This is a genomic window from Rhodovibrio salinarum DSM 9154, assembly GCF_000515255.1.
In the GTDB taxonomy this organism is placed as follows: domain Bacteria; phylum Pseudomonadota; class Alphaproteobacteria; order Kiloniellales; family Rhodovibrionaceae; genus Rhodovibrio; species Rhodovibrio salinarum.
Window position 1 is genome coordinate 886,799 of record NZ_KI911559.1, and the last position, 56,359, is coordinate 943,157.

Below are 56,359 nucleotides of genomic sequence, written 5' to 3' on the forward strand. Positions count from 1 at the left end.
AATGTCGCCGTTCGCGCGGTCGGCGCCGAGGTTCAGCGCGTGCGCCTTGCCGGCCGGTGCGTCCAGCGCGCACAGCGTCACCGGCAGGCCTTGCGCGGCCGCCAGCGCGGCTTCACGGTCGGCCGCCGTGATCGGACCATCGCCAGCCAGGACCAGGTCGAGTTCGCCCGGGTAGGTTCGTGCGATCCGCGCCAGATTGGTGACCTTGGCGCGCAGGAGTGCGCCGCCGCCGGTAAAAGCAACGATCACGGTCGCATGCGGTGCGGCAGAGCGTGGCGGGATCGGGGCACGAGAGAACAGCGTGAGCGCGTACAGCATGGCCGGGTAGATGACGAGCGGCAGTGTCGCCATGCCGCCGCCGAGCGCCAGACAGATCAAGCCCATTGGCAGGCTCACGAGACGCCGTGCGCCGGTGCGGAGGCGTCCTGGTGCAGACCTAGCCGGTGCTGGGCGTAACGTTGCACGGCCACCGAAAGCGGCAGGGCGAGGATGAAGTATTTGTGGTCGATGCCGCTTTTCACCAGGAAGTAGATCAGGACCGAAAGGAAGGCGATCTTGTAGGCGCCGACAAGGTGCGCGCCGATCTCGTCCCCATGCTGGCGCAGCAAGCGTTCCGCGCCGAGGTAGTTGCGGTAGGTGACCCACAGCAGAGCGAGGAATGTGGCCAAGCCGACGATGCCGGTTCCGATCAGCACTTCGAGGTAGGTGTTGTGGGCAGGCCGTTCCGTCATTGCGAACCAGCGTGCCTGATCCGAGTCCACCCAGATCTTCTTGAAGGTGTCCGGGCCGGTGCCGAGGACCGGGTGTTCGGGGAAGGCCTCCAGGGCGACCTCGACATAGCTGGCGCGGCGATCCAGCGCCGCGTCCTCGGCCAGTTCCTGGCCTTCGCCCGTGACCCATTCGACCATCAACTGCAAGGTCGCTTGGCGCTGGATGTATTCCTGGGGCACGAACAAGACGACGACCGCGAGCAATGCGCTGGCCCCGCCGACGACAAGGCCGAGATAGCGGGGATGAAAGTGGTGCCGGAACTGGACCGCCAGCAGCAGGGCGACCGCGACCAGGTTCACGAAGCCGCCCCGGGATTCGGTGCTGATCAGGCCGAGCAGCAGCAGGACGGCGCCCGCGAGCCCGATAACCCGGCGTATCGGCGTACTGCCCATCACGCCCCAGTAGACGGCGAGCGGCAGCACGTAGACACACATCAGCGCCATGTTGTTCGCGCTGATCGTGCCGCCGTAGCCGCGGCCGCCTTCGACGAAATAGTCGACACCCAGATAGTAGCCCAGACTGGCCAGGGCGGCGTTCAGGCCGGTGCTGGCGATCAGGACGGCCGGCAGCCAGGTTTCGACGCCCCGGTCGTTGATCATGACCAGATTGATGGTCATGAAGATCACGAAGGCGATCAGGATCACCAGGCCCTGGAAGGCCGTGTCCGGGTAGGGAGAGAGGATCGCGGACGCCAGGTTGGTCAGCATGAACAGACCCACCGGCATCCAGATGTTGCCGTGCAGCCGCTTGGGCGGAAGCTTCTGGACCAGAATAGCCGGGACCACAATCAGCAGCAGTCCGGCGGTGAGCAGGTAGTCCACCTTCATGAAGAAGGGGCCCGGCAGGTCCCGGAACCGGAAGAAGGGGATCGTGAACAGGATGCCGTAGAACAGTATCTGCGCTACCGGATGGTCGGTCACGCCGTGTCGGGTCGCGACCTGGGAACCGCCTGTCGGGGCTAGGCTGGGTTCAGGACGGGCGTAGACCATCTGGGCACCTGCTGCTCCTTGAACGGGGCGGTTCAGCGCCGCGTTACGATCGCTTGCTTGAGGAAATACTGATCGACCATGTAGCGGTTGAGTGTGCTGTCGGCGCTGTAGGCGAGCAGGTACTCGGGCTGGCCGCTGTGCTCGTCGTTCAGCAGCCGCTCGACGTGCGCGTGGCAACGCGCGTTCTTGATCCGAGGGCTGCCTTTGCGCCGGCGCACGATCGACACCCGACCGCCATGGGTGGTGATGAACGACCAGGGCAGGGGCGCCTCGAACCGCGCCCGGATGTAGTCGCGGTTCATGTCCAGGATGCGTCCGGACACCAACGGCGGCGTCATGCCGGGGTCGAACAGCTGGATCGTGGCCTGGGACGGGGTGATGCGGACTTGGCTGCGTTTCTCGCGCTCGCCGCGGACCATCCGCAGACCCACCGCGTTCTGCCAGGAATAGCGTCCGGCCGCGGCAATCGATTTTCCGATCATGGCGAGGGCGGCGTAAACGAAGAACGGCAGTGTCATGTGTCCGCCTGCCTTCAGGTAGCGGCGATCCAGTCGGGCCCGCAAGCGCTTCGGCGCACTGTGTGGGGTCAGGAGTTGAGATATCCCGAACAGGCCGGGCGCCGTCTCGAAGCGAAGCTCGTAGTCGGGATCGCCGCGCCCATAGCGCTCATAGACCTCGCGGCGCTCCGGACGTGGTCCGAAGAGACGCATCTCTCCGCGCACGACGTTGACCAGTTGCGGTAACTCGTCGAGCCGGGTCTCCCGCAGGAAGCGTGCGAGCGCGGGCAAGATTTCCTCGCGCTCCGAAAACAGGCTCGTGCCCAGGCGCTTCTGGATGCCGTTAGGCAGCGTGCGGAACTTGTAGACCATGTAGACGGCACGGCGCTTACCCAGCCGCTCACCGCGATAGAAGATCGGTCGCCCGACGAAGAGCGCCACGCCTGCCGCAAGCACCAGAAAGACCGGCGACAGCAGGAAGATGAGTCCGGCCGCGATGAGTCGGTCGCCGGTTGGCGCTCCAACCGTCACCTCCGGTGGGCAAGCCTGATTCGTCAGAGTGCGCCCGCCAGCCGCGCTCTGTTTGTCAGAAGACACGTCACTTGCCCCCGCGTATCGAATGAACCCCACCAGCGGGTCCCCCTACGTCCGTCGTGTCGGCCGGGATGCCGGCTGCACACGAGTCGATTGCGTGGGCCGGAAATGCCGCCTTGCTTGATCGGTGTATCTACCGGCCCACGCGGCGGATCCCTGTCTGGACGACAAGGCTCCAAGCCCACCCAGAATGTGAGACGTCCCGCACGCCTCCCCCGCGCCGAGGCGTGCGTTAAACCTGTTGATCCCCCGTTCCTGTCGCTGGATCAGCTGTATTCGGGCACCGAGAAGGTGCACGGTATGCCTGCGTAGTTGGTCAGGTCTTCCGGTCGCTTGAAACGGTGGTCGAAGAACTCGAGCAGGAATCCGACAGTCAGTCCGAGAAGGATGCCGAGCAGTATGGATGCCGGCAGAATCGTCTTCGGATTTGGGAAGGTTGGTTCGGGTCCTGCCTGCGGATTCTCGACCACACTGACCGAGAACAGGTCGGAGCTGGTTTCGCTTTTGATTCGGGCTTCCTGGAAGCGTTTGTCGAAGGTCCGCATCGTGCCTTCGGTAATGTCGATCTGACGTTGGATCTGCCGAGCCTTGAGCGCGCTGCGGTTGAGCTCACGATTCTCGGCGCGCAGCTCACTGATCTTGCCGTCGATCAGCTCGATCTGTCCGTTCAGGGAGTCGAGCGTGGCGCGTTCCTTGGCGACGATGTTTTGCGCTTCGTTTTGCAGCATCCCTTGCATGCGATTGACTTGCCGCTGCACTGCGTTCGCCCGATCCGTTCCGGCCTTGTAGGTCTGCAGCACTTCGGCTTCGTCGACGTAGAGGCCCTGCACTTCGCGCGCGAGATCGCCCAGCGCCATGTTGTCGATGGACGAGTAGAAGAACGTCTTCTTGTCGCCGCCATTCACCGTCTGCTCCAGGAACGCGAGCAGCTTCTGCTGCTTCAGCCGATCCGTGCGCAGATCGGCCAGACGTGTTTGCATGTCGGCGATCATCTGGACGTTGGCGTTGACCTGCTGTTCGAGGTCGCTCAGCCGTTGGCCGTCGGCGACGTTGAGCAGGCGGTTCTCCATGGCAGCCAGGTTGTCCTGGTAGCTTTCCATCTGCGTCTTGAAGAACTGCTGCGCCTCGGCCGGGTTATAGACCTGCTGGCGCTGTGCGAGGTAAGCGTCGAGCACGGCAGCCAAGACATCCTCGGCGGCTTGCGGATCGCCCCACTCAAGGCGCGCGTTGATGACGTTGGACCGCGGGACGATGCTGGCCTCGAACCCGCTGGCGATGTTCCCCGCGAAGCGACGAATCTCGGCGCTTTGGTCCGGCGACAGGCCGTAGCGACCCTGTTCGGCCAGCTGTTCCGTCGCGCGGCGGAAGACGCTGAAAGAGGATAGGATCTCGATTTCGGAGAAGAGGTCCTTCTCCGTGACAGCATCGATTTTTGGATCGGCTCCCTCGCCGACGCCCGTGGGGTCATCCAGCACCTGACCGCCTTTCAACACGACGGCGCTTTCGGCCTGGTAGACCGGTGAGGCGAGCAAGGTGATTGCGACGCCGGCGAACACCACCGCGGCCATGATCGCGAGGATGATCTGCTTGCGGATGAAGAAGATCATGAAGAATTCGCGGATGTAATCCTGCGTCTTCATGCGGTTCTCTCGCGTATCACGAGATGTGGTGCCTTTGCGTTTGGCGCGGCCATTAGTCGCTGTCTCCGCCACTGCTCAGGCCGGTCTCGATGCCGGCGAATCCCCAGCCGTTGAAGAAGGTGATGTCCGCAATCTCGCGCATCAGCTGGGCGGTGCTGGAAATCTTGCTGCGCGGCACCAGGAGAACGTCGTCGGGGCGGAGATAGAACTGCGCGGCTTGCAGGCCGTACTTGCTCATGTTCTCCAGGTCGAAGCGGTGTGCGACCAATTGGTCGTCCTGGCGGCGGAAGACGATCGTGCTGGAGACCCGTGCCTCGCGCGTGTAGCCGCCCACTTCGGCCAGCGCCTGCATGACGTTGATGGGACGGTCGATTTGCACGGTCCCCGGCTCGTTGACCTCGCCGAGCACGTAGACCTGGCTGCCGTTCTGTTCGTGCATGAACAGGTCCGCCACCAGGCCTTCCATGAAGTTGGCGTACTTCCCGCGCAACTCCTGCTCGACCGAGTCGACCGTCCGCTGGGCAACCTTCACGCTGCCGACCAGTGGGAACGAGGCGTACCCGTCGGGCCGGACACGGACCAGCTTCGACAGGCCGCGGGCACTGGTCTGAAGATCGTTGCGGATCTGTTCCACGCGGGCGTTGAAGTTCTCGATCTTCACGTAGATTTCGGGCGCTTGAAGGACGTCTTCGTAGGCATCCCGAAGCTTTTTCTCGAGGTCCGTCGTGGTCAGACCGACAACTTCCGTCTTGCCGAGATAGGGCAGCGAGATCGTGCCGTCCGGCAGGACTTGCTGCGTCTCGTTTAACTCGCTGGCGCCGATGAATTTGACCGCGATCGTATGGTACAAGGAAATCCGGTATTCGTTCTGCCGTCGCCGCTCCAGGTGATAGACGATGTCGAGCACGTCACCTGGCGAGATTTGGTAGGCACTGAACAGCGGATACGCGCCGGCGCCTTGCAGGCTTGCCAGCCGCGTGCCTGGCAGCCGTCCGGCCTTGGTCTGGTCGACGAGCTTCACGAACGGCTTGTCGTCGTTGGCCCCGGATGCGTCGTCCTGCATCGACATGCCGGAACTCTGGGCGCAGGCGTTGAGCCCGAGTGCCAGAACCGAAACCAGGAATGCCGCTGCGAGACGGCTTGCGAGAGCGGCTTTGCCCATCACCGTGAAATCCATTGATAGATCATGCGGGGGACGTAGAACCGTCGGCGGTTCAGCACGCCGCCCAGGACTTGTCCGCCGCCGTTGCGTACCTTCTCCACCGCGCCTTGGAGGACTTCCCACTTGGTCCGCTCGGACGCGACGACGAACACCACGCCGTCGAACACACTGGCCAGTCGGGCGGGGTCGGACGAGGAGAGGGTGGCGCTGCCGTCCACGATGATGAAGTCGTAATACGGTTTGACCTGCGCCAGGAACGCGGCGAGGCGGTCGACGTGGCGCGCCTCCGATAGAGCGATACGGTCGTTGGCGCCGCAGGCGAGTACGTGCAGGCCCGGCATCCCCTCGGTCGGGTGCAGCGCATCCGATAGCCCCACCTGTCCCTCGATCACGTCGTTAAGGCCTGGGGAGGGTGTGACGTTGAGCATGCTGTGCAGGCGGGCGGCTTGGTTTCCGGCATCGACCAGCAGGACACGCGCCTGGCTGATCGCGCATAGCCCATAGGCGGTCGACAGCGCGGCCGTCGTCTTGCCTTCGCCGCGAAAGCAACTCGTGATGTAGACGGTCGAGACGTTGGACGGCGCGGCGGCGATCAGGTTGCCTTCGACGAGCGATAGCTGCGTGCGGTTCTGTTCCAGCTGCCGCAGGACGGCTGGCGCGAAGCTGGCCGCGGGGGCCCGTGGCTCCGGCGCTGTAAACGGGGGCCGCGCGGACTCGGGCTGTGCCTCGACCTCCGGTGTTGGGTCGGGGCCACCTGCTGTTGGGGTGTTGCCGTCACCGAGATCGGCGGCTGTGAAAGTCGCGGTATCCCGGTCGTGCTCCGCAGCTGCTTCCGCGTGCGGGGCGCCGGACCGCTCAGCGGTGGTTTGCGTGCGATCCGCGCGGGGCGCCTGGCGATCCTCGGTGCGCGAGTCCCCTAAGGTCCCGGCGCGCTGCAGGCGCTCAACGTACCAATAGCCGTAGGGGTCGGTTTCCGATCCGTGCGGACGGCTGCTTCGGCCCAGATACTGGTCGGCGTATGACTTGCGCCGCGATGGGGGTGAACTGTCAGCCGCCATGGTTGCCCCCAAGCGGTGCGTTGTCGGCAGACGCGTCAAACGTGATGGTTTTCGCCATGTGCCTTTTAAGAGACGCATCCGCCCCCATAAGGCCCCGGCACGTGATGAGACGTGCCCAGTCGCGGTTGCCCGATGTCCGAGGCAAACGCGCCGAATGTCCGTGTCGTCGCACCATGGCGGCCTACCCGATCATCCCAAGAAGATTGAGGTTGCGGGAGGCCGCGACCGCGACGATCAGCACCAGCAAACCGCCGACCGCAAACCACCACGCGTATTGCTTCAAGCCGCCAGATGCGAGGCTACGTTCTGGCTGTTGGCCGCCTAGTCCGCTTGGGGCCACGGGCATGTCCGTCGCGGCGCCGAAACCACCGCGTGCGGCGCCATGGTCACCCGCCAGACTGTCGCTCATGCGTGCGTTCGCGGTTGCGTGCGAGGCACCGCCCCATGCCGGGTTCGCGCCCGCGATATATGTCGGTTGCGGGGCGCCCCATCCGGACTCGGTTCCAGGGAAGCGGGGAGGGGCGGCCTCGGGGGCAGGGCGTCGTGGCCGGGCGGTGCTTCCGGGCACGCCCATGCGTTGCGGGTCCAAGCGCTGTCCCGGAATTGCACCAAGGCCAGTGGCCGGGCGGTGGTTGATGCCGTTATCAACCTGGCCAGCCTGCTGGGTGCCGTTGTGGTTTTCCAGGGGCCAGCCCAGCATCTGCGCGACTTCGCGCACCAGCGTGCTGTTCAGCGCGATCAGGCCGCGTGAGCCGCCGAGCGTCAGGCACATGCCGCACAGGTTGTTGATCTCGCGCGGACGCCCGCTGGTGAGATCCTGGATCAGGTCGATCGCGTCTTCTTCGAAGTAGGGCGGGAACGGGTCCGGCTGCTCCGCCTGGGCCCTGAGCAGGCGGAAATAGATGTATTCCCGGGTTTCCTCGCGCTCCAGGCCGGGGATGTGGTAGCGCAGCTTGAGGCGCTGATCCAAAGCCTGCCAGCGCGGCTCGCGCAGCATCCGGGGGAACGAGGTGTGCGCGAACATGATCAGGCAGAAGGGGTAGTGCCCGTTAACGTTGTAGTTCGGCAGCAGCCGGATCTTGTGCAACGTTTCGGGGTCGAGGTCCTGCGGATCCTCAAGGACCAGGTAGAGCCGGCGTGTTGGACGTTCGGTTTCGACATAGGCGTGAATGCGCTCGAGCAGGCGGTCGGAATCCAGCTCATCGCAGGGCTCCTCCAATCCGAGCGCCCGGTAGCTGCGGCGCAGCACTTCGGTGTAGCTTTGCGATGGTGTGGAGACGTAGACGCACGGACCGAGTTGGCGTTGCTCCAGCGCCTGAACCAGCTTGAGGGCGAGCAGCGTTTTGCCGGCGCCGAAGTCGCCGGTGATCAGGATGAACGGCTCGCTTGCGCGCAGCGCTTGCCGAAGGAACGACCAGGCGCCGCGATGCACCGACGAGTCGAAGAACACCTCGGGCGACGGGCGGTTCGGAAACGGATCGGTTCTCAGCCCTTGGTAGTTCGCGTACACGCCGACCTGCCGCAGTCCATGACAAGGTTCCCCATGTCGGGGCACAACTCCGCGGGACCTGTCGTTACGCGCGCCTCTTCTGCAAGCGGCTACGCCCACAAGTAGCGTGGTGGCACGATTTTCCCTCGCTATGCGCTCCGAGCCCGCCAAGACTCGTTTGATGTAAGCACATGTTGCGCAAATCAAGCGCCCCGATATCTCGTTCGTATAGCTCTAAAAAAAACGTTCGTCCAGGCAGTTACGCAGGAATAGGTAGGAACAATGAAAAATCCCCTAAAAATTAGGTATATTGATCGGTAGAATCTCCAGGGCTACCGAATCGGGGGGCAAAAAAGCTAATAGAACGTTAAATCGACCGCCGCATTTTGTCGCATATCGTTTGGCTATGTGTGGGCATCGTGCCGTTGAATGTCCAGGCGCACGGTCCCGTTTTCGACCCGATAGACCCGGTCGCAAAGGCGCGAGATGCTCTCCCGGTGCGTGATCGCGATCAGTGTGATGTCACGCGACTGGTCGATCAGGTCGTTCACAATCTGCCGCTCGGTTTCGGGGTCCAGGGCACTCGTGGCTTCGTCCAGCACGAGGACTTTCGGATCATGGTACAGCGCGCGCGCGATCGCGATCCGTTGGCGTTGCCCCCCCGACAGGCGGATGCCGCGCTCTCCCAGCACCGTCTCGTAGCCGTGCGGAAGCTGGTCGGCGATAACCTCGTGGATGCGCGCTCTTTGGGCGGCGCGCTGTAGGGCCGTCCAGTCGATTTCGGTATCCGGGATGCCCAGCGCGATATTCCGGGCGACCGTATCGTCGATCAGGAACAGGTCCTGCGGCACGTAGCCGATGGTCCGCTGCCAGGCTGGGAGCGTGGTTGGAGTCAGCACCTGCCCATCGACGTCCAGCGTGCCGCGCGTGGGCTGCAGAAGGCCCAGAATCAGCTTAACCAGCGTGCTTTTCCCGGCCCCCGTGCTGCCGTAGATCGAGGTCGTGCTATGGGCGGGCACGTCCAGATCGATGTCGCTCAGCGCCGGCTCTTGCTGTCCGGGATAGGCGTAGGCGACCCCACGCATCCGGAAGGCTTGCGTCAGCTCGAGCGGTTCGGCGCGCGTGATGTCCGCATGGCGTGCCGTGGCGGTGGCGTCGAGCTCGTCCAGGATCGTGTCCACCACCGCGCCGCCGAAGCGGAGCTTGGCGATCCCCTGATAAACCGACTGGACCGCCGGCAGGAGGCGGTTTCCCGCAACCGCGTAGGCCCCCAAGACCGGGAGCACCTCGCCAAGGTTGCCGCGGTCTTCCAACAGGTAGATCGCCGCGCCGAGCACCGCGGCAAACCCGAGCATTTCGACCATTCGCTTGGGCAGTTTCGAGATCAGTTCGTTCGCGGCCAGATACCGCGCGTAGCGGCGGGAAGCCGGGTCGAAGGCATCGAAAAAGGCCTGCTCGCGCCCGAGCACCTTGAGTTCCTGGATGCCGCCCAAGGCCTGGGCCGCGGCCTTGAACCGCTGCCCGTTCGCTCTCACGCGTTCGTCGCCGATCCGTCGGAGATAGCCCCGCATCAGCACATAGATCAGCGTGTAGAAGCCGCCGATCAGTCCCATCGTGACCAGCGCGAGCAACGGGGCCATGACCACCAGAAAGAGCACCACGGTGATCGTGACGATGCTGTAAGCCACCAGCTGCGTGGCCGGCGTGATGACGTTCGCCGTCAGCTGGTCGACCTCGGACAGGATGGTTTTCGAGAGGTTGGCGCTGTTGTGGGTCAGGAAGAACTCGTAGGGACGGTTCAGGTGGCCGTACAGCAGCCGCCGCGAGACCGAGTGCCGACGCATTTGCGCGTAACGGACCATCGCGTACTGCGCCACCAGCCGGACGGCTGTTGCCGCGAGCAGAACGATCAGCCCGAAAACAGCCAGCGCGATCAGGAAGGCGTGATGGCTGTCGAAGCCAAGACCGACATAGGCCCATTGCAAATAGGCGTTGCGTTCGATCATCCCCGGGTCGCCCAGCACCGAGAGGAACGGCAGCACGGAAGCGATCCCGGCAACCTCGAACCCGGCCATCATGACCATCAGGCCGAGCACCAGAAGGCCCCGTCGACGCTCCCGCGCGTCCAGGAGGCGCAGGATCTTGGCCGCCAGCGTTCCCAAGGCGTTCCCTTTCATGATGCCAACCGTTTGGTGGCCGCCGCTAACTGCCCGGACGGGAGGCGTCGCTGCCGTGTCGCAGCTCTTCAAACACCTGGCGCGCTTGGTCGCCATAGTCGTTCCAGCCGCCGATGCTGGCGACCCGCGCTTGGGCGGCCTGGCTCATGCGCTGGCGCAGATCCGGCGAGTCGGCCAGTCGCTGCAGGCGTTCGGCCAGGACGTCCGAGTCCCCTGGCCGGACCACGAAACCTTCGCACCCATCGGTAAACAGATCGCTCGCGCCGCTGTGCGTGCTGCCGATCACCGGCGTTCCGCAGGCAAGTGCTTCCGATTGCACCTTCGCGAACCCGTCCTCGATGCTGGGCAAGACCAAGACGTGGCTTTGGCTCATGAGCCGTGGGATATCGCGTAGCTGTACATGACCGGTCACCGTGATCTGGCCGGAGGCTTGAGCGGCGTGAACCATGTCGCGGAGTTCCGGCGCAAGCCGGCCGACCAGTGTCAGGTGCTTGTTCGCGACCTGAATGCGTTGAAAAGCATCCAACAGATAGGGAATACCTTTGCGCAGACAAATCTGACCGACATAGAGCACGTTGAACTGCTGCGGGTCCGGATCGCCGGTCTTGCGAAAGCGGGTGAGGTCGACCCCGTAGGGGATTTTCTTGACCTTCTCGGCCGCGATGCCCTGGTCGATGTATGTCTGGCGCGCGAATTCCGAGGGGACGGTGATCAGGTCGGCTTGGGCGTATTCCTGTTCTTCCTTGTCGAGAACCCGCGTGTCGGTCTTGGGAACGGGGACGCCCCATTTCTCGTACTCGGTGCGCAGCAGGGTGCGTTGGGTGCGGATGTGACAGGAGCCGCGGTGGCAGACGTACTTGCCGCCGCGTGCTTGAACGGTCTTGCCCGCGCGGAGTCCCTGGCCGGACTGGCCGATCAGGATGTCGCAGTCGCCGACGATCCGGCTCGCGTACCAGTCGATGGCCTGCTGCGCCCACCAGGTCAGTTCGCGCTTCACGCGGCCTTCCGTGATGCCCACCCGCGTCGCCGCGCTCCGTAGCAGCGTGACCCATGGAAAGCTGGCGATACGATCCTCGGGAATCCCCTCGTCGCGCAGCTTCCAGCGAGGGTAGCTGGTGATCAGTGTCTCCAGCATCCCGTGGCGGTGCATCTGTCTTGCCAGGTCGAACTGGTTGAAGCGTCCCATCGTGACCTGAACGATCCGGCACGGCGTGCGTCTATTCACCCGTCACCCCTTTGGCACCGTGGTCTCGGAGCGGTCGGCGGCGTCCTCGCTGTCTTGTCCGCGCTGCGCCTGTCGATCCCATGAGCCCAGAACCTCCAGGAAACGGGTTGCGAAGGCGTCTTTGGAGTAGAGCGCCTGGTACCGCTCGCGCCGGCGGCGTTGTGTTGCACCGTCTTGTGCCCGGCGCGACGGGTCGGTCAAACACCGGGCGAACGCGTCGACGTCGCCGACGGGCACCGTTTCTCCAAGATCGTCCAGGATTTCCCGGGCCCCGCCGACATCGAAAGCGACACACGAGCGGCCGACCGCCAGGGCTTCCTGAAGGACCTTTGGGAAGGGGTCGTCGCGGCTTGTCAGCAGAACCGCCTCCGCCTCGGACATGACCGTAAGCGGATCGTCCATGAAGCCGGCGAAGGTGACATTCTGGTCGAGTTGTCGTTCCTGAACCCGGGCCTTGAGGTGCTCTTCGGAATAGGGTGCGTCGGTGAACGCGCCGATCCAGACAAAACGGCTTTCCGGCCGCTCGGCCGCAACCTTCTGCGCGATGTCTAGGAAGAGGTCGACGCCCTTGCGCGGTTGCAAGCGGCCCACGGCCACGAACAGGCCGGGCTTCGGCGCGCTTTCATAGGGATGGGCGAGGGCGCGCTCGGAATTCGAGCAGTTATTGAGCAGGGAAACGGAGTCTTTCGACACGCCGTAGCGGTCTACCAGAATGTTGCATCCGTGCTGACACACCTGGAAGTGGTGAACGGATCGGTTCCTTAAGGCCTGGCGGACCAGGTATGTCTTGACCCATTTCCAGGCGGAAAGCCGCTGCGGAACCTGGCGGGCCGCATCGATGCCCCATTCGGTCTCGTGCCAATAGACTGCGAGCTGCTTGCGCAGGATTATGCCCAGGAGATACCAGCCCGGACCGAAGCCGGTGCGCAGCGCGGCCGCCCCGTCGAAGACGATGCGCCGGCAGAACAGTATTCGCCTGGTGTCTTTGATCTTATAGGTGAAGCAAAAAGACAGTTTAACGTTCTGTTCCCGCAAGATCGGTGCGGCGAACCAGAAGCTGGTCAGGGTGCCCCGCCCAGGCTGACATTCCGTGACGACGGCGATCTCGGTCGAGGGCGCGCTCATCGGGAGATCCTGTTCAGGGGCCAATACTTGCGCGCGCGGCGGAGCGCGGCCCGCGGAGCCATCGCGACACCGACGAGCCAGAGCGGCCAGCCCCAGGTGTGGCTCAAACTGATCACCACGGCCAGCCGGTCTTCGAGCAGGTCGGCGCGGCGCATGCGTGCGCCGAACTCGTTCAGGAAGCAGAGCTTGCCGAGGGCAAGCGTCGCCCGGTCGGTGAGCTGGGTCCCCGCGTGTTCGCGCTTCAGGCTGTGGGCGTCCGGGCACACGCGAATTTGGTGGCCGGCCGTGGCCAGCTCGATCGCGAAGGCCCGGTCTTCACCGGTCAGCATCCGGGTCGGGAACCCCTGCACGGCCCAGAACGCCGTTGTCCGAACGATCATGTTGCTGCCCCGGTAGCCAAGCCGCGTCCAACGCGGAAATTGGCCGTCGTGGTTCGGGGCGATGGGCCGCTCCGTCTCCGTGCCTGAGTCGGCGAGGCGCTGTGGGGCGGCCACCAGATCGCTGTCGGTTTCCTCAAGACAGGCGAGCATGCGCGCCAGGTAGTCTTCCGGCCAGAGGTCATCGTCGTCCAGGAAGGCGAGCGTGTCGCAGCCAGCGATCCAGGCGCCCCAATTGCGGGCAAAGCTCGCCCCAGAGCGCGGCGGAATCCGTTCGAACCGCACCTTGTCATAGGTGGCGGTGACTGCCTCTGGAAGCGGCAAGACCCCGTTGTCGACCACGATCACTTGATCGGCGGGCCGGGTTTGTCCCTGCACGGATGCAAGAGCTTCGGCCAACATGTGCGGCCGGTCGCAGGTCGGGATGATCACACTTACGCTTGTCATACGCGTCCACGGCCCGTCGCGGGGTCAAAGAAACACCAACAAGGGGCAGGAAAAAGGACGGCTGCCGCGGTCACCACACCGCGCCGGCTGATCGATCGGTCGCAACGACCGCGGTTGCCCCCGCCACCCCGGCCCGTCACTCGATAAAGGGATCAGGTGGGACTTGTACAGGTATTTCCTATCCTTGTGAGGTTACCCCTATGGCCGTTGGTTGTTTCGACAAAACGTTGGACGGTCCGGTGTAAAAGAGGTATCGCGAGACGGCCTTGCCGCGAGCGCCCGTTGAGGTGGTTGTGCGCTGGGCGCTGTTTTGTGGGGCGGTCCGGTGTGCGGGGCATCGGAGTGCGGGGCAAGGACCTGACTTGATGGAAATGCGACACGTGCGTGTGGGACTTGCGCTTTTCGCTGTGACGGTCGTGCTGGCGGGGTGCGGCGTCCACGAAGGCATGAAGGCCGACGGGAGCGGTGTGGCGCCCGAGTGGACCCAGGTGGGCGACGACGATGGCGACGGCGTCTTGAACCCGCGCGATGCGTGCCCGGGCACTCCTGAGGGGGTCAGGGTCGACGCCGTCGGCTGCGCACTGGACAGCGACAACGACGGGGTGCGGGACACCCGCGACGACTGCCCGGACACACCGGAAGGTGCCGAGGTCAACGATCGTGGCTGTCCACTGGACACCGATGGCGATGGCGTCGCAAACGCCCGCGATGCCTGTGCGCACACGCCGCCCGGCGTGCGGGTCGACGCGCAGGGGTGCAGTCTGGAGCAGGGGCTCAACGACCTGCCGCCGGTGTTCTTCAATACCAACAAGGCGTCGATCCGGCCGGAAAGCTACCGGATCCTGCGCGATGTCGCCGACCGGCTTGCCGAACGCCCCGGGGTGCGCGTGCGCGTGATCGGACACACCGACAACCGGAACACGGCCGCCTACAACATGGACCTATCCCAACGTCGGGCGAAGGCCGTGGTCAGCTTCCTGATCGAGCGGGGCATCGATCCCGATCGCCTGGTTGCCGTCGGGCGCGGCGAAAGCGAGCCGATCGCCAGCAACGACACCGAGGCTGGTATGGCACGGAACCGCCGCGTGGAATACGAGGTGATCGGGCGTTAGGGAAAGGCCCTGACGCGCCGGCTTGGTAAGACGGATCTCAGGCTGAAGCCTCAAGCCAGGCCAAGGGCGATCGGTTCCACGAGTTCGCCGACATTGGGCTCGATCCCCCAGCCATCGCTCGCATGCAGATTCCAGCTGTGCCGCGAGCCGGTCTGCTGGGCGATATGATCGCGCAGGCGGTGGATCATCGTTTCCGTGTCTTCGGCCAGACAATAGCGCTGGATCAGGTGATAGAAGCCGTAGTTCGGGTCGTAGCGTTCGATCGTCACCTGATTGACCGGCGTCACCGTGCCGGCTTCCTTGAACATCGCGCTATTCTGCTGGAAGAGGGTGTCGGGCACCCAAAGGCACATGCTGAGGTCGCGGATGGTCATGCCGTGCTTGTGGGTCATCACGTACTCCCACAGCCGGAACGCCTCCAACTCGACAAAGCGCCAGCGGCCCTCGCCGTCCGGATTGATCATCCAGCAGCGCACCAGCTTGCGTTTCTCTTCCAGGTTGCGTTCATTCGGCATGCCGCCGCCGACCCTTTTGTTTGCGATGTCTCGCGCGTTTCTTGATAAGTCCTACGATGCACGCATGTTCCCGGCCGTGTACACGCCTGACTGGTAGGCTACTCGGATTTCCGCGTGGATACAGGTTCCTCGCTTGGAAGGGCGCCCCCTATTCACCGCGGTGCCTGGCTTCTGTGCCCGCGTGCGTCCAGTCGGTCCAGCCGACGTTCTTGCCTGGATTGCTCGGCACAGGGGCCGGAAATTCGGTGACGTAGTAGTAGTTGATGACGTGCGGCTGCCAGGTGTCGTCGCCCCGTGCCGGGTAGTCGGCGGTCTCGTTCAGCCAGTCGAAGGCGCGCCGCAGCGCTTGGTTCTCCCAGGTCCAGACGTCGTAGCCTGCACGGTCCAGGATGATGGCCTGCGCGAGCGCGCCCTGCAGGGCCGAATAGACGTAGTTTTCCTTGGGCGGCGGCCATCTGAACCCGCCGCTCCGGCGCTGATCGTCTGGCAACACCCCGTCGATCGTGTGGCCTTGCTTGGTCGCGCCCGCCGGGTTGATCCCCACTGGATGCTCCGGATCGGCCTGCCAGTCGCGGGCTTTGAAGGTGAAGCCGGCGTAGGCGTCCCGGTCGCCCAGCCAGCCTTTGAAGACACGGGCCGTGCGGGCGAGTTCCGCCGCGTCCCCGAGGTAGGCCGCGATTGCCGCGCGTGTGGCGCCGGCATAGGTGCCCCAGTTGTTCGGCCGGTCCTCGTGGGTGGAGCGTAGCGTCTTGCCCGACGGAAATTCCCTGGACAGCATATCGCGCAGGAAGGTGCGGAACTGTTTGTCCTTGTCCGCTGGCATGCCGACCAGATTGGCGGCCAGCACGTAGGCCATCAGTTCCTTGCCGAGTGCCAGCGTCCGGCCGCCGCGCTGCGTCCCGATCGCCAGCATGCAGGCGTTGATCACCGTACCGCGGTAGCTTTCCTGTCCGGTGCGGGCGTAGACCAGCGCCTTGGCCAGAACGTGGACATTGGTCGGATCGTTCTGATCGGACAAATCCGGCGGCATCAGCGGCTCGGCTGCCGCGGCCTGCAGGTTCTCCCATGCCGGTCCTTCGGTCGGCAGCTCGCGCAGGCGCTCTTTGGATATCCAGATATAGGCCTTGGGGATGTCGACGCCTTGGGGCAGCCGTGTCTTCGGCAGGATGACCGTGTCGCCCTCGCCCGAGTCGGATGCCATTGCTTGGCCCGGAGGCGCATCGGCGCCCTGCGCGCGCTCAGGGGACGCGTCCGCGGCGGGGGGCGTGTCCTGCTGTTCGGGTCCCTGCAGCATCTCCTTCGGCATCAGGGAGACCACTGCCAGAAGGGCCAGGAGGGCGACCAGAACAATGGTCCGCACGAACGTGCCGGGCATCGAGAGCACTCTCACCTTCTTCAAAGAATATACAGTCTAGGCCCGGATCGATGCGCCGGCCCCGGCTTTTCGGTGTGTGTATGGCGCAAGAACTTGCGGAAAATTCGGTGCAGACCCGTTCTACTGGGCCAGATCGCCGATGTCTTCGTCGTCTTCCTGTTTGGGGAGGTGCGTCGATCGCTCGGGGGACGGGGCGTTCGGGTCGGTCGGTTCCGCCACCTGCTCCTGCAGGACGGCCAGGAAGGCGTGCGCCTCGGCCTCCGGCAGCAGTAGTTGACCGGCGGCCTGCGGTTCGCCGTTGGCGTCGGTCCGGGACAACGCGATGCGCAACACCCCGCTACGTCGCGCAACGCTGTGGATCCCATCGGCGAAAAGCGTGGTCATGTCGCCAGCTCCTGTCAGTTTGTCCCCCTCTCGTTGCACGCAATCGACCGAAGCCGCGCCCGCCCGCGCAAGTGTCGCCGCGCGCCGCTAGAGCGTCAACGCGTGGCGGACCTCCGGTCCAAGCGATACGCTCTTGGTCGCCCGGTCGCTTGATCCATCGGAAGGGGGCGACAGCGGGCGGCTAGGCTGCTAGGGAGCGGGCGGTCCCGCAAACCGCGCTTGGGAGGTTGCCCCGGACATGAGCTTGCGCGCGCGCATCTGGCTGGTCATCGCCCTGGTCTTCCTGGGCGGCCTGTATCTCCTGTCCAGCATCCTGTTCCCGTTCGTGTTGGGGATGGTGATCGCCTACATGCTGGACCCGCTGTGCGACCGGCTGGAGGCACGCGGCTTTTCGCGCAACGGCGCGACGGCGCTGGTGGTCGGTGTGTTTGCGCTGGTGGTCGTCGTGGTCTTGGCGGTGGCGATCCCGCTGGTGTGGTCGCAGACGATCGATCTGATCGACCGGGCACCGGAGTTGCGTGACCGTGCGGCGCAGTTGATCCAGCCGCTGTGGGCGGACCTCGAACCGTACTTGACCCCGGAAGTCCGCCAGCGGATCGAGCAGGCGGCGGCGACCTATGCCGGCACGGCGGCGGGGTGGATCGGCTCGGGCGTGCAGGCGGTCTTCTCCGGCTCGCTCGCGGCTTTCGATATCCTGTCCACCCTACTGATCACGCCGTTGGTCGCCTTCTACCTGATCCGCGATTGGGACCGGTTGGTGGCCGCAGTCGACCGGCGCATCCCGCGCCCGGCGGTGGAGATCGTGCGCGCCCGTGCGCGCGAGATCGATGCGACACTGGCCGCCTGGATGCGCGGCGTGGCGATGGTGGCGTTGATCCTGGGCGTGTTCTACGCCGTCAGCCTGACCGCGCTCGGCCTATCCTACGGTCTGTTGATCGGTTTGTTCGCGGGCGCGATCTCGTTCATTCCGTTTGTCGGGGCGATCCTGGGCGGCGCGCTTGGACTGATCTCGGCGGTGTTCACCTTCGCCGAGCCATGGATGTGGCTGGTGACGGTCGCGATTTTCGCGCTCGGCCAGGTCGCGGAAGGTAACTTCCTGACCCCACGGCTGGTCGGGCGGAACGTCGAGCTGCACGAGCTTTGGGTAATCTTCGCCCTGATGGCCGGAGGCACGCTGTTCGGTTTCACGGGCGTGCTGCTTGCGATTCCGGTCACCGCCTCGATCGGTGTGCTAGTGCGTGCGACCGACGACTACTATTTGCAAAGCCATCTGTACGATCCGGCACACGCTTCGGAAGCGGATCCGGCAACCGGCGACGATTAAGCAGCCGCGCCGCCGCCCTTGACCAGCGCCACCCCGGCAATGATCAGCACGAAGCCGGCGATCTTGGGCAGGCTGACACTTTCCCCGAACACAGCCGCGCCGACGATCGCCACGCCGATGATGCCCAGACCGGACCACAGCGCGTAGACGAAGCCGACCGGCAGGGTCTTGAGGCTGAGGGCCAGCAGGTAGAACGCCCCCGCGTAGCCCGCCACGACGATGGCGGCGGGGCCGAGCTTCGTCATGCCATCGGACAGCTTGAGCGCACTGGTCGCCGTCACTTCGCACAAGATGGCGAGGGCTAGAAGGGCATAGGTCAGGGTCGCGCTCATCGGCGGTTCGCCTCCTTGAATCCACGCCACGCCGTTCCGGACGGTGTCCGGTCGACGGCGTGGCGGTACTAAGAACTATACCGGCCAGACGGTATAGTCAAGCCGTGCAACGGACGCTGGGCTCCGTGTGACCACAGCTTCGCTTGTGATTGTGGTTCGAGGCGGGAATCAAGTCGCCGTGCCTTGCGTTAGGGGCATGACGGTCCCGGCAAAAATAGTGTCTATGCAAAACCCCCAAATAGCCTCACATACTGTCCGACTGAATGGCGCCCGCGTGGTGCGGGGGCAGGCCGTTTCCCCGACGGCCATATCTTGGGAGGTTGCCGCGATGACCGTGACCTGCGCCTTGAAAATCAATGACCGTGGCCCGGCGAACCAGATTGTCCTGACGGCCCCTGACGGGCGGTCCCTGGTTGCCCCGGCCGGCGAGTATCGGGTTGCGTTCGAGCCCGAGACGCAGTCGCTCGAATTCGTCGATGGCGACGTGCGGTTCCGCATGCCACGGGACCTCGCCGAGCATTATCACGCCTTGCATCTGATCTCCGGCCGCATTCCGAACGACAACCTGCAGCCGTAGTGCGCCAGGGCGCGGTGTTACCGGCTTGCCTTGACGGTTTCCATATCCCTCGGGCCCCAGTGCCCGTCTAGGACATCTGATCGATGTCTGCCCACCTCGCCCAGGCTCCTGGCTGCCTCGTCGCGATCGGTGGCGCGGAGGATAAAACCTCCGCGCGCGCCGTGCTCCGACATGTTCTCAAGCTAACCGGCGTTTTGGACCCGACCGTCGCGGTACTGGCCACCGCCAGTCAGATCCCGGAGCTCGTGCTCCCGATGTACCACGAGGCTTTCCGTGGTCTTGGGGTGCAGAGAGTTCACACGTTGGACGTACGCACCCGTCACGCGGCCAACGCGCCCGCCGCAGTGGCCCAGGTCGAGGCGGCGGACGTGATCTTCATGACCGGTGGTGACCAACTCCGGCTGACCTACGTTCTGGGCGGCACCACGCTTTTGGACGCCATCCGCCGCCGGCATGCGGCGGGCGCCGTCATTGCCGGGACCAGCGCCGGCGCGGCGGCGATGTCGCGCACCATGATCTACGATGGCGACGCGGCGGCCAGCATGCACAAGGGCAACGTAAAGATGACCAGCGGCCTGGGCTTCGTGCGGGGGGTCGTGATCGACAGTCACTTCGTGCAGTGCGGGCGTTTCACCCGGTTGATGGAGGTCGGCGCCGCCAACCCGGAACGGCTGGGCCTCGGCCTGGGGGAGGACACGGCCGTGGTGGTTCACCCCGACCGGGTCCTGGAGGCGGTCGGGACCGGTCACGTCATCGTCGTCGACAGTTGGTCGATTGATCATTCCAACGTCGCCGAGATCGCGCAGGGCGATGCCATTACCGTCTCCAACGTGACGGTGCACGCGTTGACGGCGGGTCTGGGCTTCGACATGGAAACGCGTCGGGTGCTGCCACCCGACATGCTGTTGGCCCGCACGGCACCGCTGTTCGCGCTGCCTGAGCCGGCGGTGCTTGAAGCCGGCGCTTGGCGGATGTAGCGCCTATGCCCGTTGGCCGACCGAGCGTTCCAGGGCCGGGAAGTACCAGCCGAGCGTCAGGGCGCGGGTGGCCATGAAGATCATCAGGGCTGCCCAGAGCCCGTGGTTATCGAACAGCGGAATCAGGGTCCAGCAGGCGACGAAGTAGACCGCCAGCGACATCAGCATGGCGTTGCGCATCGCTGTGGTGCGCGTGGCGCCGATGAAGATGCCATCCAGCATGAACGGCCAAACCGAGACGAGCGGACTCAGGACCATCCAGGGCAGGTAGGTGGCGGCCGCTTCCCGTACTTCCGCGAGGTCGGTGAACAGCCGCACGATGCCGGGCCCGCCAAGCGCGAAGATGAGCGCGGCGCTCCCGGCCAAGGCCAGGGCGGAGAAGGTGGCTGAGCGGCAGGCATGACGGAAGGCGGGGCGATCTTTCGCGCCGATCGCGTTGCCGGCCAGGATTTCCGCGGCGTGAGCGAAGCCGTCCAGACCGAACGAAAGGAACTGCTGCAATTGCATCAGGATGGCGTTGGCGGCCAGGCGCGTTTCGCCCATTTCCGCACCCTTGGCGGTGAAATAGGCGAACGCGAAGATCACGGAAAGGGTGCGCAGGAAGATATCGCGGTTGACCCGGAAGAGCGCGATCAGTCGCGTCCGGTCGGCGATTCGCTCCCAGGACCAGCGCCCGCCCTCGCGCCGCAGCAGCATGCCGCAGATCGTGAGGCCGAGAATGGCGGCGAAGATCTCCGCGATCAGGCTGGCCGCGGCGACCCCTGCGATCGTCCAGCCCAGACCCAGGACGAAGACTAGGTCGAGCAGCACGTTTGTGCCGTTGAGGGCGATCTGCAGGACGAGCGCCGTCCGCGCGCGCTGGGTTCCCAGGAGCCAGCCCAACACGGCGTAGTTGGTGAGGGCGAAGGGAGCCGACCAGATGCGGATCGCATAGTACGTGCCGGCAAAGCTCTCGACCTTCGGGCTGCTCTCCACCAGTTGGAAGGCGACCCAGCCAATCGGAACCTGCAAGGCGATCAGCAGCGTGCCCAATATGCCCGCCAGCAGCAGGGGCCGGCCCAGCGTTGCACGGAGCTCGTCGCGTTGGCCGGCGCCGAACGCCTGGGCAGCGAAGCCGGTCGTGCCCATGCGCAGGAAGCCAAACCCCCAGTATAGGAAGGAAAACACCATCGCGCCGACCGCCACCGCGCCAAGATAGGCGGCATCCGGCAGATGCCCCATCACCGCCGTGTCGACCGCGCCCAAAAGCGGCGTCGACAGGTTGGAGAGAATGATCGGTACGGCCAGCCGCCAGACGCTGCGGGTCGGCTGATCCAGGTGTACGCGCTCACTCATGCTGGAGGGTCGGAGCTGATCATCAGGAGGCGGGTTCTAACCCGGCTGACACGTCGGGGCTAGAGGTTGGCCCGCTTGTGGTCAGCGTGCGGCACGGCAGTGAGGGAGTGCCGCGTTGCGGCCAGTCCACCCTACACAACGGGCCGGCTCGTGCTTTCAGCGCGGTCGAGCAGCCAGGCAGCGAGCGACTCGCGGTTGGGCGTCGATCCCGCGTCGTCGCGGGCCAGGGCGGTGAGGGTCGACAGCATTTCCCGGTCGCGTTCCGACAGTTCGGCTGCGGGCCAGGCATCCGGATAGGTTTCGCTCGCGTGCACGAAGCCGCGCACCCAGGTGCGAAGGCCGGCGTCGTTGGTTTCGCGGACGCTTTCGCGCACGTCTTCGGGCGTTTCCAGGCATTCCAGCAGCCCGTCGTGGCGCTGCAGGGCGAGGTTGGCGAGCCGTTTGGCCGCCGGGCGGTCGCGGGCGAGGTCAGGGCCGTAGACCAGATGGCTGATCCAGCTCTCCGGCGGTATCGGGCGCGGGGCGAGTTCGACGGCCGCAAGATAGCCGTCGAGCCATTCCGGGTCGGCTTCACCGCCGGCCCGACGCAGCAGGTCTTCCAGCTCCCCCGGGGCGGCCGGCGGACCGCCGCCGTCGACCGGCAAGGCAAAACCATCGTCCGCCTCCGTTTCCTCGCGGACCGCCACGATGCTGGCATCGACCACCTGCCCGAAGATCGGCAATTCGGCCGGATCGTGCCCGTCGAGCAGGGCACGGCCGGCGTCGGCGAAGCCGGACCAGTCAGCGCCCGCGTCCTGCAGCAGCAGGGCCGCACGCAGCATCACCTCCGCCCACTCAGCCGAGTCCCGGCGGATGGCAGCCCAGATCGCCGCGCGCAGAGCCGCGTCTGCCGCATCCGCATCCACTTCCCGCATGCGGTCCCAGCCGACAGTCCAGGTGGCGATCATCGGGTGGCGCTGCGGCCAGTGCGCGCTGTCGGCGATCGCGTCGGCTGGGGGCTGATGGCCGAGCCGATGGCCATCGGGATCCAGTCGGGTAAGCCAGGCGCGTCCGGACACGGCGTCCGCGTGCAGCTCAGCCAGCCCCGTTGCCGCCGCCGCATCCGCCCAGCCGTCGGCGGGTGTGTCTTCGGCGAGGGCGGTGGCGAGCAGGGTCCGTGCCGTCGCTGGCGAGATGTCGAAGGCGCCGATGTCCTCACTCTGGCGCAGGATCGCGGCCGCCTCGTTGCGGTCGTGACAGTGCGCAAGGTCGACGTCGGTGAGCCCGGCACCACGTTTGAGCAGGACGAGTGCCACGACCGGCTTGTTGGTCGGGCCGGCAACCAGAATCACGCTCTGGGCGCCGTCACCGTCGGGCAGGCTGGCCAGCGCTCGGCGCAGGCGGGGGCGGCTGGTGGGGCGTCCAGACTTCGGGGGGCGGGCCTTGGCCATGGCGGCTCGCAAGTGGACGGTGGACTGGGGGGATGCCGGGACGAAAAACGCCGCCGGCCTCGTGTCGAGCCCGGCGGCGTCTGTCTCGATAACGCCCGAAGGCGGTGCCGTGACCTCTAGTGGAGGTTCTTGCGCACGCCCTCGATCGTGCTGTCGACCAGCTGCTTTTGATGCGTGTCCGACATGTTGTCGCGCAGCAGTTGCTCGGTGGCACGTACGGCGATGTCGGCGGCGCGGTTACGCACCTCGGCGAGCGCCTGCGCCTCGGCCTGCTCGATCTTCTCCATGGTCAGGCGTTCGCGACGCTTGATCTGCTCTTCGAGGTCGCGCTCGGCACGCTCGCGCATGCGCTTGGCCTCGGTCTTGGCGTGCTGGAGAATCTCGTCCGCCTCGCGCTGCGCCTCGCGCTGCTTCTTCTTGTAATCGGCGAGCTGGCGCTGGGCTTCCTCGCGCAGCTTCTCCGCCTCGTCGATGTCTTTGCGGATCTTTTGGCCGCGGGCGTCGAGGGTGCGCAGGATCGGGCGCAGGCCATAGTAGCCGACGATCGCGACGAAGATGAAGAAGGCGATGGCGACCCAGAATGTCGTGCTCTGCAGCATCAGGCCTGGCCTCCTTCCTGGGATTGCTTCATCGCGTTCTTCACGGCGGCGTCAGCCTTCTCCTTGGCGATCTTATCGCCGAGGAGCTTGGCGCTGGCTTGCTGCGCCACGTCGCCGGCGACCGACTGCAGATTGTCGAGCGCCTGCTGCTTGGCGCTGTCGATCCGCTGCTCGGCATCGGCGATCTTCTGGTCCAGCTCCTGGGTGAAGGCGTCGTGCCGCTCGCGCTGTTCCTTGTCCAGCTGGTCGCTGGTTTCCTTCATCGTCTTCTGAGCCTGCTGCCGGGCTTCAGCCAGCTGTTGCTCATAGGACTGGTAGACTTCCTCGGCCTCTTGGCGGAGCTTTTCCGCCTTGGCGAGGTCGTCCTCGATCTTGTCCTGCCGCTCCTCCATGATCTGCGCCATGCGCGGCAGGGCGACGCGACTCATGATGAGGTAGAGGCCCACGAAGGCCACGATCAGCCAGAAAATCTGGCTCGCGAACCATTCCGGGTTGAACTGAGGCATCGCCTAACCCCTGTAACTCCTGACACGTGGGCCGATCGCGACCGTCTGCCCGGTCCCGCAAATTCCGCCCCGCGTGCGGCGGCCGAACGGGCAGGCCGTCCGGCGGTGGTGGCTGTTCGTCGCCTGGGACCCGGAGCGCGGACCCCGTAGTTTACCACGCGGCAGTCTACCACGCGCGGCAGGGGGCCGCGGGCGCTGAATGTGCCGGCGCGGCCCCCTGGGACGTCCATGCGTGACGACCGACCATCGTGCTGTGTGGCTATCCGCCGGAGCCGTGGTCCGACGGCTGTCACACGTGCATCGAGGGTTTTAGAACGCGAAGAGCACGATCAGCGCGACGATCAGGGCGTACAGCGCGATCGCTTCCGTCACGGCGAAGCCGATCCAGATGTTCGCGCCGATGTCGTTCTTGGCGGAGGGGTTGCGGGCGATCGCGTTGTAGTAGCTGGCCCAGACGTTGCCCACGCCGATACCCGCGCCGGTGACACCGATCGCGGCCAGGCCGGCACCGATCAACTTTGCAGCTTCGGTTTCCATTGTTTCGTCCTCACGCTTGGTTGCTTGGTCAGGTCAGCCGGCCGGACGGCGTATCGTGCCTTGGTGGTCTTCGAGGGCCGGCCGGGGGCGAAGGGTTTCGCCGGATCGCTGAGAAGAGGCATCCTCTGTCGAGCGGGCGCCCGGCTAGTGCATGTGCAGGGCGTCGTTCAGGTAGATGCAGCTCAGGATGGCGAAGACGTACGCCTGGAGGATCGCGATCAGCACCTCCAGCGCGGTGATTGCGACCAGCCCGGCCAGCGGGATTACGCCGGCCAGACCCAGCACGAACACGAAGCCGGCCAGCGTCTTCAAGAGCGCGTGGCCCACCAGCATGTTCGCGAACAGACGTAGCGCCAGCGACACCGGCCGCGACAGGTAGGAGATCAGTTCGATCAGCACCAGCAGCGGCAGCGACCAGGTCGGCGCGCCTTCCGGGGCGAAGAACTTCAGGAAGCCGATGCCGTGACGCACGAAGCCGATCACGGTGGTGCCCAGGAACACCACCGCGGCCAGTGAGAAGGTCACGACGATGTGGCTGGTGAAGGTGAAGGACCCGGGGATCAGGCCCTGCAGGTTACCGATCAGCAGGAAGCTGAACAGGCAGAACACGAACGGGAAGTACTGCCGGCCTTCCTTGCCCGCGCTGTCGCGGAGCATGTTGGCGACCGTCTCGTACAGCATCTCCGCCGCGGCCTGCCAGCGACCCGGTACGAGCGCACGCCCGCGGGTGGGCAGCATCATCAGGGCCGAGATGATCCCGACCGCAATGACCATCCACAGCGAGGAGTTGGTGAACGACAGGTTCAGATCGCCGATGTGGATCGGGACGATCGGCGACAGCTCGAACTGCTCCATCGGGTGCAGGTTGAAGCCGCCGCTGGCCCCAACGCCGTGCGCTTGCTCCGCCACGACTACCCCTCTCTCTCGTTGCCGCCGTGCCCCGGGCGGGTGGTGTTCGTGCGCGAACGCGTCGGCGGGGATTACCCGTCACGGTCCGCGCGCGTGTCCGTCTCGCGGCGCGCGCTTTGTGATTGCGCGGCCGCCTCGGCGCGTTCGCGTGCCTGCGCCGCATCGGCTTCCTTGGCCGTGCGGATCAGGTTCGTCATCCCCGCGCCCGCGCCCAGGATGAAGAAGGTGATCAACAACCAGGGCGCCGTGTTCAGCCAAGTGTCGAGGATCAGGCCGATCCCCACGCCCACCGCCAGGGCCGAGACCAGCTCGGTGGCGATGCGCAATCCCAGTCCCAGACCGCTCGTCGAGGCGAGCGAGGATTTCTGTCCTTGCTGGCGCGCGTGTTCCGCACGCCGCGCTGCGATCCGCTCGCCCAGCCCCTTCAGCGGAGACGGTTCGTCCGGGTCCGGCATCGCAAAGTCCCCCCAAAGGACGTGTGCGCGTCCGCCGTCTTGTCTCGAACCGCCGTCTGATTAAGAGGCCGGCGCGCGGCAGAAGTGCGGCGCCGCACAAGGCGCGGCGAAAATACGGGGCACCCCACCCCCTGTCAAGGCCCGCCGGGGCCAGTGTAAGGCCGTGGAAATCCTGGATTCATGCGGGTTTTGGCGGGAGCGGTCGGGCGCGCGGACCGGACTGTGGGCTATGCGCTTTCGCGCAGTTCCTCGGCGGCCTGCAGGTCGACGGAAACCAGTTGGGAGACGCCGCGTTCGCTCATGGTGACACCGAACAGGCGGTCCATGCGCGCCATCGTCATGCGGTGGTGAGTGATCACCAGGAAGCGGGTCTTGCCGCTTTTCGCCAGTTCCTCGACCAGGGTGCAGAAACGGTCGACGTTGGCATCGTCCAGCGGCGCGTCGACCTCGTCGAGCACGCAGATCGGCGCCGGGTTCACCAGAAAGACCGCAAACAGCAGGGCGAGTGCGGTCAACGCCTGCTCGCCGCCGGACAGGAGCGACATCACCTGCAGCTTCTTGCCTGGCGGGGAAGCGTAGATCTCCAGCCCGGCCTCCAGCGGGTCCTCCGTCTGGGTCAGGGACAGTTGCGCCTGGCCGCCTCCGAACAGACGGGTGAACAGATCGGTGAAGTGGCCGTTGACCTGCTCGAAGGCGGCCAGCAGCCGCTCCCGGCCCTCCTTGTTCAGGCTGGCGATGCCACTGCGCAGTCGGGCGATCGCGTTGGTCAGGTCCTCGCGCTCCGACTGCATGCCGTCGATGCGTTCCTGCAACTCCTGCTCTTCCTGCTCGGCACGCAGGTTCACCGGGCCGATGTTGTCGCGCTCCCGGGTCAGGCGTTGTAGCTGGCTTTCCACCTCGTCGCGCTCGGGCAGCTCGGCGCTTGGGTCCATCTCCGCGGCTTCCAGCGCACGGTCCGGGTGCAGGTGCAGGCGCTGCTCGATCCGCTCGACGATCTGGTCGTAGTTGGCCTGCGCCTGCTCAACCTGGCTTTCCGCGCGCACGCGCTGCTCGCGGGCCTCGCCCAACTGCTTCTCGGCGTCTTTGAGCGCACGGTCGGCTTCGGACTGCCGGCGTTCGCCCTGGGCCAGCGCGTCGGCGGCTGCCTGACGCTTCTGTTCGGCCGCCTCGATGCTGTCGGACAGGGCCTCGCGCTTTGCCCGCAGTTCCTCCGGCTTGGCGGCGAGCTGTTCCAGTTCCTGGGTCGCCTCGGTGCGGCGGGCCTCCAGGTCCTCCAGATGCTGGCGGCCGGCTTGGGCGCGCTCCTGCCAGCTCGCGACCTCGCGGTCGATCGCCTCCAGCCGCCGGGCGCGCTGGTCGGCCTCCCGGTCCAGCCGCTCGACCGCGCTTTGCTTCTGCGACAGCTCGCTGCGCGCCTCCGCCAGGGTGGCGCGCAGTTCGTTGACCTTCTGCCGGGCGTGCTGAACGTCGGGCAGTTCGGCCTTCTCCTGGCGTGCCTGGGTTAGTTGCTCCTCGACCTCGCTGATCTCGGTATCCTGCCGTTCCGCGCTTTCGCGCAGGGAGGCGAGGCGGCTTTCGGTCGCCGCTGCCGCCTTTTCCAGGCGCGCCTGTTCCTTGCGCGCGGTGTCCAGCTCGCGTTGCGCCTCGCCGACCGCCTGACGCGCGGCCTTCTCGTGTTCGGCTGCTTGCTGCGCGGCCTGCTTGGCGGCGTCGTAGGCTTCCTGCGCCTGGTCGAGCGCGTGCTGCTTGTCCGGCATTTCGCCGCGCAGCTCGCTCAAGCGGTTCTGCTGCTCCAGCCGCTGGGCGGCGGCGGTTGGCGCTTCGGCACCGGCGACGAAACCGTCCCAGCGCCACAGGTCCCCCTCCGAACTGACCAGCCGTTGGCCGGGCGCAAGCTTGGGCTGCAGCCGTGCCCCCTCGGTCCGGTCGGCGACCACGCCGACCTGCGACAGCCGCCGCCCCAGGCTGTGCGGGGCACGCACCACGTCCGACAGGGCGGTGACGCCGGCGGGCAGGGCGGGCGCGTCGTCGAGCGGCGGCAGTTCCAGCCAGTGCACGGGCGCATCGCCGTCCTCGGGAGCATCCAGATCGTCGCCCAGGGCCGCGCCCAGAGCGGCCTCGTAGCCCTTGCGCGCCCGGATCGAGTCGATCACCGGGGTCCAGCTGTCGGTGTCGCCGCGTTCGACCACGCCGGCCAGCGCGTCGATCTCCGCCTGCAACTTGTTCCGGGCGGCGTCGGCCGTCTGCAGCGCCTCGCGGGCCTCGCGCTCGCGCTCGCGCGCGGTCGACAGTGTCTGGTCGGCGGTTTCCGCTTCGGCCTGCGCGTCGGTCAGCGCCTGTTCCGCCTGTTCGACGCGTTGGCGCGCGCGCTCGGCTTCGTGGCCGTCGCCGCTGTCCTCGGCCGTGAGCTTGTCGATCTGCTGCTGCGTTTCGGTGCGCTGGCGCTTCAACTTGTCCAGCCGGCGGGCCAGCTCGTCGACCCGCTTGTCCAGGTTGCGGGCCTGCGCCTCGTCGGCGGCCACCTGCTGGTTCAGTTCGGACAGCTCGGAGTCGCGCTGCTGCGCGGTTTCCTGCGCCTGTTGGCGTTCGCGTTCGGCGGCGTCGCGGGCCTCCTGTTCGCCCGCGCTCGCCTGGCGCAGTTCGGTGCGTTCCTGCTCCAAGCGTGCGACGGCATTGTCGGCGTCGCGTGCCTGGTCCTCGGCCCGGCGCTTGTCGGCATCGGTCTGGTCGAGGCGGGCTTGGGCTTGCTTGCGGGTCTGTTCGACCTGCCGCTCTTCTTGTTCCAGCTGCTGCTTGGCAAGGCTTAGGCGCTGCAGCTCGGCCGACGCCTCGGCTTCCGCCTGACGCAGGTCGGGCAAGGCGTTCTGCGCCTCTGCCTGCTCGGTCGCCCGCTGGGAGGCGGCCTCGGTCAGTTCGGCGACCTTGTTCTCAGCCTGGTGCAGGCGCTCCTTTGCGCTGGCGAGGGCGTCCTTCGCCCGCAGATGGTCGAGGTGCAGCAGCAGCGCCTCGGTCCGGCGGATGCGTTCGGACAGGTTGCGGTAGCGCTTGGCCTGGCGGACCTGCTTTTGCAGCTGCTGCTGTTGCTGCTCCAGCGTCTGGATGACGTCGTCCAGCCGTTCCAGGTTGCTTTCCGCCGCCTTCAGGCGCAGTTCCGCCTCGTGCCGGCGAGAGTGCAGGCCGCTGATCCCGGCCGCCTCTTCGAGTAGGGAGCGGCGGTCGCTCGGCTTGGCGTTGATGATCGCGCCGATCCGCCCCTGACTGACCAGCGCGGTCGAGCCGGCGCCGGTTGCCTGGTCGGCGAACAGCAGTTGGACGTCGCGCGCCCGCGTCTCTTTGCCGTTGACGCGGTAGGTCGAGCCCTTCTCCCGTTCGATCCGGCGGACGATGTCGAGCTCGTCCAGGTCGTTGAACTGCGCAGGCGCGGTGCGGTCGGCGTTGTCCAGGTGGACCGCGACCTCGGCGATGTTGTGGGCCGGCCGGCGCTGCGAGCCGGCGAAGATGACGTCGTCCATCTCGCCGCCGCGCATGCGCTTGGCGGAGGTTTCCCCCATCACCCAGCGCAGCGCCTCGACGAGGTTGGACTTGCCGCAGCCGTTCGGGCCGACGATGCCGGTCATGCCGCGCTCGACCACCAGTTCCGTTGGGTCGACGAACGACTTGAACCCCTTCAGACGCAGGCGGTTGAACTGCATGACCGGCTCACGCCTCTGCCGTTGCGGCGGCGTCTGCCAGGCGGCTGGATCCGACGCGTCGAATCACGCGCCGTCCCCCGCGGCCTCGAGCGCCTGTTCAAACTCGGCGTAGGGCTGGGCGCCTTCGAGCTTGGTGCCGTCGATCAGGAAGGTGGGGGTGGACTGTATGCCGGCCTGTTCCCGCCCGACCTGCTGGCGGTCCAGGATCTTCTTCGCTTCCTCTTGGTCGCTGATGCACTGGTTGAACGTCTCGCTGTCCATGCCGGCCTGGCTGACCAGGCGCTGCAGCGCCTGCCCCGGGTTGTCCGCGCGGGCCCACTGCTGCTGTTGAGCGAACATCAGGTCCACCACGGCGAAGAAGCGGTCGCCCTCGAAACAGTTAGCGACCAGCGCGCCGGCCAGCGCCAGCCGGTCCAGTGGGTAATGCCGGAGCACCAGCTTCGCCTTGCCGGGCTCGATCCACTCCTGCTTCAGCTTCGGCAGCGTCTCTTCGTGGAAGTTGGCGCAGTGCGGGCAGGTCAGGGAGCTGTATTCGATGATCGTTACAGGTGCATCCGGATCGCCCAGGATGTGCTCATCGTCGCCCACCTGGGTGACGTCGGTCTGCGCGGTCTGGACGTCGCCGGGGGCGGTCTGCCCTTGGGCCGCGGCGATTGCCGTGCCCGAGGCTGCGAGCTCGGCGGCCACGGCTTCGCTTTCGCCGCCGGTGGCGAGATAGGCCGTCAGGCCGGCGCCCGCGATCGCGACGGAGGCGGCACAGGCGATCAGGATATTCCGTAGTTTCATCGCATACCTACCATATCTTGTGAGTTTAGCGGCATAGGCCGCCTCAGCGCAAGGAAACGCCGCGCGGACACCGTGTTGAGGCGCGATATGGGCAGTCGTGTGGCGGGCTGTCCAGCCCTGCGGCTGTGTGGATAGAACGCCTATCCGTTTAAGTCGCCGTTGGAACCCTCGCCGGAGAGCCGCTCGGACAGGCGGGTGAGAGCCGCGCGCAGGCGGTCGTCCTCGATGCCCGAAATCCGCGCGCGGGCGGCTTGCGACTCGGACTCGCTCAGGGTCGGTTGCGCGCGCGGGCGGGTTGGGGGCGTGCGATCGACCAGATGACCCTGCTCCAGCTTCAGCCGTTTGACCGCCTGGTAACCGAAAAAGCCGTTTACCCGGTCGACCAGGATCGGCTCCAGGTGCGCCAGGCGCGTCGCTTCGCCCGGTTTGACGCGGAGCACCAGCGTCGCTTCCCGCCGGGCCTTGCGGTCCGGGAAGACCAGCCGGCGCGGCTGGCAGGTGCGTGCAAACTCCGCGCCCACGACCGACGGCCATTCGGCGATCAGGCTCGCCTCCGCGAGCGCGCGCTTGCCCAGCACGCTTCGGGTGACCCGCTCGACGTTTGCGCCGAGCGCACTCATCGACCGCCGGCGCCCGTCGCCCGGCTGCTGCCCGGCGGCGGACGTGCCCGCCTGGGAGATCCGCCCGCGTGCGGGCTTGCCACCGTTGTTTTGCGCCATGGCTGCTTCCGCGACTGGGGGCTGCTGCGATTCCCGCTTTCCTCTGGCCAGCGTCTGACCCTGGCCTAGGTCGGTGCGGGACCAGTATAGGGGGAGGTATGAGCGAGCCCGCAAGCGTTGCATCCGACACGATCGCCGAGCGTCTGTTGGCCTGGTACGACCGGCACGCCCGCCGGCTGCCGTGGCGTGCCCCGCCGGGCCAGCGGGCGGATCCGTATCACGTCTGGCTGTCGGAGGTGATGCTGCAGCAGACCACCGTGCAGACGGTGCAGCCGTATTTCCACGATTTCTTGAGCCGCTGGCCAAGCGTCCACGAACTTGCCGCCGCCCCGCGGGAGGACGTGCTCGCGGCCTGGGCGGGGCTGGGTTACTACGCCCGGGCGCGCAACCTGCACGCCTGCGCGCAAGTCGTCAGCCGAGAACTCGGTGGTGTGTTTCCCGATACGGAAGCAGGTCTGCGCAAGTTGCCGGGGATCGGGCCCTATACCGCCGCCGCGATCGCCGCGATCGCGTTCGATCGGCCGAGCGCGCCGCTCGACGGCAACATCGAGCGGGTGGTCGCGCGCCTGTTCGCGGTCGAGGACCCGCTGCCCGGGGCGAAGGAGACGCTGCGCGCGCGCATGGGCGCGATCGTGCCGCAGCAACGTCCGGGCGATTTCGCGCAGGCGATGATGGACCTGGGTGCTGGCATCTGCCAGCCGCGCAAGCCCCGCTGCATGCTCTGCCCGCTGTCGGATGTCTGCACCGCCAGTGCGCGGGGGATCGCGGTCGACTTGCCAGTCAAGGCGGCAAAGAAGGCGAAGCCGACGCGTCAGGCGGTCGCCTTTTGGACGGTGCGTGCGGATGGCTGCGTGCTGTTGCGTCGCCGCCCGGACAAGGGCCTGCTGGGCGGCATGTTGGAGGTGCCTTCGACCGACTGGACGGAAGCCCCCTGGGCGGAGGGGGCCGCGTTTGCCCAGGCGCCCATATCGGCCAGTTGGACCGAGTTGCCGGGCGTGGTGCGTCACACCTTCACCCATTTCCATTTCACCATCACCGTCTGGGCGGCCGAGGTGCCCGCGCATACCCGTGCCGAGACCGGCGAATGGTGGCCGTTCGAGCGCCTGTCCGATGCCGGCCTGCCCACCGTGATGCGGAAGATCGCCGATCATGCGGTGAAGAAGGCGGCGGAGTAACACGGCTTTCGCCAAATCCCTCTCCCTTGAGGGCGAAGGGGCCGCGCGCTTCGTGCCGTCGCTAAGGCGTTGCCGTCTTCTTGTCGCACATTAAAAGCCCCCGCCCGGGGCAGTGGGCGAGGGCTTTTCGGCTGTGGTCCCGGCGGAAAAGGGACCGGACAGCGCTACTTGGGTCTGTCGGGCAGTGTTACTTGCCCAGGTGCGCGCGCAGCATCCAGGCGTTCTTCTCGTGCGTACGCACGCGCGCGGACAGCAGGTCATCGGTGGCGACGTCGGAGGCCTCGCCGGCGGTCTTGAGCACCTGCCTGAAGGTGTTGGCGACCGTCTCCTGGTCCTCGGCGAGGCGGCGGACCATCGTCATCGCGTCGGGTTGCTCGGTGTCCTCCTTGACCGCGCCGATCTCCTGGAACTCGGAGTAGCTGCCGGGTGCCCGGTGGCCCAGGGCGCGGATGCGCTCGGCGATATCGTCCACCGCGGTGGCGAGGTCGGTGTATTGCTCCTCGAACAGGTCGTGCAGCGCCTTGAAGTGCGGTCCCTCGACGTTCCAGTGGTAGTTCTGGGTCTTCAGGTACAGCGTGTAGCTGTCGGCGAGGGCGCGCGACAGGCCCTCGGCAAGGCGCTTGCGATCCTCGGCGGAGATCCCGGAATTGATCTTATCCATGTCCTTCTCTCTCCAGCTTGGGTGTGTTGCGGCGCCGGCCTGAAGGACGACGCCATTCTGTTTAGAACCGTTCTAATCTGTATATGGGGCGCCCGGACCGTGTGCGCAAGAGCGAGCGCTTCCCCTGTGCCCGTCATCCATTTCTGTAGGATTCCATATGGTCGTAGATCACTTGGTTTGCGGGGGTTGCGACCCCGTGGCGCTGACCCAGGCGCAGCACCGCGCCGGTGAGCCAGTCGAGCTCCAGCGGCTTACCCGCCTCCAGATCGTGCAGCATGGAACTCTTCATCTCCGCCGGGAGGCCGTCGATGAACTTCATCACCTCCGCTTCCCGACCGTCCGGCAGGGCGGCCCCTGCGGCGCGGCCCACCGCGACCGTCTCCGCGATCAGCGATTCCAGCTCCGCGCGCGTTTTGGAAGCCTCGCGCAGCGGGCCGATCGGGCTGCGGTGGCGGGCGGTCAGGCTGGCGAACGGGGCGAGGAAGCTGAACTTGCGCCAGATATCCAGGCGGATGTCGGGGCTCTGGCGTGCTTCGAACCCGCCGGTACGCGCGGCGGTGTCCTGCAGGACCGCGTCGAGCGCCTGCAGGCGGGCGCTGTCATGCCCTTGCGGCTCGCCGTAGCTCAGGTTGGCCATCGTGCCGGTGTGCTGGATCACGCCCGGTTCGGCGATCGCCGCGCCGATCTGGGTGGTGCCGTCCAACAGCGCGGCGGACCCGCAGTGGCGCGCCAGCACCTCGTCCCGGTCGACACCGTTCTGCAGCGAACACACGGCCGTGCCGGCGGTCGCCAGTGGGGCCAGTTGGCGGGCCGCTTCTTCCGTTTGCATCAGCTTGACGCATACGAAGGCGACGTCGGGGGGCGTGCCTAACTTGGCAGGATCGTCGACGACGTTCGGCCGGTCCACGGTGATATCACCGCGTTGGGAGCGGACCTGCAGGCCGTGCGTGGTCATCGCGGCGGCATGGCGTCCGCGGGCAACGAAGCTCACCGCATAGCCGGCCTCGACCAGGCGGGCCCCGTAATAGCCGCCGACCCCGCCGGCCCCAAACATCAGGATATGCATTTCCGTCGCGCTCCCTTCCACCCCGAGCGTATCAGCGATAATCGGTCGGAGAGGCTACGGTGCGCCCGCCGGGCGCGTCCAGAATGCGCGATGGAAATAGATGCTTGCGCCTAGCGCAGCCAGGCGATTCGGCTGTCGGCGTCGTAGTGCAGCAGAATCCGGTCGGCCAGGCGGAACACCCGTTCGTGCTGTAGCGCCAGGAAGACGCCGGTATCGTTCAGCGCGACCGTGCCGACGGCCTGCGTCTCGTCCGCCAAACGCACCCGCCACATTTCCAGGTATAGCGCATCAAGGCCCCGCGCAGCGCGATCGAGCGCGGCGAGGAAGGCCCGCTCCCGGTAGGCCTGCTGGGTGGTTTCGTGCGGGGCGGGGGTATCCGCGATCGCCGCGCAGGTGCGCGTGACCCGACTCAAAAACGGCCGCCAGGCCGGATCGGCCAGACGCTTCTGCGCCCAGCCGCAGCCATAACTAACCGTTTCGAGATCGCGATCCGGCTGGGCGCTTGCCGCGGGGGCCGCTGATTGAGACGACGTCTGGACGGCGGCGGACTGAAACGGCTCTGCCGTGGCCGTCGCGGCCATGAACGCGATCGCGAGTGCGATGATGCCCGCAAGGAGAAGTCCGCGAACATCGGGTGTCGCGCGCACAGCGGCGCGCGGCGGACGGGGGTGGTGCATCCGGAATTGCGGGGGGCAGCGGTACAGCATCGGCGGTCTCCCAAACCGGGCCCTGCACGCGGGCAGAACGTGATCGATGACCGCGCAGCGCACATCGGCGCTGCGGGCCAAGGTTCCCCCTCCCCAGGCACGTCATCCAGCCGCTCGCCCACGGCAGGGCGATCAACCGGCGTCGTCTGCAAGCGATGACTGGTATAGGCTTGCAACCGGAGCTTCACAAAAGCTTAACATGCCCGCCTTGGCGAGAAGGCAGGTTTTCACCGTGTACCGCTTAAGGGGGATCAGGGCAGGGCGCCCGCTCGTGGGCTGAACAAAAAAATGCCCCGGAACCGATAGGTTCCGGGGCAAGTCGAACAGGGAGGCTTCACGTCTGGGAGACGTAGGACCCGTAGGCCCTCTTCCGGGCAACGTGCCCGGAAAACACCGGCGAAAACGCCGGAAAACCAACGATGCCGCGTTGCAGCATCCGTTACCCGTAATCTATTCACTCCTATCCCTGAGAGAAGTGGTGAGGCGACACGGGTGCTATGCCGCTTCCGCATAGCTTTTGAACCGGCAAGCAGTTACGGCTTCAAGAACCAACGCTGTGCGCCCCCACAGGGTTCGCACATACACAAATATGTCACACCTATTGGGTGCGACGACGACTGCATTTGTGAGCTTTGGCTTTCTTGATGGGGCCAACTCCAGAAGGTCTGGGCTGGCATGCCATAGGCCCCGAAATGGGGCGTATCGTTTACGCCACGGGTATTTTCCGGTGGGATAGACGAATCGGTTCGACCGCCTGCCAGGGGCAAGATCGGGCACGCTTGGCTCGTTGTGCCCGATCTTGCGTGAACAGCGACGTGGGGCGCGCGGCTCAGGTTGAAGGTGGATCGTCCTCAGTGATTGCGCGCTAGAAACGCGACTCCGCCACCTGGCGCAGCAGGAAGTCCCGGAACACCTGGATGCGCTTACTGGAGCGCATCTCTTCTGGATAGACGAAGTAGGCGTCGATCTGCGGCCCTTCGAGTTCCGGTAGCACGCGCACAAGGTCGTTGGCGCCCTGGACCATGAACTCCGGCAGGGCGCCGAGCCCGACACCGTTCCGCACCGCGCGCATGATCGCGTAGACGTTGTTCACCGTCATCACCGGCCGGCGCAGCTTGCCGCTGTTCTGGCCCGTGCGCAGCAGCCAGTTCACATCCGGCACGGGCGGGCGCAGGTCGTCGCCGTAGACTACCACCCGGTGGTTGTCGATGTCTGCCGCGTCGTGGGGCATGCCGAAGCGCTTGATATAGCCCGGCGAGGCGTAGACGTGCATGTGCACGGTGAACAGGTGACGCTGGATCAGGTCGCCCTGGCGTGGCGGCGACAGGCGGATCGCCACGTCGGCCTCGCGCATCGACAGGTCGAGTTCCCGGTCCTCCAGCAGCATGTGCGTCTCGATCTCCGGGTAGACCTCGACGAAATCGCCCATGCGCGGCGCCAGCCAGGTCGACCCGAGCGCAACCGTGGTGGTGATCCGCAGCGGACCTTTCGGGCGGTCCTTGCTCTCGGTCAGCTGCGCTTCGGTCATGGCGAGCTTGCCGAACACCTCGTGCGCGGTGCGGTACAGCAACTCGCCCTGTTCGGTCAGGATCAGACCGCGTGCGTGTCGGTGGAACAGCGGGACGCGCAGCGACTCCTCAAGCGCCGAGATCTGCCGGCTGACCGCCGATTGGCTCAGGTTCAGGAGATCGCCCGCGTGGGTGAAGCTGCCCGCCTCGGCTACGGCGTGAAAGACGCGCAGCTTGTCCCAGTCCATGATCGACGGACTAGGCCCGACAGGGCCCTTGCTGCTGGTGCCCAGGATTTGGTTCATGACTGGTAGCTCATCTGTCCCAGCGCCTACTTCCCTGTTGTTGTCCAGAATGACGGCTGGCATTTGCCGCGTCATTCCGTGTTTTGTTATCCGACCGGCCGCAGCATATTGCACGGATCCTGGCCGATTATTCGCATTTTTAACTCAGAAACACTTGCGCGGCGAGAGTAAGCCGACGCCGTTGGGGTGCGCAACCAACGTGCCAGTGAGCGAACGGTGGCGCGCAAAGCCCCGGTTTCAGAGTGTCAGCGGTTTATTGCGCCGCCTCGCTCGGCGCGATCTCCTGCTCGGCCAGGAACTTTTCCGCCTCCAGCGCGGCCATGCAGCCCATGCCGGCGGCCGTGACCGCTTGACGGTAGACCTTGTCGCGCACGTCGCCGGCGGCAAAGACGCCTGGGATCTTGGTGGCAGTGGAATCCGGGGCGGTGAGGATATAGCCCTCGTCATCCATGTCGAGCTGGCCTCGGAACAGCTTGGTCGCCGGGTCGTGGCCGATCGCGATGAACACACCGGCGAGCGGCAGCTCGTAGCTCTCGCCGGTCTTGCGCGACTTCAGCCGTACGGCCGTTACGCCGGGCGGGTTCTGTTGCCCCAGGATCTCGTCGACCTCGTGCGACCAGGCAACGTCGATCTTCGGGTTGTTGAACAGGCGGGTCTGCAGCGTTTTGTCGGCGCGTAGCTCGTCGCGCCGGTGCACCAGCGTGACCTTGTTCGCGAAGTTGGTCAGGAACAGTGCTTCCTCGGCGGCCGTGTTGCCGCCGCCCACCACGGCCACTTCCTGCCCGCGGTAGAAGAAGCCATCGCAGGTCGCGCAGGCGGAAACGCCGGCGCCCATGAAGGTCGTCTCGCTCTCCAGCCCCAGCCAGCGGGCCTGCGCACCGGTCGCGATGATCAGCGAATCGCTCCAATAGACAGTGCCCGAATCGCTATCGCAGCGGAACGGCCGATGCGACAGGTCGACGTGGGTGATGATGTCCTGAATGATTTCGGTGCCGACGTTGCGGGCCTGCTGCTGCATCTGCTCCATCAGCCAAGGGCCCTGGATCGGATCGGCGAAACCGGGATAGTTCTCGACGTCGGTGGTGATCGACAGCTGACCGCCCGGCTCCAGCCCCTGGACCAGCACCGGCTTGAGGTTGGCCCGTGCGGCGTAGACGGCGGCGGTGTAGCCGGCCGGCCCGGAGCCGATGATCAGAACCTTGTGGTGGCGTTCGTCGGCCATGTCGGCGGCACTCCTTCGCGCTCTCGTCGTCGCGCGGCCGGGCATGGCGCGCGATGGGCAGTGATGGGCGGGGCGACTCGGCAGGCCCGAGATCGTCGGCCGCCCGATTGTCGTGGTGTCCGATGGAACTGCTAAGGTAAGGGTGCTGTTGCCCCGGCGCAACGCATCGCGGGCGATCGTCGCAACGCGGTGAGAAGTGGCGCGAACGGGATTGCCAGAGCGTGCTAGGCTGCCGCCCGCCCATGGCCGATAATGTTGATCTGCCCAGCCTCACCCAAGCCGATCCGGCGCGCCCGAAGCGCGAACCGGTCATCAAACGTGTCCTGCCGCGAACCCTGTTCGGGCGGGCGCTGCTGATCATGGTGACGCCGGTCATCGTCGTGCAGGCGATCAGCGCTTTCGTTTTCTTCGACCGCCACTACGACACCACCACCCAGCGGCTGGCGCAGGGGCTCGCCGGGCAGATCGCCGCCACGGTGGCAATGCTGGAGCGCGAGGACATCGGGCTCAGCCGTAACGAGGTGTTCAATCTGGCGCAGCGAACGATGTGGCTGTCGCTGTCGTTCGAGGAGGACAAGCGCCTGCCCGAGGACCTGCCGCCGCCGCAGAACACCATCCTGGACACGCGGCTGGTCGATGCGTTGCAGGAGCGCCTTGCCTATCCGTTCGCGATCGACACCTACACCCTGCCCGAGGATGTGCGGGTCTGGGTGGAGACCGACAACGGGTTGCTGCGCGTGGTGGTGTCGCGCAAGCGGCTGTTCTCCTCCACGACCTATCTGCTGGTTTTCTGGACGGTTGGCACCGCGGCTTTGCTGGTGCCAATCGCGCTGATCTTCATGCGCAATCAGGTCCGGCCGATTCGCCGGCTCGCGATCGCTGCCGAACGGTTCGGCAAGGGCCAGGATGTGCCGTCCTTTAAGCCGGAGGGGGCGCAGGAGGTGCGTCAGGCATCCAGCGCGTTCATCAAGATGCGCGAGCGCATCAAGCGCCAGATCCAGCAGCGCACCGAGATGCTGGCCGGCGTCAGCCACGACCTGCGGACCCCGCTCACCCGGATGAAGCTGCAGTTGGCGATGCTGGAAGGCACACCGGAGGCGGACTCCTTGAAGGAGGACGTCACCGAGATGGAGCGCATGATCGAGGGGTACCTCGCCTTCGCCCGCGGTGAGGGGACGGAAATGCCGGAGATCACCTCGATCGGCGATCTGGTGCGCGATGTCGTCGACCGGATCACGCGCGAGGCCGGGCATGTCGACCTACATATCGAGCACGACTGCGATCTGCCGCTCCGGCGCGAGGTGATGCGCCGGGCGATCGGCAACCTGGTGTCCAACGCCGTGCGCTATGGTGACGTCGTTTCCGTACGCGTGGGCCGACGCGGCAACACGGTCGAGGTCACGGTGGATGACGACGGCCCCGGCATCCCGCAGGAAAAGCGGGAGGAGGTGTTCCGCCCCTTCCACCGCCTGGATTCCTCGCGCAACCCGTTGACCGGCGGGACAGGCCTGGGTTTGACGATCGCGCGCGACGTGGTGCGGGGGCACGGCGGCGACCTGCTGTTGGAGCAGGCCCCCGGTGGCGGCCTGCGCGCCCGGGTGCAGCTGCCGGCGTAGGGTGTCTTCCCGGCGCATCCGGGGCGAACTGTTCGCCGCGTATCAGTGCGGCGGCGTCACGTCTTTCAGGTCGGCCGCTGGCGCCCGTTTCGCGAGTTCGCGCTTCAGCAGTTCGACGTTGCGGCGGTTCGCCTTGAAGCCGACGTCGAACAGGTCGCCGGCGACCGGAATACTGCCGACCAGCAGGTCGATGCCGACGTTGGCGGCCATGTGCGCGACCACATGGGGCGGCAGGCCGAGGTCCCAGGCGCGCACCGCTAGGTAGCCCGAAAGCGCGCCAGTCAGCGCGTCGCCGACGCCGGGGATCAGACCAATGATCCCGTCCAGCCCGAAGCGCACGCGCGTCCCCGGCACGCGGAAGATGTCGTCCAGAACCCGCGCCAGCGTCTCCAACCGGGCGATCTGGCGCTCTGTGGCTTCGCGGTCGGACGTTTCGGGACGGGTCACTCGGTTTTCAGCCTTGCGCGGTGCTTGTCCAGCCAGGCTTTCACTTTGCCGGCGGCACGGCGGGTTTCGTCCAGTGGTTGGACCGCCCGGCCGGCGAGTTGGCCATCGAACGGTCGGGCGATGCCAAGATCGCGTAGCTGGGCGTGGAACCGGTCGAACTTTGGCTTGCCGCCGGTCAGCGCCACCACCTGCACCGGCCGGCCCGTCGAGGCCGCCTCGCAGGCCATGGTCACGCTGTCCTCGCTGACAATGATCTCTTCCGCGTGGGCAAGGAAGCCGAAATAGGGGTTTTCCCCTTCGCTGACCCCGGCCTGGTAGAACACGTGCGGCATCTCGGCGAGCGCGGCCCGTAGATAGCCCGCGTTCTCCTCGCCGGTGCGCCGGCTGGTGGTGACCATAAAGCTGCACCCGGTACGCTCCTGCATCGCGGTGAGGTCCTGGGCCAGCTGCCGTGCGGTCTCGGGTGTCAGGCGATGGGCCTTGCTGTTGCCGCCGATCAGCACGGCGATGCGCGGCCGGGGCAGGTCGCGCACCAGGGGATGGAATTGCCGATAGGCTTCGTCCAGGCGCTTACGCGTCACCCGCGTGAGCGCGCCTACCACCGGAATCACAGTTGGGCCGGCGACGTCGTCGTGGCGCGGGGCGACCACCGCGTCGAACCCTGCCGGGTCAAGCGGTGGTGCCTGAACGAACACCGTAAAGGTTGTCCCGCTGCTGGCCTGGCGCACGGCGAGCGCCGGGGCGGCAGCTTTGCGGCCACTGGCGATCAGCACGTCCGGCCAGGGCGGGGCGAGCGTGTCGCCGCTGCGCGACAGCGCCGCGAGCGGACGCAGCCACAGCTTGGGCGGCAGCCAGCGCCAGGGCGCGCGCAGTTGAATGCGCTTGACCGTTGGTCGTAACCCCAGGGCTTCCGCCAGTCCGAGGCACTGGTTCTCGGTGCCGGCCATACCTTCTGTAACCACCCAGCAGGTGCGCGCCGGCGCGGTGGCAACGGGGGGCGGCCGTCGGCGCGCGGGCCGGCTGCTGGCGGGCGCGGTGCTTTCGGGGCTCGTGGTTGGCGGGGCGTTGTGGGGTGCGGACATGACGGGCGCGAGCGTGCATGCCCGGATGCCGGGTGACAAGCGCCATGGGCGCGATCTGCTCTTGGAACGCTGGCCGGCTTGCGAGTAATATCCTTTCGCAAAAGCCCCGTCCCATTGGAGGAATCGAATATGCGGCGCGTCAAGCTCGACCGGATCGACCTGCGGATCCTGCAAGATCTGCAGACCGACGGGCGAATTACCAATGTGGAGCTGGCGCGCCGGGCCGGAATTTCCGCGCCGCCGTGTCTGCGGCGTGTGCGCGCGCTGGAAGAAGCGGGCTATATCCGCGGCTTCCACGCCGATCTGGAGCCGATGCGCCTGGGCTACGAGGTCGTCTTTTTCGCCCTTGTGGGGCTGGATAGCCAAAGCGAATCGGTCTTGACCGATTTCGAGGAGCGCATGCGCGCCTGGGCCGAGGTGCGCGAGTGCAACATGTGCCGGGGGCCACACGACTTTCTGCTCAAACTCGTCGCGCGGAATACCGCACACGAGAACGAGCTGACAACCCAACTCACCAGTGCCCCGCACGTCGCCACCGTGCAGACCATCCAGGTCATTCGCACCAGCAAGCATGAGCCCGGCGTGCCCATCGAGGCCGAAGCGGCGCTGGCCGACGAGGAAACCTAAAGCCGCGTATCCTGCGGCCGCCAGGGGAGGGCGACGGCATTCGTTCCGGGGAGGGCGCTGCCATGCTTCCTCGCCGGAGAATCATGGCTGGAACAATGGCCGTGCACGATCACGACCTGGCGCTGGTGCCAGCGATCGCGACCTGTCTTGTTGAAGTCAGCGCGGGGATAACGCACGGGTAGGGGCAACCGTCTCTGATTTGGCCCTAGTCGCCGCCCGATTTACCGCCGCCGCCGGAGCGGTTGGAGACGGTGCGCACACCCTCTCCGCTGCGCCAGGCATGCGTGCTCTTGCACGCTTTGCAGATTCGCTCGCCGGCCCAAGCGCTCTCGAATTCTGTCTGGCAGCGCAGGCAGATGCGGATTTTCGGCGGAGCGGGTTCGTGTTCGGGAAAGTCGATATCGGTGCTCATGCCACTAGATATAGGTTACGCGAAGGGGATTTCCTGAAATTTCAGCTATTTTTAACATCTTTACCGGGTGACGGTGGCGAAAAAAGGGCGTGTCCTGCGCTACGTGCGTCAGGGCAGGGTAAAAAAACGCCCAGGCACGCTTATCGCGGCCTGGGCGCACTAAATCGAACTTAGTCTCGGATTCCCCAGCGAAGGGGCGGCCGAACAAGCAGGTCAGGAGAACCGATTCCCACGCCTTCAGATAAACAGGCGCGGATAACCGGCTCCGGGATCGGGTCTCCTACGTATCCAGGAAGCTGCGCAGCTTGCGCGAGCGGCTCGGGTGCTTGAGCTTGCGCAGCGCCTTGGCCTCGATCTGGCGGATACGCTCGCGCGTCACCGAGAACTGCTGGCCGACCTCTTCCAGCGTGTGGTCGGTGTTCATGCCGATGCCGAAGCGCATGCGCAGCACGCGTTCCTCGCGCGGGGTCAGGGAGGACAGGACCCGCGTGGTGGTTTCGCGCAGGTTGGACTGGATCGCCGCGTCGAGCGGGATCACCGCCTGCTTGTCCTCGATGAAGTCGCCCAGGTAGCTGTCCTCCTCGTCGCCGATCGGGGTCTCCAGCGAGATCGGCTCCTTGGCGATCTTGAGAACCTTGCGCACCTTCTCCAACGGCATCTCCAGACGATGCGCCAGTTCGTCCGGTGTCGGCTCGCGGCCGATCTCGTGCAGCATCATCCGGCTGGTGCGCACGAGCTTGTTGATCGTCTCGATCATGTGCACCGGGATGCGGATGGTGCGCGCCTGGTCCGCGATCGAGCGGGTGATCGCCTGGCGGATCCACCAGGTGGCATAGGTCGAGAACTTGTAGCCGCGCCGATACTCGAACTTGTCCACGGCCTTCATCAGGCCGATGTTGCCCTCCTGGATCAGGTCCAGGAACTGCAGGCCGCGGTTGGTGTACTTCTTGGCGATCGAGATCACCAGGCGCAGGTTCGCCTCGACCATTTCGGTCTTGGCGCGACTGGCTTCCTTCTCGCCCGACTGCACCGTCTTGACGATCCGTCGGAACTCGCCGATCGGCACGCCGGTTTCGTCCGCTACCTCGGCGATCTGGCCGCGGATGTCGCGGATTTCCCTCTCGTAGCGGGTGGAGAACTTCTGCCAGCCCTTGCCCTTCAACTGGCTGACATCGTCCAGCCAGGTCGGGTCGAGCTCGCGGCCGTAGTACTGGTTCAGGAACTGGCTGCGGTCGACGCCCGCCCGCTCGGCGTAGCGAAGTAGGCGCCCTTCGAGACCTACTAATTGCTTGTTCAGGGTGTACAACTGCTCGACGAGCTGTTCCAGGCGCGCATTGTTGAAGCGCACCGTCTTCATCAACTCGACCAGCTCGTGCTTCAGCCCCTCGTAGCGCTTCTCGGTCTCCTCGGGCACGTCTTCGCCCGTCTGCAGGTGTTGCAGACGGGTGTTCTGCACCTCGGCCAGCTTGTCGTAGGTCTCGGCGATCTGATCGAAGGTTTCGAGGACCTGGGGCAGGAGGGCTTCCTCCATCGCCGCGAGCGACAGGTTGCCCTCGTCCTCTTCCTCCTCCTCGTCGTCCTCGAGGCCGGAGATGATCTGCTTTTCGCCGTCGCCCTGCTCGTCCTCGCTTTCGGAGTCCTTGCTTTCGGCCTGCTGCTCGGACTTGTCCTCGCCGTTGGTCTGCTGCCCCTGGGCTGCGGTCTGTTCGGGCGCATCGCCGGTGGCGGCGCCGTTGGTAGCCGCCGGTTGCTCGCTCGTGCTGCTGGAATCCGCCTGGCGCTTGGCGATCGGATCGGTCGCGGAGGCACCCTGGCTCAGCCGCTGGTCCGCCGTGCCGCGCGCCATCGCACCCTCGGGCGCGGCGCCGCTGGCTGCGGCGCCGTCGGGCGTGCCGCCATAGGTCGCGTCCAGGTCGATGATGTCGCGCAACAGGATCTGGCCGTCCTTCAGCGCCTCGCGCCAGGACAGCAAGGCCTTGATGGTCAGCGGGCTTTCGCAGATGCCGCCGATCATCTTCTCGCGGCCGGCCTCGATGCGCTTGGCGATCGCGATCTCGCCCTCGCGCGACAGCAGTTCGACCGAGCCCATCTCGCGGAGGTACATGCGCACCGGATCGTCGGTGCGGCCAATGTCCTCGTCGTCGATGTTGCCGGCGCGGCTGCTGTCTTCCTCCTCGGCCTCGGCCGGCGCGCGCTCGCCCTGGTCGTCCTGCTCCTCGCTCTCGATCACCGAGATGCCCATCTCCGAGAGCATGGACATCGTGTCCTCGATTTGCTCGGAGGACACCTGATCCTGCGGCAAGACTTCGTTCAGCTCGTCATAGGTGACGTAGCCGCGCTCTTTGGCCTTGGTGAGCATCTTTTTGACGGCCGCGCTGGTGACATCCATCAGCGGCCCGTCACCACCCTCTTCCCGGGTCTGCTCGGCCTCGGTCTCGTTCGTTTTCGTCGCCATCGGCACCTCTGCCCCAATCAAAGACCCAAGCTGTCACCCTCGAACGCGGACAAGGACGCAAACTCCCGAACCTCTTGATCCGGAGCTTGCGCCCGCGTGACGCGCTGTCAGCCTCAGGACGATCCATCTGGACCCGGCCAGGGTCCGTTGTCGCGGTCCAGGTCGAGATCGACTGCCCGGCTGTCGTTCTCGTAGGCCGCTTTTCGTTTTGCTTCCAAGCGGGCCAGGCTTTCCTGATTCATGGATTCCGCCAAGCGCCGGCCCTCTTCAACCGCCTCATCTTTCGCCGAGCGATCGCGGTACAGGTTCAGCAGATGCCGCAAGCCCTGCCGGGCGTCCTGCACGCTCGCCCCGGGATCAGCGAACGGCCAAAGGCGATAGACCTCGCGACTCAAGGCCGTCTCTAACTGAGTCCCGTCCGGTACTTGGCGCAAGTGGCTGCAGATTTCAACGGTGTCAAGCTCTTGTCGCTCTAATGCGAGGTCTAAAAGACGCCGCCGCAGGATATCGGTGTCGCGGTAGGCCAGCGCGATTTCCGCCAGTTCCTCGGCGTTTTCCAACAGTGTAGCCGGGTGATTAACCAATGTGGCGATCAGCGCCTGCTCCTGGCGGTGCTGCAATTGGCTGATCGGCTGGCGTACCCCGAGGGCTGGCGACAGGTTGCGCTCGCGCCCCTGCGGCGCCCAGCGGCCGCCCCCCTTGCCGCCACGTTGATTGCGGCCCTTGCTGCGCTGGAAGCCGAAGGCCTGGTCGAAGCGCTGCAGCATGTCCTGTTTGTAGGCCTGGGCGACGTCCGGTTGCTCGATCCGTTTGACGTCGTCCATCAGGGCCTGGCGCAGCCCGGCGCGGCGCTCCGGTGTGTCCAGCGGCCGCCCCTCGACCTGCTTCATCCACAACAGTTCGGCCAGGGGCCGGCCGCTGTCGACGATCTTGCGGAAGGCCTGCGGGCCCTGCGTGCTGACCAGGCTGTCCGGATCCTCGCCTTGCGGTAGCAGCGCGAAGCGCAGCGAGAAGCCGGGCTTCAATTGGGGCAGGGCGCGGTCGATCAGGCGGTAGCCGGCGCGCCGGCCGGCGCTGTCGCCGTCCAGGCAGACCACCGGCTCGTCGGCCAGGCGCCAAAGCTCGGCGATCTGGTCTTCCGTGATGGCGGTCCCAAGCGGGGCGACGGCCGCGGGGAACCCCGCCTGGGCGAGGGCGATCACGTCCATGTAGCCCTCGGTCACGATCAATTCGCCGGTGTCCCGCGCGGCGCGTCGGGCGCGGGCTAGGTTGTAGAGCACGCGCCCCTTGTGGAACAGCTCGCTTTCCGGGGAGTTCAGGTACTTCGCCTTGGCTTCGCCCATCGTGCGGCCGCCGAAGGCGATGACGTGACCGCGCCGGTCGGTGATCGGGAAGATCACCCGGTCGAACAGGTAGTCGCGTGGCGCCCCGCCGTCTTCCGGCTGCTTGATCAGGCCGGCCGCGACCAACTGGTCGTCCCGGATGCCGCGCGCGTGCATCGCCTGGCGTAGCGCGCCGCGCTGGCCGGGCGCGTAGCCCAGGCGGAAGGCCTCCCGCGTCTCGGCATCGATGCCGCGGCCGGCGAGATAGTCGCGCGCGGCCTGCCCGTCCTTGCCGGCCAGCTGCTGCTCGTACCAGCGGCAAGCCTCCTCGACGACGTCGTAGAGGCTGCTGCGCCGCTCCTCGCGCTGGCGCTCCTGCGGGGTTGCCTTGGGCACTTCCAGCCCGGCCTCGGCGGCCAGCTTCTCGACGGCTTCCGGGAACGACAGCCCCTCCTGTTCGACCACGAACGAGATGACGTCGCCGTGCGCGCCGCAGCCGAAGCAGTGGTAGAAGCCCTTGTCCTCGCTGACCGTGAAGGAGGGCGTCTTCTCGTTATGGAAGGGGCACAGGCCGGTGTGCTCGCGCCCGCGCTTGGTCAGGCGCACCTTGCGCCCGACCACGTCGGCGATCGGCACCATGGACCGGATGCGGTCGAGGAATTCCTGCGGAAAGGCCATGCGACTCGGGACTCACCTTCCTTGCGAGTCCGTCAGCCTAACAGGCCGTGCGGCAAATGCCGCCCTGTGGAAAACGGGGAAGATGGGGGTAGAAGCCATCGTCGCGGCTAGGTCAACCGCTCCTTGGCGACCTTGCTGGCCTTGGCGAAGTCCATCTGGCCGGCGAAGTCGGTACGCAGACGGGTCATTACCGCGCCCATGTCCTTCACCGAATCCGCGCCCAGCGCCTCGATCGTGTCGTCGACGGCCTGCCGGGTTTCCGCGTCGTCCAACTGGCGGGGCAGGAAGCGCTGCAGCACCGTGATCTCCTGCTCTTCCTTTTCCGCCAGGTCGTCGCGGCCGGCGTCGGCATAGGTCTTCGCCGCGTCGTGCGACTGCCGGACCATTTTCTGCAGCATCTGCCGGATCTGGTCGTCGCTGATGCCGTCGGAGTTGCCCTCGCTGCGCGCGGCGATGTCGCGGTCTTTCAGGGCCGCCAGGATCAGCCGCAGCGTCGCCGCGGTCCGGGCGTCGCGCGCCCGCAGGGCTTGCTTCAACGCGTCGTTCAGGTCGGTGCGGAGCATGGCACTCAAGGCCTCATCACATGACAAGGCGCGGCCGGCGCGTTTGACGCCTGCCGGGCATTGCCGTAAACGAACACCGCCGTTCGCTCCCGGCGGTCAAGAACCCGCGTGGTCGCCTTCTTCAGGAAGCGACGGCAGCGGGTTTGCCGCCGCCGTATATAGGGAACGGCAATCCCCAAGCAACCCCGTGGGTGCCGGTCGGCGCCCCGGCTCGACACCGTTCCACAGCAGCGATACGTCCCGGCCATGACCGCTTCCACCGCGCCCGCGCCCGCCACGAGCTCCGGCCAGCCGACCGCGCACCGGCCCCGCTGGGCCGACGCCGCGCTGGTGCTGGCAGATGGCACCGTGCTGTGGGGGCGTGGTGTTGGCGCGACCGGCGAGGCGATCGGCGAGGTCTGCTTCAACACCTCGATGACCGGCTACCAGGAGATCGTGACCGATCCCTCCTACGCCGGACAGATCATCACCTTCACCTTCCCGCACATCGGCAACGTCGGCGCCAACCGGGAGGATCTGGAAACCCAGCAGGCGGCCTGCCGCGGCGTGGTGCTGCGCGCCGACATCACCGAGCCGTCCAACTGGCGCTCGGTCGAGCACCTGGACGCCTGGCTGAAGAAGCAGGGCGTGGTCGGCATCGCCGGCCTGGACACCCGCCGGCTGGCGCGGCGGGTCCGCGACGCTGGCGCGCCGCACGGCGTGATCGTGCATGCGCCCGACGAGGCGATCGATGCCGACGTCGCCCGCGCCCGCGCCGCCGAGTGGCCGGGCCTGGCGGGCATGGACCTCGCCAAGGAGGTCACCTGCCGGCAGCTCTACCAGTGGGAGGAGACCACCTGGACGCTGGAGAACGGCTACGGCCGGCTGGTCGATCCCAAGTACAAGGTCGTCGCGGTCGACTACGGCGCCAAGCGCAACATCCTGCGCAACCTGGCCAATTTGGGCTGTCAGGTGACGGTGGTGCCGGCGACCGCGAGCACCGAGGACATCCTGCGCCACCAGCCCGACGGCGTGTTCCTGTCCAACGGCCCCGGCGACCCGTCGGCGACCGGCGCGTACGCGGTGCCGGCGCTCAAGGGCGTGCTCGAGACGGGCGTGCCGACCTTCGGCATCTGCCTGGGCCACCAGATCCTGGCGCTGGCGCTGGGTGCCCGGACCGAGAAGATGCACCTGGGCCACCGCGGCGCCAACCATCCGGTCAAGGATCTGCAGACCGGCCGGGTGGAGATCACCAGCCAGAACCACGGCTTCAAGGTCATCCCGGAGACGCTGCCGGACAAGGTCACGCCCAGCCATCGGAGCCTGTTCGATGGTTCCAACGAGGGCCTGCGGGTGGAAGACCGGCCGATCTTCTCCGTCCAGTACCACCCGGAAGCCAGCCCGGGCCCCCACGACAGCCACTACCTGTTCCAGCGCTTCGTCGAGATGATCGACGCGCACAAGGGGCGCTAGCGCCGGCGCTTCGCGGATAAAGACCGAAGGCTGGAATCGAAGACTTAGACCAGAGTGCGCCCCGTTGGGCGTCGGCTCTGGCCCTCTGTGGCGCTGTGGTTCCCGCGGCACCGGCGCGGATGCATAGCCGGTCCCCGCGCAGGGGCTTCCCTCGTCCGCGCGTCCGTGGCACATACGCGCCCTAGCCGACAGACCCTGCCTGATCGATGCCCCGCGCGCCCGCCCGTCCCTGGGTGGTCGCCGCGCGCGGGGCCAAACGCGCGCGAAAGCCAGCCATGCCCAAACGCACCGACCTCACGTCCATCCTGATCATCGGCGCCGGCCCGATCATCATCGGCCAGGCCTGCGAGTTCGACTACTCCGGCGCGCAGGCCTGCAAGGCGCTGAAGGAGGAGGGTTACCGGGTGATCCTGGTGAACTCCAACCCGGCGACGATCATGACCGATCCGGGCCTTGCCGATGCCACCTACATCGAGCCGATCGAGCCCGAGGTCGTCGCCCGCATCCTGGAGCGCGAGCGCCCGGACGCGATTCTGCCGACGATGGGCGGGCAGACCGGCCTCAACACCGGCATCGCGCTGTGGCGCGACGGTACGCTGCAGCGCCTGGGCGTGGAGATGATTGGCGCCAACGCCGACGTGATCGAGAAGGCGGAGGACCGCTGGCGCTTCCGTTCGGCGATGGAGGAGATCGGCCTGAAGAGCCCGCGCGCCCGGATCGTGCGCTCCTACGAGGAGGCGATGGCCGCGCGCGAGTACGTCGGCGTTCCGGCGATCATCCGGCCGTCCTACACGCTGGGCGGCACCGGCGGCGGCATCGCCTACAACGACGACGAATACGAGGAGATCGTGCGCAACGGCCTGCGCCTGTCGCCGGTCAACGAGATCCTGATCGAGCAGTCGGTGCTCGGCTGGAAGGAATACGAGATGGAGGTCGTCCGCGACCACGCGGACAACTGCATCATCGTCTGCGCGATCGAGAACATCGATCCGATGGGCGTGCACACCGGCGACAGCGTCACGGTCGCGCCGACCCTGACGCTGACCGACAAGGAATACCAGGTGATGCGCGACGCCTCGCTCGCCTGCCTGCGCGAGATCGGCGTCGACACCGGCGGCTCCAACGTCCAGTTCGCGGTCAATCCCGAGACCGGCGAGCTGGTGGTGATCGAGATGAACCCGCGCGTCTCGCGCTCCAGCGCGCTCGCCTCCAAGGCGACCGGCTTCCCGATCGCCAAGGTCGCGGCCAAGCTCGCGGTCGGCTACACGCTGGACGAGCTGGATAACGACATCACCAAGGTGACGCCGGCCTCCTTCGAGCCGACGATCGACTACGTCGTCACCAAGATGCCGCGCTTCACCTTCGAGAAGTTCCCGGGTGCGCAGCCCTACCTGACCACCGCGATGAAGTCGGTGGGCGAGGCGATGTCGATCGGCCGGACCTTCCAGGAGAGCCTGCAGAAGGCGTTCCGCTCGATGGAGACCGGCCTGTCCGGCCTGAACGACGTGGCCATCCCGGACGCGCTGGACGCGCAGGGGCAGGTCGACAAGGACGCGGTGCGCGCGGCCCTGTCCAAGCCCGCGCCCGACCGGCTGCTGACGATCGCGCAGGCGTTCCGTCACGGCCTCAGCTTGCGCGAGGTGCAGAGCGCCTGCCAGTTCGACCCCTGGTTCCTGCGCGAGGTGCAGCAGATCGTCGAGGCCGAGGAAGGCGTTCGGCGCGACGGCCTGCCAAGCGACCGGCAGGCCTTCCTGCGGCTGAAGAAGATGGGCTTCTCCGACGCCCGCCTGGCCGAGCTGACCGGGCAGAGCGAGCCCGCGGTCTCGGCCGCGCGCCGGGAGATCGGCCTGCGCCCGGTCTACAAGCGCGTCGACACCTGCGCGGCCGAGTTCCCGTCGCCGACGCCCTACATGTACGGCTGCTACGAGGGCGACGACCTGGACGCGGCGGAGAACGAGGCCGAGCCCTCGGACCGGCAGAAGGTGATGATCCTGGGCGGCGGTCCGAACCGGATCGGCCAGGGCATCGAGTTCGACTACTGCTGCGTCCACGCCGCCTACGCGCTGGAGGCCGCCGGCTACGAGACCATCATGGTCAACTGCAACCCCGAGACGGTCTCGACCGACTACGACACCTCCGACCGCCTGTACTTCGAGCCGCTGACGGCCGAGGACGTCGCCGAGATCGCCCACGTCGAGCAGTCGAACGGCACACTGGTCGGCGCGATCGTGCAGTTCGGCGGGCAGACGCCGCTCAAGCTGGCCGCGGATCTGCAGGCCGCCGGCGTGCCGATCCTGGGCACCCCGCCGGATGCGATCGACCGGGCGGAGGACCGCCAGCGCTTCCAGGAACTGCTCAACATCCTGGACCTGAAGCAGCCGGCCAACGGTCTGGCGACCAGCGAGGACGGCGCGGTGCAGGAGGCCGCGCGGATCGGCTATCCGGTGCTGCTGCGCCCCTCCTACGTCCTCGGCGGCCGGGCGATGGAGATCGTCCACGACGAGGCCGACCTGAAGCGCTACATCCAGAACGCCGTTTCGGTCTCCGGCAAGAACCCGGTGTTGATCGACAGCTACCTGGCGGACGCGATCGAGGTCGACGTCGATGCGCTCAGCGACGGCAAGGAGGTGTTCGTCGCCGGCATCATGGAGCACATCGAGGAAGCCGGCATCCACTCCGGCGACAGCGCCTGCGCCCTGCCGCCGCACAGTCTGCCGCAGGAGACGCTGGACGAGCTGGAGCGCCAGTCCCGCCAGCTGGCCCTGGAGCTGGGCGTGGTCGGGTTGATGAACGTGCAGTTCGCCGTGCTCGACGGCACGGTCTACCTCTTGGAGGTCAACCCGCGCGCCAGCCGTACCGTGCCGTTCGTCGCCAAGGCCACCGGCGTGCCGGTCGCCAAGATCGCCGCCCGGCTGATGGCCGGCGCCAAGCTGGCGGAGTTCCAGTTGCAGCGCACCAAGCGCGACCATGTCGCGGTCAAGGAGGCGGTCTTCCCGTTCGCCCGCTTCCCCGGCGTCGACGTCATCCTGGGGCCGGAGATGCGCTCGACCGGCGAGGTCATGGGCCTGGACGGCGACTTCCCGCGCGCCTTCGCCAAGGCGCAGATCGGCGCCGGGGTCAAGCTGCCGGAAAGCGGCACGGTGTTCATCTCCGTCAAGGATGGCCACAAGCCGGCGATGGCCGAGCTGGGCCGCGACCTGCTGGCGATGGGCTACCAGCTGGTCGCCACGGCCGGCACGGCGGACCACCTGCGCGCCGCCGGCCTGAAGGTCGAGGAGGTCAAGAAGGTCCGCGAGGGCCGGCCGCACATCGTCGACAAGATGAAGTCGGGCGAAGTGCAGATGATCTTCAACACCACCGAGGACAAGAAAGCGATCGCCGATTCCTTCTCGCTGCGGCGTACCGCGCTGACCAATGCCATCCCCTATTACACCACGGTGGCCGGATGCCGCGCCGTGACCCAGGCGATCCAGGCGATGCGTGCGGGTCAGCTTGAAGTCGCCCCCTTGCAGGCGTATTTTGAGAGGTCGTTCTAGCACGCCAGTTCGCGCCCGGTCGCCGGTCCGCCGGCTTCGGGGTGCGGGCATGGGCGGTGGGTTTCATCTCCATTTCGCGGGGCGTCCGGATCGGGCGCCGCGGGACAGGGACCGGCGGCCGCGCGCGGTGGCCGGCGCAGGGCCCGGCTTGGGGACCTCCGGGCCGATAGCCGGGACCGGGCGGACGGGGATGCGACGCACGCGAACGTGACGAACGGGGACGTGACGAAACGGCCGCGCCCGGCACCTGGCGCCGGGGACGGGGGCGGCGGACGACCTGCGCCCGACGAGGGGGCGCCACCACATCCCGGCGACCACGGCACTGGCGCCCGACGCGGCCCGGCGGTTTCCGTCGCGGCCAACGGCGGGCGTGTCCATTCACCGACGACCAGACGCAGTCGAACGCGAGTATGCGAGCGAAATGAACAAGGTACCGATGACGGCGGAAGGCTATAACAAGCTCCACGAAGAGCTGAAGTACCTCCGCTCGACCGCACGCCCGGAGGTCATTCAGGCGATCGCCGAGGCGCGCGAGCACGGCGACCTGTCCGAGAACGCGGAATACCACGCCGCCCGCGACCGGCAGTCGTTCATCGAGGGGCGCGTGGCCGAGATCGAGGACATGCTCGCGCGCGCGGAGGTGATCGACGTCTCCAAGCTGTCCGGCGACACGGTGAAGTTCGGCGCCACCGTCACGGTCGCCGACGAGGACACCGACGAGGAGACCACCTACCAGATCGTCGGCGAGCACGAGGCCGATGTGAAGACCGGCCGCATCGCGGTCACGAGCCCGATCGCCCGCGCCCTGATCGGCAAGGCCAAGGGCGATTCGGTCGAGGTCGAGACCCCGCGCGGCCAGAAGTTCTACGAGATCGAACAGGTCGAGTTTAAGTAGGCCCAGGGTCGCTAGGCGGTCTCGTCACGCGGGCTCGCCACGTGGGCTCGCCACGTGGGCTCGCCAGACGGCCCCGCGCCCGCGCGTCCTGATCCCGCCCGTCCTGATCAAGCGTCCCCGGATCGCCAGGCCCGGTCCGGGGACGTTTTCGTGTCCGCGCCCGGGCGCGCCACGCGCGCGCAGTACGCCCGCGCCCGCTTTGCCAGGGCGCCTGCGCGGGCGCCATGCGGGGCCGCCCCATCGCCGGCACACAGCCCTCACAGCCCGGCCCCTTGGCGCCCCCGCGCCCGGGCGCCATACTCCGCCGCCAGTTAATTCCGACGCGCCCCGGACAGCCGGGCGCGCCCATACGCTGACGCCATCAAGGAGACGCCCGCCATGCCCCGCCTGCTCGCCGCCGCCCTGCTCCTCGGCCTGCTGAGCCTCAGCGCCTGCAACACGATGGAGGGCTTCGGCCAGGACCTGAGCAACCTCGGCAACGAGATCGAGGGCGAGGCGGAAGAGCACGACTAGCCTGTCCCTCTCGCGCGCAGCCCGCCCGCCCGTCCGCGCCAGCGGCCTTGTGATCCCCCCGGAGCACGATCAAACGCCCCGCAGCCGCCCGCCCCGGGTTGCGCGCGACCGCCCGTGTGCGCGATAAGCGGTGGGGCAGGGCGCATGCCCTGCGCACGTTTATCCCGGCCCTATTCCGGCCGGCACGTCAGGCGGGTTGCGACGGGCTGTCCCACCCGTCTCGCTTGACAATTGGGGGCCCGTAGTTCACCGCTCTAAAACTCTGTCATGCGCTGCACTGATCGCCAAGGTCGGCAAGATTCGTGTAGTGAAAATCCGGCGGTCCGAGGCCTCGCACGTGCAACCTCATACTTTAACATCACCTAGGTCCGGTTATTTTTCTGCTGTGGACACAACGAATCATAGAAGACAGTTGAATCAATAATCGGATCCTGCGAGGCTATAATTAGGCACCAACCCACTTCAAGTTTATCTTGAGAATGAGTTTGTAAAAAATATGCATTTAGGAAAAATCAAGATTCGGAATTTTCGGCGCTTGGCAAACGTAAATATTGATCTTGATCGGGATATATCTATCTTCGTAGGCGCAAATAATAGCGGTAAAACGTCGGTTGCCCATGCTATAAACTTTTTTGTAAACGCTTCCCGTGACCGCGTCAGTTTTCACGATATTAGTGCATGCCGTTGGAAGGATATCGACGCTTTTGAGGCTGAGGCCGGGGGTGCCTCACTGCCGGTGCTGTCGCTCGATCTGTGGTTCGTCGTCGAACAAGCCGATCTTCACCGTGTACTCGATCTGCTTCCTCGCCTCGAATGGGAGGGATCACAGGTCGGGGTTCGCATCGCTTTTGCGCCGCGCAACGAAGACGATACATTGGCACGTTTCAATGAACGACACCAAAAGGCGCAAGACGCTGTTGCGGATATGGAAACGCCCGAAGGCCAAGAGCCTTATATCGCGCCGCCGCGGTCGCTCCGTGAGTTTCTCGAAGGGGAATTGGGAAAAGAGTACGAGTTTAAGTATTTCGTCCTTGATGAAGCACAGTTCGACAATGATCTAGAGCCCAAAGATGATTATGAGCCGCAGGAATTGCTGCGTGAACAGGGGCGGACCGGCAAGGAGATCATTGGCTCCCTGCTCAAGGTCGACTTCCTCCATGCCCAACGGCATCTTTCGGATAGTGAAGGCGGTAGCCGTGCCGAGGAACTCTCCAGACACCTGAGCCGCTATTACCAGCGCAACCTGCAACGTCACGAGGAAGACCAGAAAGCGGTAAGAGCGCTGGCTGAGTCGGAGGCGCAGCTAAACGAGCACCTGCGTCAGGTGTTCGCCGACACGCTGGAGCGTCTCGCGCAATTGGGGTATCCGGGGCTGACCAACCCGCGCCTAATGATCAAGTCTGCGCTCAATCCGGCGACAGTGATGAACAGTCAGGACGGTGCACATGTTCACTATGCACTGAACGATGAGGGGTGACGCTTCCGGACAAGTATAACGGACTTGGCTTCAAAAACCTGATCTACATGGTCGTTGAGCTGCTCGATCTTCACGCGCAATGGGTCTCAACGGAAGAAAAGCGTCCGCCGATTCACTTGATCTTTGTCGAAGAGCCAGAAGCGCACCTTCATGCGCAACTGCAACAGGTGTTCGTCAATAAAGTCCGGGAAACCCTCGCAGAAAAAGACGATGCGCCAAATGGTTTCCACACACAAATCGCCCTATCAACGCATTCGCCGCACATTTCATATGAACGGGGCTTTCAGCCGATCCGCTACTTCCGGCGCGAGGGCGCCGGTACGCAGCAGGCATCGACAGTCCTGAACCTGTCGGCGTTCTACCAGAAAACCGGCAACCCAAGCCGGGATTTCCTGGAAAGATATTTGAAGCTTACACATTGCGACTTGTTCTTCGCCGATGCTGCAGTGCTCGTGGAGGGCAATGTCGAGCGGTTGATCATGCCGCAAATGATCGCGAAGACGGCGCCCGGCCTGCGGTCCTGCTACCTCAGTGTTCTGGAAATCGGTGGTGCTTACGCACACCTATTCCGCACGCTCATCGAGTTTCTTGGGATAACGACGCTGATCGTGACCGATTTGGATAGCGTGACTGCTCCTGTGGCGGCCTGCAAAGGGGAAGAGTTCGAACCGGCGGAGGCTAAAGATGACGAGGATGCCGCAGTCGGTAGGACCTGCACGCCGGAAACACCGGACTCCGTGACCTCAAACCAAATGCTTAAGCAGTGGCTTCCGAGAAGAATCAATATCGACGACTTGCTGGCCGCCGATGCCGCGGCCAAGACCATCCCGGGCGATGCAAACGGCTTGGGTTCTGTTCGTGTGACCTATCCGTACACGGTGAATCTGACGCAAGGCGACAAGCATTTTGAGTGTGCCGGTCGCACGCTCGAAGTTGCCTTCGCTTTCGACAATCTCGAATGGACCCAGGAATACGACAATCGGGATCTCAATTTGCGGGTCCACGCGCCGCAAAACCTCCAAGACCTTGCATTGAAGCTGCACAAAAGGGTGCACGGTTCGAACTACAAGAAGACGGATTTCGCCCTCGCATTACTCACCAAAGACCCTGATGACTGGACCGTCCCCCGCTATATTTCGGAGGGCCTGCAATGGCTCGAAGAAACACTCGGCGTTTCTGAGCAAAAGGACGATGAGTCCAAGGACGTTGCCAAATGACAAGTCGTATCGGGAAGCCCAATACAAAGACCGATACAGACCTTCACGAGCGGCTTGCCAGTGACGGTAACCGCCACTTTGTAATGGTAGCTGGTGCCGGATCGGGAAAGACAACATCGCTCGTAAAAGCATTGGCACAGATCGAGCGTACACAGGGAGCGTCGCTGCGGCGGAACGGGCAGCAGGTTGCTTGTATCACCTATACCGAAGTGGCCGTCGAGGAAATTCGTAGTGACGTGGGCAATGACGATCTTTTCCACGTTTCGACGATTCACAGCTTTCTCTGGAGCGTTATCAAGCCGTTCCAG

At 66.0% G+C, this 56,359-nt stretch carries 51 protein-coding genes (2 of these 51 cut by a window edge); 15 read left to right on the forward strand and 36 right to left on the reverse strand.

Translation table 11 applies throughout. The features are described 5' to 3' along the window. From RHOSA_RS0104165 to RHOSA_RS23985, 11 genes are all read right to left on the reverse strand, one after another. Window positions 1-396, reverse strand: partial view of a glycosyltransferase gene (locus RHOSA_RS0104165; protein WP_156092534.1) — the start only. The gene continues 798 nt to the left of window position 1, outside the view; only the first 396 of its 1,194 coding nucleotides appear in the window; the start codon lies at window positions 394-396; its stop codon lies beyond the left edge, outside the window. Further along, a complete protein-coding gene (locus RHOSA_RS0104170) occupies window positions 393-1,760 on the reverse strand; it encodes an O-antigen ligase family protein (RefSeq protein ID WP_027287694.1) in 1,368 nt (455 codons plus the stop codon). The genes RHOSA_RS0104165 and RHOSA_RS0104170 overlap by 4 nt, the downstream gene beginning before the upstream one ends. Window positions 1,761-1,792: 32 nt before the next feature. Beyond that, on the reverse strand, window positions 1,793-2,854 hold the full coding sequence (locus tag RHOSA_RS0104175; protein WP_169816592.1) for a sugar transferase: 1,062 nt from the start codon (window positions 2,852-2,854) through the stop codon (window positions 1,793-1,795). 263 nt (window positions 2,855-3,117) lie between these two features. Then, window positions 3,118-4,491: a GumC family protein gene (locus tag RHOSA_RS0104180; RefSeq protein WP_027287696.1), complete on the reverse strand. Its 1,374-nt coding sequence runs from the start codon at window positions 4,489-4,491 to the stop codon at window positions 3,118-3,120. Between the two features lie 52 nt (window positions 4,492-4,543). Beyond that, window positions 4,544-5,653 carry a polysaccharide biosynthesis/export family protein gene (locus RHOSA_RS20335; RefSeq protein ID WP_051431779.1) on the reverse strand — a complete coding sequence of 370 codons (1,110 nt, stop codon included), beginning with the start codon at window positions 5,651-5,653 and terminating at the stop codon, window positions 4,544-4,546. Then, a complete protein-coding gene (locus RHOSA_RS0104190) occupies window positions 5,653-6,711 on the reverse strand; it encodes a CpsD/CapB family tyrosine-protein kinase (protein WP_027287697.1) in 1,059 nt (352 codons plus the stop codon). Before RHOSA_RS0104190 ends, RHOSA_RS20335 begins: the two co-directional genes overlap by 1 nt. 181 nt (window positions 6,712-6,892) lie before the next feature. Continuing rightward, a complete protein-coding gene (locus RHOSA_RS0104195; protein WP_027287698.1) occupies window positions 6,893-8,221 on the reverse strand; it encodes an ExeA family protein in 1,329 nt (442 codons plus the stop codon). Between the two features lie 383 nt (window positions 8,222-8,604). Then, window positions 8,605-10,377 carry an ABC transporter ATP-binding protein gene (locus RHOSA_RS0104200; RefSeq protein ID WP_051431780.1) on the reverse strand — a complete coding sequence of 591 codons (1,773 nt, stop codon included), beginning with the start codon at window positions 10,375-10,377 and terminating at the stop codon, window positions 8,605-8,607. Between the two features lie 25 nt (window positions 10,378-10,402). Next, window positions 10,403-11,602, reverse strand: coding sequence for a glycosyltransferase family 4 protein (locus RHOSA_RS20340; RefSeq protein WP_156092536.1), 1,200 nt, complete (start codon window positions 11,600-11,602; stop codon window positions 10,403-10,405). Window positions 11,603-11,605: 3 nt separating this feature from the next. Beyond that, window positions 11,606-12,727, reverse strand: coding sequence for a glycosyltransferase family 4 protein (locus RHOSA_RS23980; protein ID WP_027287700.1), 1,122 nt, complete (start codon window positions 12,725-12,727; stop codon window positions 11,606-11,608). Further along, window positions 12,724-13,551 carry a glycosyltransferase family 2 protein gene (locus RHOSA_RS23985; protein ID WP_027287701.1) on the reverse strand — a complete coding sequence of 276 codons (828 nt, stop codon included), beginning with the start codon at window positions 13,549-13,551 and terminating at the stop codon, window positions 12,724-12,726. The genes RHOSA_RS23980 and RHOSA_RS23985 overlap by 4 nt, the downstream gene beginning before the upstream one ends. Before the next feature lie 365 nt (window positions 13,552-13,916). On the opposite strand from RHOSA_RS23985, the gene RHOSA_RS20355 reads away from it, so the two are divergent. Next, a complete protein-coding gene (locus tag RHOSA_RS20355; RefSeq protein WP_051431782.1) occupies window positions 13,917-14,663 on the forward strand; it encodes an OmpA family protein in 747 nt (248 codons plus the stop codon). Between the two features lie 50 nt (window positions 14,664-14,713). On the opposite strand, the gene RHOSA_RS0104225 is transcribed toward RHOSA_RS20355, so the two are convergent. The 3 genes from RHOSA_RS0104225 to RHOSA_RS0104235 all read right to left on the reverse strand — a co-directional run bounded on the left by RHOSA_RS0104225 (window position 14,714) and on the right by RHOSA_RS0104235 (window position 16,937). Continuing rightward, window positions 14,714-15,178 carry a hypothetical protein gene (locus tag RHOSA_RS0104225; protein WP_027287702.1) on the reverse strand — a complete coding sequence of 155 codons (465 nt, stop codon included), beginning with the start codon at window positions 15,176-15,178 and terminating at the stop codon, window positions 14,714-14,716. 148 nt (window positions 15,179-15,326) lie between these two features. Further along, window positions 15,327-16,553: an alginate lyase family protein gene (locus RHOSA_RS20360; RefSeq protein ID WP_051431783.1), complete on the reverse strand. Its 1,227-nt coding sequence runs from the start codon at window positions 16,551-16,553 to the stop codon at window positions 15,327-15,329. 120 nt (window positions 16,554-16,673) lie between these two features. Then, window positions 16,674-16,937, reverse strand: coding sequence for a hypothetical protein (locus tag RHOSA_RS0104235; RefSeq protein WP_027287703.1), 264 nt, complete (start codon window positions 16,935-16,937; stop codon window positions 16,674-16,676). A 238-nt stretch (window positions 16,938-17,175) separates the two neighbouring features. Between RHOSA_RS0104235 and RHOSA_RS0104240 the strand changes: the two genes are divergently transcribed. Continuing rightward, on the forward strand, window positions 17,176-18,261 hold the full coding sequence (locus RHOSA_RS0104240) for an AI-2E family transporter (protein WP_027287704.1): 1,086 nt from the start codon (window positions 17,176-17,178) through the stop codon (window positions 18,259-18,261). On the opposite strand, the gene RHOSA_RS0104245 is transcribed toward RHOSA_RS0104240, so the two are convergent. Next, window positions 18,258-18,593 carry a DMT family transporter gene (locus tag RHOSA_RS0104245; protein ID WP_037255691.1) on the reverse strand — a complete coding sequence of 112 codons (336 nt, stop codon included), beginning with the start codon at window positions 18,591-18,593 and terminating at the stop codon, window positions 18,258-18,260. The genes RHOSA_RS0104240 and RHOSA_RS0104245 overlap by 4 nt on opposite strands. A 328-nt stretch (window positions 18,594-18,921) precedes the next feature. Between RHOSA_RS0104245 and RHOSA_RS0104250 the strand changes: the two genes are divergently transcribed. Continuing rightward, a complete protein-coding gene (locus RHOSA_RS0104250; protein ID WP_027287706.1) occupies window positions 18,922-19,170 on the forward strand; it encodes a hypothetical protein in 249 nt (82 codons plus the stop codon). Window positions 19,171-19,253: 83 nt separating this feature from the next. Further along, entirely contained in the window at window positions 19,254-20,147 is an 894-nt protein-coding gene (locus RHOSA_RS20365) for a cyanophycinase (protein WP_081728454.1), read from the forward strand. 3 nt (window positions 20,148-20,150) lie between these two features. Here the strand turns inward: RHOSA_RS20365 and RHOSA_RS0104260 are convergent, their stop codons facing one another. From RHOSA_RS0104260 to RHOSA_RS0104305, 10 genes are all read right to left on the reverse strand, one after another. After that, window positions 20,151-21,482 (reverse strand): MATE family efflux transporter, encoded by a 1,332-nt coding sequence (locus RHOSA_RS0104260; RefSeq protein ID WP_027287707.1) that lies wholly within the window; start codon window positions 21,480-21,482, stop codon window positions 20,151-20,153. A 131-nt stretch (window positions 21,483-21,613) separates the two neighbouring features. Next, window positions 21,614-22,912, reverse strand: coding sequence for a YecA/YgfB family protein (locus RHOSA_RS25005; protein WP_027287708.1), 1,299 nt, complete (start codon window positions 22,910-22,912; stop codon window positions 21,614-21,616). 116 nt (window positions 22,913-23,028) lie between these two features. Then, window positions 23,029-23,511 carry a F0F1 ATP synthase subunit B gene (atpF, locus tag RHOSA_RS0104270; protein ID WP_027287709.1) on the reverse strand — a complete coding sequence of 161 codons (483 nt, stop codon included), beginning with the start codon at window positions 23,509-23,511 and terminating at the stop codon, window positions 23,029-23,031. Next, window positions 23,511-24,017: a F0F1 ATP synthase subunit B family protein gene (locus RHOSA_RS20370; RefSeq protein WP_037255694.1), complete on the reverse strand. Its 507-nt coding sequence runs from the start codon at window positions 24,015-24,017 to the stop codon at window positions 23,511-23,513. Before RHOSA_RS20370 ends, atpF begins: the two co-directional genes overlap by 1 nt. Window positions 24,018-24,326: 309 nt before the next feature. Continuing rightward, the gene (locus tag RHOSA_RS0104280; RefSeq protein WP_027287710.1) at window positions 24,327-24,554 is read right to left on the reverse strand and encodes a F0F1 ATP synthase subunit C; all 228 of its coding nucleotides are present in this window, start codon (window positions 24,552-24,554) and stop codon (window positions 24,327-24,329) included. A gap of 144 nt (window positions 24,555-24,698) precedes the next feature. Next, window positions 24,699-25,418 (reverse strand): F0F1 ATP synthase subunit A, encoded by a 720-nt coding sequence (locus RHOSA_RS0104285; protein ID WP_200372091.1) that lies wholly within the window; start codon window positions 25,416-25,418, stop codon window positions 24,699-24,701. Between the two features lie 116 nt (window positions 25,419-25,534). Further along, window positions 25,535-25,918 (reverse strand): AtpZ/AtpI family protein, encoded by a 384-nt coding sequence (locus RHOSA_RS20375; RefSeq protein ID WP_051431784.1) that lies wholly within the window; start codon window positions 25,916-25,918, stop codon window positions 25,535-25,537. Between the two features lie 227 nt (window positions 25,919-26,145). Beyond that, window positions 26,146-29,610, reverse strand: coding sequence for a chromosome segregation protein SMC (gene smc, locus RHOSA_RS0104295; RefSeq protein ID WP_027287712.1), 3,465 nt, complete (start codon window positions 29,608-29,610; stop codon window positions 26,146-26,148). A gap of 63 nt (window positions 29,611-29,673) precedes the next feature. Further along, a complete protein-coding gene (locus RHOSA_RS0104300) occupies window positions 29,674-30,396 on the reverse strand; it encodes a DsbA family protein (RefSeq protein WP_051431785.1) in 723 nt (240 codons plus the stop codon). Window positions 30,397-30,536: 140 nt separating this feature from the next. Next, the gene (locus tag RHOSA_RS0104305) at window positions 30,537-31,115 is read right to left on the reverse strand and encodes a DUF721 domain-containing protein (protein ID WP_051431786.1); all 579 of its coding nucleotides are present in this window, start codon (window positions 31,113-31,115) and stop codon (window positions 30,537-30,539) included. Between the two features lie 98 nt (window positions 31,116-31,213). On the opposite strand from RHOSA_RS0104305, the gene mutY reads away from it, so the two are divergent. After that, window positions 31,214-32,290: an A/G-specific adenine glycosylase gene (gene mutY, locus RHOSA_RS20380; protein WP_037255697.1), complete on the forward strand. Its 1,077-nt coding sequence runs from the start codon at window positions 31,214-31,216 to the stop codon at window positions 32,288-32,290. Window positions 32,291-32,477: 187 nt separating this feature from the next. Here the strand turns inward: mutY and RHOSA_RS0104320 are convergent, their stop codons facing one another. The 5 genes from RHOSA_RS0104320 to trxB form a co-directional block, all read right to left on the reverse strand. Then, a complete protein-coding gene (locus tag RHOSA_RS0104320) occupies window positions 32,478-32,951 on the reverse strand; it encodes a Dps family protein (protein ID WP_027287716.1) in 474 nt (157 codons plus the stop codon). A gap of 133 nt (window positions 32,952-33,084) precedes the next feature. Continuing rightward, window positions 33,085-34,017: a 2-dehydropantoate 2-reductase gene (locus tag RHOSA_RS0104325; RefSeq protein ID WP_027287717.1), complete on the reverse strand. Its 933-nt coding sequence runs from the start codon at window positions 34,015-34,017 to the stop codon at window positions 33,085-33,087. Window positions 34,018-34,127: 110 nt separating this feature from the next. Further along, the gene (locus RHOSA_RS0104330; RefSeq protein WP_156092538.1) at window positions 34,128-34,598 is read right to left on the reverse strand and encodes a hypothetical protein; all 471 of its coding nucleotides are present in this window, start codon (window positions 34,596-34,598) and stop codon (window positions 34,128-34,130) included. A 991-nt stretch (window positions 34,599-35,589) separates the two neighbouring features. Continuing rightward, the gene (locus tag RHOSA_RS0104335) at window positions 35,590-36,480 is read right to left on the reverse strand and encodes a LysR family transcriptional regulator (RefSeq protein WP_027287719.1); all 891 of its coding nucleotides are present in this window, start codon (window positions 36,478-36,480) and stop codon (window positions 35,590-35,592) included. 310 nt (window positions 36,481-36,790) lie between these two features. After that, window positions 36,791-37,759: a thioredoxin-disulfide reductase gene (trxB, locus tag RHOSA_RS0104340; RefSeq protein WP_027287720.1), complete on the reverse strand. Its 969-nt coding sequence runs from the start codon at window positions 37,757-37,759 to the stop codon at window positions 36,791-36,793. Window positions 37,760-38,001: 242 nt separating this feature from the next. On the opposite strand from trxB, the gene RHOSA_RS0104345 reads away from it, so the two are divergent. Next, window positions 38,002-39,375, forward strand: a complete 1,374-nt coding sequence (locus tag RHOSA_RS0104345) for an ATP-binding protein (RefSeq protein ID WP_081728456.1) — start codon at window positions 38,002-38,004, stop codon at window positions 39,373-39,375. A gap of 42 nt (window positions 39,376-39,417) precedes the next feature. On the opposite strand, the gene RHOSA_RS20385 is transcribed toward RHOSA_RS0104345, so the two are convergent. Both RHOSA_RS20385 and RHOSA_RS20390 read right to left on the reverse strand, forming a co-directional pair. Then, entirely contained in the window at window positions 39,418-39,822 is a 405-nt protein-coding gene (locus RHOSA_RS20385) for a DUF4112 domain-containing protein (protein WP_051431787.1), read from the reverse strand. Continuing rightward, a complete protein-coding gene (locus RHOSA_RS20390) occupies window positions 39,819-40,769 on the reverse strand; it encodes a mitochondrial fission ELM1 family protein (protein WP_051431788.1) in 951 nt (316 codons plus the stop codon). The genes RHOSA_RS20385 and RHOSA_RS20390 overlap by 4 nt, the downstream gene beginning before the upstream one ends. Here RHOSA_RS20390 and RHOSA_RS25365 point away from each other — a divergent pair. Together RHOSA_RS25365 and RHOSA_RS0104360 are read left to right on the forward strand one after the other, a co-directional pair. Next, window positions 40,759-40,992 (forward strand): hypothetical protein, encoded by a 234-nt coding sequence (locus tag RHOSA_RS25365; protein WP_051431789.1) that lies wholly within the window; start codon window positions 40,759-40,761, stop codon window positions 40,990-40,992. The two genes, RHOSA_RS20390 and RHOSA_RS25365, sit on opposite strands and share 11 nt — an antisense overlap. A gap of 41 nt (window positions 40,993-41,033) precedes the next feature. After that, window positions 41,034-41,531: an Lrp/AsnC family transcriptional regulator gene (locus RHOSA_RS0104360; protein ID WP_027287722.1), complete on the forward strand. Its 498-nt coding sequence runs from the start codon at window positions 41,034-41,036 to the stop codon at window positions 41,529-41,531. A 205-nt stretch (window positions 41,532-41,736) separates the two neighbouring features. Here the strand turns inward: RHOSA_RS0104360 and RHOSA_RS0104365 are convergent, their stop codons facing one another. The 4 genes from RHOSA_RS0104365 to RHOSA_RS0104380 all read right to left on the reverse strand — a co-directional run bounded on the left by RHOSA_RS0104365 (window position 41,737) and on the right by RHOSA_RS0104380 (window position 46,961). Next, a complete protein-coding gene (locus RHOSA_RS0104365) occupies window positions 41,737-41,943 on the reverse strand; it encodes a hypothetical protein (protein ID WP_027287723.1) in 207 nt (68 codons plus the stop codon). A gap of 280 nt (window positions 41,944-42,223) precedes the next feature. Further along, entirely contained in the window at window positions 42,224-44,398 is a 2,175-nt protein-coding gene (gene rpoD / locus RHOSA_RS0104370) for an RNA polymerase sigma factor RpoD (RefSeq protein WP_027287724.1), read from the reverse strand. A 113-nt stretch (window positions 44,399-44,511) separates the two neighbouring features. Then, window positions 44,512-46,398: a DNA primase gene (gene dnaG / locus RHOSA_RS20400; protein WP_051431790.1), complete on the reverse strand. Its 1,887-nt coding sequence runs from the start codon at window positions 46,396-46,398 to the stop codon at window positions 44,512-44,514. 107 nt (window positions 46,399-46,505) lie between these two features. Next, a complete protein-coding gene (locus RHOSA_RS0104380; RefSeq protein WP_027287725.1) occupies window positions 46,506-46,961 on the reverse strand; it encodes a GatB/YqeY domain-containing protein in 456 nt (151 codons plus the stop codon). A 246-nt stretch (window positions 46,962-47,207) separates the two neighbouring features. On the opposite strand from RHOSA_RS0104380, the gene carA reads away from it, so the two are divergent. The 7 genes from carA to RHOSA_RS0104410 form a co-directional block, all read left to right on the forward strand. Then, window positions 47,208-48,413 carry a glutamine-hydrolyzing carbamoyl-phosphate synthase small subunit gene (gene carA / locus RHOSA_RS0104385; protein ID WP_027287726.1) on the forward strand — a complete coding sequence of 402 codons (1,206 nt, stop codon included), beginning with the start codon at window positions 47,208-47,210 and terminating at the stop codon, window positions 48,411-48,413. A gap of 275 nt (window positions 48,414-48,688) precedes the next feature. Beyond that, window positions 48,689-51,949, forward strand: a complete 3,261-nt coding sequence (gene carB / locus RHOSA_RS0104390; protein ID WP_027287727.1) for a carbamoyl-phosphate synthase large subunit — start codon at window positions 48,689-48,691, stop codon at window positions 51,947-51,949. Between the two features lie 421 nt (window positions 51,950-52,370). Beyond that, entirely contained in the window at window positions 52,371-52,844 is a 474-nt protein-coding gene (gene greA / locus RHOSA_RS0104395) for a transcription elongation factor GreA (protein WP_027287728.1), read from the forward strand. Between the two features lie 378 nt (window positions 52,845-53,222). Beyond that, window positions 53,223-53,357, forward strand: coding sequence for an entericidin A/B family lipoprotein (locus tag RHOSA_RS24610; protein ID WP_081728458.1), 135 nt, complete (start codon window positions 53,223-53,225; stop codon window positions 53,355-53,357). A gap of 496 nt (window positions 53,358-53,853) precedes the next feature. Next, the gene (locus RHOSA_RS25860; protein WP_200372088.1) at window positions 53,854-54,834 is read left to right on the forward strand and encodes an AAA family ATPase; all 981 of its coding nucleotides are present in this window, start codon (window positions 53,854-53,856) and stop codon (window positions 54,832-54,834) included. Then, window positions 54,831-56,051, forward strand: a complete 1,221-nt coding sequence (locus RHOSA_RS25865; RefSeq protein ID WP_200372087.1) for an ATP-dependent nuclease — start codon at window positions 54,831-54,833, stop codon at window positions 56,049-56,051. The genes RHOSA_RS25860 and RHOSA_RS25865 overlap by 4 nt, the downstream gene beginning before the upstream one ends. Further along, window positions 56,048-56,359, forward strand: partial view of a UvrD-helicase domain-containing protein gene (locus RHOSA_RS0104410; protein ID WP_027287729.1) — the beginning only. It continues 1,575 nt past the right edge of the window; only the first 312 of its 1,887 coding nucleotides appear in the window; it begins with the start codon at window positions 56,048-56,050; its stop codon lies off the right edge, out of view. Before RHOSA_RS25865 ends, RHOSA_RS0104410 begins: the two co-directional genes overlap by 4 nt.

Bases quoted from the DNA above. Each gene is read 5' to 3' on its own strand.
- RHOSA_RS0104170 (WP_027287694.1), bottom strand. From the start codon at position 1,760: ATGGTCTACGCCCGTCCTGAACCCAGCCTAGCCCCGACAGGCGGTTCC.
- RHOSA_RS0104180 (WP_027287696.1), bottom strand. From the start codon at position 4,491: ATGAAGACGCAGGATTACATCCGCGAATTCTTCATGATCTTCTTCATC.
- RHOSA_RS20335 (WP_051431779.1), bottom strand. From the start codon at position 5,653: ATGGGCAAAGCCGCTCTCGCAAGCCGTCTCGCAGCGGCATTCCTGGTT.
- RHOSA_RS0104190 (WP_027287697.1), bottom strand. From the start codon at position 6,711: ATGGCGGCTGACAGTTCACCCCCATCGCGGCGCAAGTCATACGCCGAC.
- RHOSA_RS0104200 (WP_051431780.1), bottom strand. From the start codon at position 10,377: ATGAAAGGGAACGCCTTGGGAACGCTGGCGGCCAAGATCCTGCGCCTC.
- RHOSA_RS23980 (WP_027287700.1), bottom strand. From the start codon at position 12,727: ATGAGCGCGCCCTCGACCGAGATCGCCGTCGTCACGGAATGTCAGCCT.
- RHOSA_RS23985 (WP_027287701.1), bottom strand. From the start codon at position 13,551: ATGACAAGCGTAAGTGTGATCATCCCGACCTGCGACCGGCCGCACATG.
- RHOSA_RS20355 (WP_051431782.1), top strand. From the start codon at position 13,917: ATGGAAATGCGACACGTGCGTGTGGGACTTGCGCTTTTCGCTGTGACG.
- RHOSA_RS0104225 (WP_027287702.1), bottom strand. From the start codon at position 15,178: ATGCCGAATGAACGCAACCTGGAAGAGAAACGCAAGCTGGTGCGCTGC.
- RHOSA_RS20360 (WP_051431783.1), bottom strand. From the start codon at position 16,553: ATGCCCGGCACGTTCGTGCGGACCATTGTTCTGGTCGCCCTCCTGGCC.
- RHOSA_RS0104235 (WP_027287703.1), bottom strand. From the start codon at position 16,937: ATGACCACGCTTTTCGCCGATGGGATCCACAGCGTTGCGCGACGTAGC.
- RHOSA_RS0104240 (WP_027287704.1), top strand. From the start codon at position 17,176: ATGAGCTTGCGCGCGCGCATCTGGCTGGTCATCGCCCTGGTCTTCCTG.
- RHOSA_RS0104245 (WP_037255691.1), bottom strand. From the start codon at position 18,593: ATGAGCGCGACCCTGACCTATGCCCTTCTAGCCCTCGCCATCTTGTGC.
- RHOSA_RS0104250 (WP_027287706.1), top strand. From the start codon at position 18,922: ATGACCGTGACCTGCGCCTTGAAAATCAATGACCGTGGCCCGGCGAAC.
- RHOSA_RS20365 (WP_081728454.1), top strand. From the start codon at position 19,254: ATGTCTGCCCACCTCGCCCAGGCTCCTGGCTGCCTCGTCGCGATCGGT.
- RHOSA_RS0104260 (WP_027287707.1), bottom strand. From the start codon at position 21,482: ATGAGTGAGCGCGTACACCTGGATCAGCCGACCCGCAGCGTCTGGCGG.
- RHOSA_RS25005 (WP_027287708.1), bottom strand. From the start codon at position 22,912: ATGGCCAAGGCCCGCCCCCCGAAGTCTGGACGCCCCACCAGCCGCCCC.
- atpF (WP_027287709.1), bottom strand. From the start codon at position 23,511: ATGCTGCAGAGCACGACATTCTGGGTCGCCATCGCCTTCTTCATCTTC.
- RHOSA_RS20370 (WP_037255694.1), bottom strand. From the start codon at position 24,017: ATGCCTCAGTTCAACCCGGAATGGTTCGCGAGCCAGATTTTCTGGCTG.
- RHOSA_RS0104280 (WP_027287710.1), bottom strand. From the start codon at position 24,554: ATGGAAACCGAAGCTGCAAAGTTGATCGGTGCCGGCCTGGCCGCGATC.
- RHOSA_RS20375 (WP_051431784.1), bottom strand. From the start codon at position 25,918: ATGCCGGACCCGGACGAACCGTCTCCGCTGAAGGGGCTGGGCGAGCGG.
- smc (WP_027287712.1), bottom strand. From the start codon at position 29,610: ATGCAGTTCAACCGCCTGCGTCTGAAGGGGTTCAAGTCGTTCGTCGAC.
- RHOSA_RS0104300 (WP_051431785.1), bottom strand. From the start codon at position 30,396: ATGAAACTACGGAATATCCTGATCGCCTGTGCCGCCTCCGTCGCGATC.
- RHOSA_RS0104305 (WP_051431786.1), bottom strand. From the start codon at position 31,115: ATGGCGCAAAACAACGGTGGCAAGCCCGCACGCGGGCGGATCTCCCAG.
- mutY (WP_037255697.1), top strand. From the start codon at position 31,214: ATGAGCGAGCCCGCAAGCGTTGCATCCGACACGATCGCCGAGCGTCTG.
- RHOSA_RS0104320 (WP_027287716.1), bottom strand. From the start codon at position 32,951: ATGGATAAGATCAATTCCGGGATCTCCGCCGAGGATCGCAAGCGCCTT.
- RHOSA_RS0104325 (WP_027287717.1), bottom strand. From the start codon at position 34,017: ATGCATATCCTGATGTTTGGGGCCGGCGGGGTCGGCGGCTATTACGGG.
- RHOSA_RS0104330 (WP_156092538.1), bottom strand. From the start codon at position 34,598: ATGGCCGCGACGGCCACGGCAGAGCCGTTTCAGTCCGCCGCCGTCCAG.
- RHOSA_RS0104335 (WP_027287719.1), bottom strand. From the start codon at position 36,480: ATGGACTGGGACAAGCTGCGCGTCTTTCACGCCGTAGCCGAGGCGGGC.
- trxB (WP_027287720.1), bottom strand. From the start codon at position 37,759: ATGGCCGACGAACGCCACCACAAGGTTCTGATCATCGGCTCCGGGCCG.
- RHOSA_RS0104345 (WP_081728456.1), top strand. From the start codon at position 38,002: ATGGCCGATAATGTTGATCTGCCCAGCCTCACCCAAGCCGATCCGGCG.
- RHOSA_RS20390 (WP_051431788.1), bottom strand. From the start codon at position 40,769: ATGGCCGGCACCGAGAACCAGTGCCTCGGACTGGCGGAAGCCCTGGGG.
- RHOSA_RS0104360 (WP_027287722.1), top strand. From the start codon at position 41,034: ATGCGGCGCGTCAAGCTCGACCGGATCGACCTGCGGATCCTGCAAGAT.
- RHOSA_RS0104365 (WP_027287723.1), bottom strand. From the start codon at position 41,943: ATGAGCACCGATATCGACTTTCCCGAACACGAACCCGCTCCGCCGAAA.
- rpoD (WP_027287724.1), bottom strand. From the start codon at position 44,398: ATGGCGACGAAAACGAACGAGACCGAGGCCGAGCAGACCCGGGAAGAG.
- dnaG (WP_051431790.1), bottom strand. From the start codon at position 46,398: ATGGCCTTTCCGCAGGAATTCCTCGACCGCATCCGGTCCATGGTGCCG.
- RHOSA_RS0104380 (WP_027287725.1), bottom strand. From the start codon at position 46,961: ATGCTCCGCACCGACCTGAACGACGCGTTGAAGCAAGCCCTGCGGGCG.
- carA (WP_027287726.1), top strand. From the start codon at position 47,208: ATGACCGCTTCCACCGCGCCCGCGCCCGCCACGAGCTCCGGCCAGCCG.
- carB (WP_027287727.1), top strand. From the start codon at position 48,689: ATGCCCAAACGCACCGACCTCACGTCCATCCTGATCATCGGCGCCGGC.
- greA (WP_027287728.1), top strand. From the start codon at position 52,371: ATGAACAAGGTACCGATGACGGCGGAAGGCTATAACAAGCTCCACGAA.
- RHOSA_RS24610 (WP_081728458.1), top strand. From the start codon at position 53,223: ATGCCCCGCCTGCTCGCCGCCGCCCTGCTCCTCGGCCTGCTGAGCCTC.
- RHOSA_RS25860 (WP_200372088.1), top strand. From the start codon at position 53,854: ATGCATTTAGGAAAAATCAAGATTCGGAATTTTCGGCGCTTGGCAAAC.